Here is a 55,563-nt window from a genome sequence, read left to right as displayed (position 1 = left end):
CCATGGCGGGGTCCAGATTGGGGACCCGCTCGAGCGGCGGCACCAGCGGCACGTCCGCACCGGCGGCCATCCGCTCCAGGTCGGCCGCGGAGAAGGGCGGAGCTCCGGTGGCGGCGCGGTACATCGTGATCCCCAGCGAGAATACGTCGCTGGCGGGGGTCAGCGCCCCCTCGCCGCGGATCTGCTCGGGCGATGCGTAGGCCGGGGAGAGCGGCTGGCGCCCCATGCGCGTGAGGTGGGTGCGCGTCTCCGTGTCGTCCATCTCCATCTGCGCCACGCCGTAGTCCAGCAGCATGGCGTGCGTCGCGCGCCCGCTCACCAGGAAGACGTTGCCGGGCTTCACGTCGCGGTGCACCAGCCCCATGCGGTGCCCGGCCGCGAGCCCCTCCGCGGCCTGCCTGAAGACGGTCGCCGCCTCGTCGGGCGCCAGCACGGTGTCGCGGGCCAGGCGGCGCGACAGGTCCTCGCCCTCCAGCAGCTCCATCACCAGGAAGTCCAGCCCCAGTGTGGCATCGGTGCCGAAGTCGTACACCCCCACCACGTGCGGATGGCGGATGCGCGCTGCCGCCTGTGCCTCGCGCAGGAAGCGGGCGCGGGCGCGTCCCTCCGCGTCGTCCTCCACGGTCACGACCTTGACCGCGACCGCGCGATCCAGCCGCAGGTCGGTCGCCCGGAACACTGCGCCCATCCCGCCCCGGCCCACCACCGCGTCCACGCGGTAGCGCTCACCCAGGGTACGGCCGGCGAGAAGGACTTCGAATCCGGGCATGACGGCTCGGCTGAGGGAAATCGGCGGCAGGGAAGGTACGTGGGGAGGGTCCGCGCAAACAACCTGCCGCGGAGGTCGGGGCCCCCTCCCCCGGCCCCCTCCCCCGCCTGCGGGGGCGCAGGGCGGGTGAGGGGGAGAACTCCGCGTGTTGCACCGATGCCTCGTAGGGGCCGCGATTTATCGCGCCCGTGCCTGCCCCCGCACCGGCGCCCGCCGTCACGCGCCGAACCCCCGCCCCTTCGCACCAAACCCTGGTAGGGGCCGCCCCACGTGGCTGCCCGTGCCCGCCCCCGCGCCGCCCAATGCGCCGCGCACGGATGCACGCCAACCGCCCCTCCCCCAGGTAGTTATTGGGGGAGGGGCAGCGAGGTGACGAGCGGGGGATGGGGCTTACCGCCCCATCCAGTAGCTCGCCTTGATCACGAAGATGTTGTCCGGGTGCTGGCGGAAAACGGCCGTGGCGTCGCGGTCGAAGGCGAAGTCGCCGTAGCCGGCTGCGCCGCTGCGCTCCTGCTGCCACACGAAGAACAGCGTGGAGCCCGGGCGGTACTCCCAGCGCAGCACCGCGCTGCCGCGCAGCGAGCGGACGTTGAAGTCCGGATTGCCGAACGAGAAGTTCGCCGTGGCCGGGTCGCGGTCCGGGTCCAGCGTGTAGGAAGTCACACGGCCGTCCGCCATCACGGGCGTGAGCTGCGCCGCGTCGAACTCGTGCTTGTCCAGCTCGCGCGGGCGCACGAACTCCTTGAACGACTCGTAGTCGCCGGTGGCCACAAAGGGCTGCGCGAACAGTTCCAGCGTAAGGTCCGGGGTAAAGGTCCAGTTGAGGCGCGTGTTCAGCGAAAGCGTGCGCTGCTCGATCTCCGCGAAGACGGCGCGGCGACCAAAGAAGGCGGTGGCGCTCGGGTCATCGAAGCGGCGGACGAACTGCGCGGCGCTGTGGCTGGTGGTGAACGACGGGCCCAGCGTGATCTGCACGTTGCTGGCGGGCTTGAAGCGCGCGCTCCCCGACGCGTTGAACGAGCGCGAGCCTTCCTCGTTCCCGCTCCACGACGGGTTCAGCGAGAGGACCAGCGGCTTGCGGTTGTCGGTGCTCAGGTTGACGAAGCCGAACCAGTCCGTCGGGCGGCGCACGACGCCCGCGCCGCGCGTGACGCGGTCGTCGTAGACGCCCGGCCGGTACTGGAAGTAGCCGGCCCAGTTCCAATAGTTGAGGAACTGCCCGCCGACGTACGACGCCGCCTGCAGGTCGGTGCGGTCGCCGTCGAAGTTGTGCTGCTGCTGCCCGCCGCCGATCCAGGTGAGCCGGCGGTACCACGAGCCCGGCTTGGTCCACTGCCGCAGCAGGTTGGCGTTCATCCACACGTAGTCCGCGCGGTTCATGAAGGCCATGTCGTTGACCTCGAAGCCGGGGCTGCGGTAGTTGAGCCCCGTCTCCCACAGCCAGTTCCCCGTCTCCTTGGATGCGCGCGCGTAGCCGCCGAAGCCGCGCATCGCCGTGCCCCCGAGGTCGTACTCGTCGGAGAAGATCCCGTTGCCGCCGCTCACCCGGTCCGGCCGGTCGAAGTAGCGCGCGCTGGAGCGCTGCAGACGGCCGATGGCCAGCGAGTCCCCCTGCACGTTGGAGAGGGCGAAGTTCCCCATCAGCCGGTACTTCTGCCCCGCGGAGTACAGGTTCCAATCCGCCCCCACCGTCTCGGCGTGCGAGGGGATGCGGTCTCGCAGCGCATCGTCGCCCGTGCCGAAGCGGCGGATGACGGAGGTGCCGATCACGCCCCAGGTGTAGCGCCCGCCCCCCGTGGTGCGGCGCGCGCGGGCCAGCGCGTAGTTGGTGAACGGCTCCACCGCCACCTCGTCGCGCGTGCCGTCCGTCGCCTGCACCTGCGCCACCTCGCGCGCCGTCACCGCCTCCAGCGCGCCGAGCTGCCACCCGCCGCCCGTGCGCCCGGTGAGCTTGGCGGCGCCCAGCATGCGCGTGTTGCGCGGCACCTCGGTGAAGTCGAGCCCCCCGGGAAGCGCCCCCTGCGGCGCCCGCCCGATGCGCCGCGAGTAGAAGAGCGACATCCCCTCCACGTTGCTGCAGTTGAAGCAGTTGAGCCCGCCGAACGACAGAAGCCCGCTCCCTTCCACGAAGAAGGGGCGCTTCTCCTCGAAGTAGCTTTCAAAGGCGGAAAGGTTCACCACTGCGGGGTCCTGCTCCACCTGCCCGAAGTCCGGGTTGATGGTGGCGGAGAGGGTCAGGTTGGAGCCCAGCAGCATCCGCACGTCGCCGCCGATGCGCGAGTCGTAGGCGCTGGCGTCCTGAAAGGGGCTCCCCGGCTGCGTGGGGCGCACGTACGATGCGCGCGCCACGGCGTACGGCATCAACTCCACGCCGCGCGGCCGCTTGTCGATGCGCATCCCCTCCAGGTGCCCGAAGCGCGGCGGCCCGCCCGCCTCCTGCCGTCCCCAGAACGACCACATCGACATCTCGTTGAGCCGCTCCACGTAGCGCCAGATCTGCATCCCCCACGTCTGCTGCGCCTCGCGCGAGAAGCGGAGCTGCGCCCACGGGATGCGCAGCTCGGCCGTCCACCCGGCGGAGTCGACCCTGGTGGCCGCCTGCCAGATGGGGTCCCACGAAGGGTCGGCGTTCGAGGAGGCCTGTCCCGCGTCGTACTTCACGCCGGATGGGTTGATCTGGAAGACGGTGCGGCCGGTGTGGTCGTGAAAGGTGTCGAAGACGAGCTGGATGTAGTCGCCCTCCACGCTCTGGTCGCGGCGCGCGAGGCGGGTGCGCACCCCGGCCGCGCCCAGCGTGTCCCGCATCCGCGCGCCCACGTAGAGCGCCTCGTCGTCGAAGGCGAAGCGCACCTCGGTCCGCTGCGTGGCGGGCTCGCCCTCCTTCGGCTCCTGCTGCCGGAAGTCGCCGGCCATGGACGCCGTGCTCCAGATCCCTTCGTTGAGCACCCCGTCCAGCACGATCGCCTCCGCCCTGGGCGCGGCCTGCACGGAGGGCACCGGCTTGTCGTGCGCCGCCGCGGTGGTGTTGGACGCCTGCACGGCGTTCTGCGCCGCCGCCGGCGTGGCGAGCACGGCGGCCAGGGCGGCGATTCGGAGCGGGATCGAGGGTCGCATCGGAGGGTAGCGTTGGAGGTCGCGGGACTGCGGACCTACTTCTGATGCCGGGTGGCGCGGAATGGTTGGAAGCGAGGGGCCGGCCCGTTCCCGCGGGCCGGCCCCTCGCAACGCGCCGTCACTCGCGGATGACGGTGGCGTGCAGGAAGTACGGCTGCCTCGAGCTCAGCCTCAGCTCATAGGTGTACGTGCCCGGCTCCATGGGTTCCTCGCCCACGAAGTCCCTCGGCTGCTGGCGGACCACCGCTCCGTCGAGGAGCGCCTCGATGTAGGGGAAGATGTAGGCCCGATTGGCGGCGTGGTAGCGGGAGGTCTTCCCCGGCTCGAGGCTTCCAAACCGCTCCGACGTTCTCGGGGCCATCACTTTGATCGCTTCGAGCTTGTGGCCGGTGGAGTTTCTCACGCGGACCCTCACCGGGTCCGGGTCGAGGATCCCGCACGACGTGGCGAGCAGCAGGAGCGCGGCCGCGAAGGCTCTGCGCGGGAGCGAACGAGGTGATCCGATCATGTGTGCCTCCTCATTCTGGGGTGCAGCGTACTTCCGGGTACGAGCAAACGCGCGGGCTCGCCACGCCGTGACACCCCTATCGCACCGCCGCTCCCCGTTTCCTACTTCACCAGATGGAACCGCTCCTGCCGCCGCAGCACCCAGTGCCGCGCGCCGCCCTCGTCCAGCCGCGCTTCCTCCTCCAGCCCCATGCGCACGGGCTGGCCGTTCCACTCGGGCACCGGCGTGGTGGCCTGGAGCTCGATGCTGAACCAGCTGTTGGGGCGCAGCGGGACGTCACCGCGGCCGGGCACGCCCTCCTGGCGGTCCCACAGGCCGATCAGCGGGCCGGCGCCGTGGCCGTGCGCGCCGATGGGGTGCGTGTAGATGGTGCCGTCGATTCCCTCCGTGCGCATGCGGGCTCGGGCGGCCGCGAGCACCTGGTTGCCCGTGCGTCCGGGGCGCATCTCCTCCAGCAGGATGTCCTGCAGGCGGTTGCCGCGCGCGAGGGCGGCGCGCAGCCCGGCGGGGGCGTCCGTCTCGCCGTGGCGCAGGACGTAGCCCATGTGCTGCGTGTCCGTGTTCAGCCCCAGCGCCGTGATCCCGAAGTCGCAGTGCAGCACGTCTCCGCGGCGGATGACGGGGTTTGCGGAGTCGCCCATTTCCACTCCCGGGCGCTGCACGTCGACGCTGGGCTGGAACCAGGTGCCGAGCCCCAGGTCGTTCACCCGCTGCCGCATCCACCAGACCACGTCCTCCGTGCGCGTCTCGCCCGGCCGGATCACGCGCTCGGAAAAGGCGGTGGAGATGATGTCGTGCACCACGCGCTGCATCTCCACGTAGCGCGCGACCTGCTCGGGGAGGCGCTCCTCGATGAGCTGCAGCGGAAGCAGCTCGCGCCGCACCACCCGCTCGCGGAAGCGGGGCGGGAGCGCGCCCTGCAGCCCCTCCCACTCGCCCACCGTGAGCCCATCCGAAAACGCGTGCGTCGCCGACACGTTCACCGCGATGGTGCGCGGGTCGCACGCCTCCACCAGCGGTGCGAGGAGCTTCCACTGGTCGGGGCCGTACGGCTCGGCGGGGCGCCGGGTGGTGCCGGCGGTGCCCACGGGCGCATCGGGGTCGCGCACCACGCGGTACAGCCCGCCCTGCGTCGACCCTCCGATCGCCACCTTTTCGACACCACGCTCTCCGCCCCTGTCGCAGAAGACGTAGATGGTGCGCCGCCGCGCCGCCATCGTCGTCGGCGAGACGAGCGATGAGAAGACGGGATCTTCGTTGTACTCGCGCATCGGGACGATCCACATCGCCACGCCCTGCTCTCGCATCAGCCGCGGCAGCACGCGCTCCAGCCGAAGCCGGAGCCACTCCTGCCGCGTCGCCGCCTGCTCGCGCAGCGTACCGAAGGGGCGCTCCTGCGCGGCGGCGGGCGCGGCGGAGAGAAGGGTGAGGAGGAGTACGGTTCGGCGCATGGTCGGGGAGTTCGTGAGTGCGTGAGTGCTGAGATCCTGGTCATCACCCCCGTGCATTCACGCACTTCCATTGCCAGCCCTTGCGGTCCCCCCGCCAAAGGTGCAGCGTTGCGGGCCGCGCCTGGTGTCGGACGGACCACTCGATGAATGGTGGATCATGGGCAAGGTGGTGGAGTGCATCACGCCGGAGCTGAAGGCCTTCATCGAGGCGCAGCCGCTGTTCTTTGTCGCCACCGCTCCACTTGCCGGTGACGGGCACGTGAACCTGTCGCCCAAAGGGCTGGACTGCTTGCGCGTGCTCTCCCCCAGCCGGGTCGCATACCTGGACCTGATAGGGAGTGGCAACGAAACGGCGGCCCACCTGCACGAGAACGGCCGCATCACGTTCATGTTCTGCGCGTTTGCGGGTCCTCCGCGCATCCTGCGGCTGTACGGTACTGGCGAGGTGATTCTGCCTGACAGCGCTCAGTGGGCGGAGCAGTCGAGCGGGTTCCCTTCATACCCCGGCATCCGCCACATCGTCCGCGCGGAGGTTTCCCGGGTGCAGACGTCGTGCGGGTTCGCGGTTCCGCTCATGGAGTACAGCGCACAGCGTGAAACACTGTTGAAGTGGGCGGAGGAGAAAAGCGATGCGCTTCCCGCCTACCAGTGGGAAAAGAACACACGCAGCATCGACGGGCTTTCCGCGCCGGTCGCCGCCCACGTGTCGCGCACCCCCTGACGAGACTCTGTCATCCTGAGCGACGCGCTGCTCCGCCCTTTCCTCCGGTACGATCCATGGCGCGGAGCGAAGGATCTACTGCGCGTTCAGAGGGGCCGGGCGTGACCCGCGAGACCTGGCCCGGCTCTGGCTAGATTCTTCGGTCGCCGCAGCAGTTTGGTTGGGCTTCGCCGATTCTTGTGCGGGGCGGACTCCCTCAGAATGACATTATCGCGCATTCACGCACTCACGCACTCTCTTTCCCCACGCATGACCACCGAATTCACCACCGACGACGTTCCCTTCGAGTCCATCCCCCTCACCGGTGACGCGGGCGACGCCTTCGTGGCGATCGCGGCGCTGCTGGAGGCGGAGTACCTGGACGTGGACCCGGACACCGACTTCGCGGGCCAGGCGTTCGCGCTGGCGTCGCGGCTGGTGGCGCGCGCGCGCCGCGCCGAAGGAGCCCCCACCGACGCCGAGCTGCGCATGGCCGCGCTGGAACTGAGCGAAGCCGCCCACGCCGCGGCGGACCGGGCCGGCGTGGAGCTCCCCGAATCGCTGGAGCAGCTCTCCGAGGACCAGCTGCTCGACGCGGAGCAGCTGCTCCACGAAGCCGCGCTCGAAGAGCACACCCACGACGCTTACCTCGCGCTCGAGGGCGACACGGAAACCATCCTCCTGGTGGCGAGCCCGATCTCGACCGCGGCCGCGCACGTGTCGCTCATCGAGATCCTGTTCGACCGCGTGGAGGGGAGCATCCAGGGCGACCCGCTGGCCGAAGTGGAGCGTGCCGCCTCCATGTGGTGGTTCCGGCGCTGGCGCCCCGCCAAACCGGTGGAGGACGACGAGTTCTCGGCCGGCGTACGGGAGCAGGAGTGGTCGCTGGTGGACCACACCTCACTCGCCACCGGTCTCTCGCCTCTCGGGAAGATCGTGCAGGACGAGGAGGGGTTCGCCACGATCCCGCCCCGGCAGCGCCTGATGGGCCGCAGCCTACTCGAGTCGGTGACCGGGATGTGGCACGTGCGCGAGCGGACCGGCGACGAGGCGGTTTTCGTCTCGGTGGTGGACGGCAGCGAGTCCACGGTGATCGAGCACGGCGGGGTGGAGGAGGCGTACGGGCCCGGCGCGGTGGTGATCGGACGCCTGATCCCCTTCGCCGACGGGACGTGGCTGCGCTCGCCGGGCTCCATCCTGGTCCCCGTCCCACCGGCCGAGTGGACGCGCGCCCTGGCCGAAGCGGTCAAGGATTCCGTGGAGCTGGAGGTGCCGCCCGCGATCTTCCTGGAAGCGGTGCTCACGCGCACGATGACGCGCGAGGAGGTGCCGCGCTCCGTCCCGCCCGCCCGCAGCGCCTCCGAGGCCCGCGAGATCCTCGCTCGTCTGAACTCGATTTTCATCGAAGCCGGCATCGCCCGCGTCGTCGACCCGGCCACGCTCCCCCCGGAGCTGCGCGAGCAGATGCCCACCGAGTTCGTCTACCAGGCGCTGGACATCATCCTGGCCGACTGGATGCAGGCGTTGAGCGCCATGGCCCGCAAAGGCACCGGCGGCGGAAAGAGCAAGGCGAACCGCCGCAAGCGCCGGTAGGGGCAGCCCCGTATGGCTGCCCGTGCCCGCCACGTCTCCATCCCCCGCCAACCGCGACTGTCGTCGGGCTTGCCTCACGCAAGCGCCCAGAGACGCGGGAGAGAACTGCAACTGCATGGCTCACACAGAGACACAGAGCCACAGAGAGAACCGCAAAAAGTTTTCTCTGTGGCTTTCAGTTCCTTCTGTGGCCTCTGTGTGAGGCTTTACTCAGTTGTTCTCTCCCTGCGTCTCTGCGTGAGACTTCCGTTACGGCGTTGAAGATATCAGAACCACGTCGTGAACCCCGCGTACCACCGCGCCTCCCCGCCGTCTCCCGGCCAGACACGCTCGACCGAAACGGCGTCCTCAAAGAGGCTGAGGCCGATGCCGTGCGAGTAGCGCGTGCCATCGGTGGTGCGGCCGCCCAGGCGGAGGAGCGAGGGCCCCGCGTCTTCCGAAACCTCGGACCAGCCCGCGTCGCCTGAGAGGACCAGGGCCGGGCGCAGGGGCGGGAAGAGGAAGATCCCGCTGCGGAAGAGCGGCCGGTTGCCGTACGGCGGTAGGTGAAGGAGGAGCCGCGCCCGCGCCAGCGCCGCCGTCGAGCCCGCGAACTCGCGGTCGTCGTAGCCGCGCAGCCCCTCGCCGCCGCCGAAGCGGATGAGGAACTGCGGCGGCGCCTCGCCGGCGACGATCCCCGCGTCGCCGCGCGCGATGAGGGTGACGTAACGGCCCGGGCGGCGCGTGGCCACCGTGGCCGTCACCCGCTGCGTGGCGAAGTCGCCCACGCCGGCCTCGGCCCAGAGCGACGCCACCAGCGACGGGGTGATGCCGAACGCGCCGGCGCCGCGGGCGTAGCGCAGCTCGCCTTCCAGCGCCGTGTGCGTGCCGGGTTCTGAGGCGGCCACCGGGCCGAAGTTGCCGCCGCCGAGCAGCCCGCTCTCCGTGTTGCGCGTCACCGAGTCCTGCCGCTCCGCGCGGGCGCCGATGCGCGCCGTAAAGGGGCCGCGCCTCCGCGCCAGGAAGAGCTCGCCGCCGGCCGCGTCGTAGTAGTCGCGCCGGTCCGCGCCGCCGAACGCGGCGCCCAGCGCGTAGCCCAGCTCCCACTCGAATGCGGGGCGGAAGACGCGCGTATCGCGCAGCCGCCGGTACCCGGTGGCGGAGACCGTGTACTGCGGCGCGCCCGTGCGCGGCACCGGGTGGTAGCGGGCGGAGAGCTCGCCGCGCGCCGTCCCCTCCGCGAAGGCGAAGCCGCCGGTGCCGTACAGGCTCCAATCGCGCCGCAGCGGGTCGCGCGGCTCCAGGCGCGCGCCGGCGCCCAGGAAGAGCCCCTCCACCCGGTTGAAGCGAAACAAGTGGCTGGTCCGCTCCGGGCGGAAGCCGAGCCGCAGCGGGCCGGCTTCCGGATTCGGGGGGCGGATCGCCTCGCGCAGGTCCGCGAAGTCGCCGATGCGCAGCACGTCCTCGCCGCGCTGCGCGGGGTCGCGCCACCCGGCGAAGGCGGTCTCGCCGCGCGCCAGGTCGCGCACCAGCCGCGACCCCGGCGACTCCGCGCGCCACCCGGTGTTCAGCTCGAACCGCGAGAGAGAGGTCACCAGCCGCAGCGCCGAGGCCCCGCCCAGCACCGGCGAGCTCACCTGGATCTCGCGCCGCTGCCTCACCGGAAGCCAGTAGCTTCCGCCCACGAGCGCGTTCTCCAGCTCGAAGAAGAGCCCCGCCTCGGTAAGCGAGAGCCGCCCCTGCCGCTCGGTGAAGCCGAAGCGCGCGCGGGCGATGGCGGCGCGGTCCACGTCCAGGTAAAAGGTGCCGGCCAGCAGGCGCAGCCCGCCGCCGGGCGCCTCCGCGCGCGGGCGCACCGCCACGGCGACCAGCGTCGTGACCCCCTCCTGCGTCCGCACACGCACCGTGTCCTCCGCCGTGTAGCGGTAGAACTCCGGCCCGCGAAGCGAGAAGGGGTGCACCGCGCGCGTCATCGTGCTGCGCCGGTTGGCGTTGGGCGAAAGCTGGAGCGCGTCCACCGTGCTGCCGTACAGGTGCGGCACCACCCATGGCGCGTCCAGCCAGCTGCCGATGGTGTACGGCGTGGGGGCAAGCTGGCGGATGCGGTGCCCGCGGATGCGCTGCTCCAACCCCCCGTCGCGCCCCCAGCGCACCTCCCCCGCGAACTCGTCCACCGTCAGCGGAAGCTCGCCGCCCGCCGCCGAGTCCGCGCGGAGCGACAGGTACACGCTGGACTCCAGGTGCGCCCGGTAGTCGGCCAGCCCGGCGGGGACGATTCCCACGGTCATCCGCACCCGCTCCACGAGTTCGCGCGTGCCGGGGGAGTCGAAGGCGAGCGAGTCCTCCGCCGGACGCGCGGGCGCCGGCGCCGCTGCCGGCGCGCCGATGCGCACCGTGTCGCGCGGGGCGGGGAAGCGCAGGGTGTCGCGGGGGGGCTGCCCCGTGGGTACCTGCAACAGGAGCGCGGCGCCGATCGCCAGGAGGGTCATGGTAGGGGTGCACGGGTCGGGGCGCCCCGCCCGTCCGGCGGGGCCGCCACGCTTCGCAGGGGCAAGCGCCGCGCCAGGAACGGCTTAGATGCCGCCCATCACCTCGCGAAGCGCCTCCACCCCCCGCGCGGGGTGGTTGGTGATCACGCCGCTGACTCCCGCGCGCAGCAGCTCGCGCAGCCGCCCAGGATCGTCCACCGTCCACACCACCGCGTCCAGCCCAGCGCCTTGCAGCTCGGCCAGCGCGGCGGGCGTGGCGGCGGAGTGGTGGAGGCACACGCCGCGGACCCCCAGCCGCCGCACCGTCCTCCGCGCAACGTCGTCCCAGCGCTCGGTGAGGAGGAAGCGCGCGGCGTGCGGCGCCAGCTCTCCCACTCGGGCCACTACGTCCGGCAGAAAGGACGAAAAGAAGGTGCGATCGAGGACACCCGCCGCCTCGATGCCCGCGATCGACGCCGCCTCCGCACCCGGCGACTTGATCTCGACGTTGAGCCATGCGCCGCTTTCCGCCGCCCACGCCGCCGCCTGCTCCAGCCGCGGCACCGGCTCGCCCCGCGAGCGCGCCGCCGACACCTCCGCCCACGACATCGCCGACACCGCGCCCTCGCGGTCGGTGGTGCGGTCCAGCGTCGCGTCGTGGATCACCACGGGCGTGCCGTCGCCCCCCGGCTGTACGTCCAGCTCCACCCCGTCTGCCCCCTCCTCGCGGGCCAGGCGGAAGGCGAGCAGCGTGTTCTCCGGCGCGCGCGCGGGGGAGCCGCGGTGGCCCAGCACCAGGGGACGGTCGGGAAAGATCATCGTGCTCGAGTGCGGGGGACGGCCGGCAAGTGCTTGGCGTGGTGGCCGGAAGAAACGGGCCGCGGGCGAGGGCGTGAAAGCGGCCACGGATCGCTATCCGATACTCCGCGCGTTCCCAACGGCGCGCCGCCGCTACCCCACTCGCAGCGACCCACAGCCTTTCCCGCCACGCGGCACCTCCCACACCAGCCAACCCCGCCCCGGATGCGCCATCAGCTAAAGTGTACGGAGTGAACGACCCTGCATACCTTTGGTGAAGAGGCGGTGCGCGACCGTGCGCCGCACATCTTTCACCAGGGGAGCGCCGGATATGAAGACGAGGCAATGGTTCCTGGCCGGGTTGCTGGTGCTGGCGGCGTGCGGCGAGAGCGCGACCGGCCCCGCGCCCGATGCGAATCCGCTGCGCGAGGGCGGCGGCCTGATGGGCTCGGGCACCGTCACCCCCCCGCCGCCCCCGCCCCCCTCCGACGGAACGACGCAGTCTGCCGCGAGCGACACGACGGTGGTCTGAACAGCGATCTCACACAGAGACACAGAGCCACAGAGAGAACTGCACAAGGTGTTGTTTGTGGCTTTCAGTTCCTTCTGTGCTCTCCGTGTGAGGCTGTTGTTGTCAAACTTCGAGCGTAGCCGTACTCAGCACCTCCGCCAGCTCGCTGGAGAGCGCGTCGGCGGCCGCGCCGGGTGCCGTGGACATGGAGCGCAGCGCCGGGCCCACGGGCTCGGCGCGGCGCAGCGCGTTCAGAATCGCCTCGGCGGCGTTGCGCTGCTCCGGCTCCTTGCGCTGCAGCGCCACCGTCAGCGCCTGCCCCGCCGCGATGTTGGCCCGGTCGCGGTCGCCGATCCCCGCGGCGCCGTGGGCCAGGTTCACCAGCGCCTCCGCCACCTTTTCCGTGTCCTCGCTGGAGTCGATCAGCTGCCAGGTGTCCGCCCACGCCTCGTTGTAGGTGAAGCGGTCGCCCACCCCGCCCGCGGCGCGCGCCACGCTGGAAAGCGCCAGGAGGCGGTGCGGCCGGTCCTCCACGTGCACGGCCACCGCCCGGAAGACGCGCAACGCCGGCGCGAAGTACCCCTGCAGCATCCAGAAGAAGGCTACGTCGTGCGCCAGCGCCACCACCCGCGGGTGGCGCCGCCCGTACGCGCGGAACGCCTTGCGCGCGAACGAGGTCACCTCCTCCGCGTTGCCGTTGCGGATGGCGATGCAGCACAGGTCGTGGAGCGCCAGCGGCTTGATGTTCCACAGCCCGTGCCGGCGCGCCGCCCGCAGCGCCACCATCAGCTTGTCGCGCGCGCCCGCGTAGTCGCCGCGCTGGATGAGGAGGTTGGCCCACCCGCAGTACGCCATCCCGTACGACTTCCAATCGTCGTTTCGCCGCGCCAGGCCGATGGTGCGGCGGTACCACGTCTCCGCCCGCCGGTACTGCGCCGCGCGCCGCGAGAGGTAACCCACCCAGTACGCCGCCTCCGCGTCGTGCGGCGACACCACCGCGGCCGCTTCGCCAAAGGCCAGCGCCGTGCGCCGGTACCCCGTCGAGATCGCCCAGCGCGAGACGGCCAGGCAGGTCTCCGTCAGCTCGGCGGCGTGCGCCGGCTCGCCGTCCAGCAGCCGCGCGATCGCCAGGAGCGGCGACTGCACCGCCCGCGCCTCGGGCACGGAGGCCAGCTCGATGCGGCGCCGGTCCGCCGCCCCGGGGGCGAAGAGGAGCGGATGCTCCTCCGGCTCCGTGGCCGACCACAAATCTACGTCGCGAAGGGATTGCCACAGGAGCAGCCCGAGCGCGTTGCGCAGCTCGTCGACCACGGCGAAGCCGTCGAAAGGCTCGTCCGTGTAGCGCAGCCCCGGCGGCACCACCCAGCGCCGGGACGGGCGGCGTGAGCGCTTAGATCCGGCTTCCCCCATCGTATCTCCGCATCCGGTTGTGAATCATGCTTCGTCGTGAAACAAACGATATAGAGTGAGCCAGCGCCGCACAACTGAACGGAGTGAACAGGTCCGGACGCTGGCCGGATGCATGCGCGGGCGTGACCAGCGGGACTGTGAGGCCACCGTTCAGCCCATCGTCCACTTGTTTTAGAGGTTCTTGCTTGAGCAAACGAACGCATGCGGAGGGTCTGCGGGTGCCCGTTGGTGCACGCGCGGAGGCGTAAACGGCGCGCGCACTCCGCAGGGCACCGCCCTTGCAACCCCGCCCGCGTCGTTCTCGCCCATCCACCTCCACACGCACGCGGCGAATGCCCCACTCGAACACCCTCGGCCCCGCGGTGGGCGAACTGGAAGCCCGCCTCGGCGCAGACCGCCTGGAGCGCGACGCGCTGTTGGGGCCGTTCACCACCTTCAAGATCGGCGGCCCGGCGGACATGCTCTACCGCGCGCTGACCCCGGACGAGCTCGCCCGGGCCGTGCTTGCCGCGCGCGAGCTGGAGATCCCCTTCTTCCTGCTGGGGATGGGAGCCAACATCCTGATCGGCGACCGGGGCTTCCGCGGGCTGGTGATCAAGAACGAGGTTGAGCACGTCGAATTCCTGGACGACAACCGCGTCAAGGCGGGGGGCGGGGCCAAGGTGTACCACGACCTGATCCAGGCGACCGTCGCGCGGGGCCTGGGGGGGCTGCATCACTTCGTAGGGATTCCCAGCACGGTGGGCGGAGCGGTCTGGCAGAACCTCCACTTCCTCTCGCCCGCGCCGGAGCGGGAGCGCACGGTGTTCATCGAGGAGGTGGTGGAGGGCGCCACCGTCCTCACCGAGGAAGGCGACGTGCGGGAGGTGGACTGCGCCTACTTCAACTTCGGCTACGACTACAGCATCCTGCACGACCGCAAGGATGTGGTGCTTGACGTCACCTTTCGCCTCGACCCCACCCCGCGCGAGGTGCTGCGCGACGTGATCCGCGAGAACCTGATGTGGCGCGACGACCGGCACCCGGACCTCTGGCTATACCCGAGCGCCGGCTCCGTCTTCCAGAAGATCGAGGGCGTAGGCGCGGGCCGCCTGATCGACCAGTGCGGGCTCAAGGGGCACGTGCTGGGGAGCGCGCAGATCTTCCACAAGCACGCCAACATCATGGTCAACCTGGGCGGCGCCACCTCCGATGACGTCCGGGGCCTGATCGACCTCGCGCAGGCGACGGTGAAGCGCGAACTGGGCTACGAGTTGAAGACGGAGATCGGGATGATCGGGGAGTTTTGACGGAAGTGCTTGAGTGCGCTCGGAGATCGTGATCCTCCGAGCATGAGCCAGCGAGGCCTATTCTTCATGAATGACCCACAGGCGCCTCAACACCCAGGATCGCCGGGTTCTATCGTAGTCGAGATCGGCAGCGCCGTGGTTCTCTTGCCCATCGTAGCGGTATGAGAACCGGACTTCGGTGTGACATGGTTCCAGAACGAGAAGCTTTGGACTCGAGTAGGCCTCAGCGGCTGCGACCATGCGCGCGCCGCCGGCGCTGTCCGCCGAGGCCGTTCGAGCCCGGCTCCGAAGATGCTCACGGGTCACTGCAGATGCATCCGCAAGTACTTGCTCTTCAAAGCGGAAGCCGCGTGGGTTCGTGGTGCAGGCGCCGGTGAGGATCACCAGGATCGCCGACCAGTTCATCATGCGCTTCTGTATATTCAATGCGAGCATCTGCTCCTCTCTCCGGCGGCCGCGAGCGTGATACCTGTACCCCCAGGCGCCTACGGCTCACCGCTGTTCATACCGCGCCGAGCGATCGTCTAATAGTAAATGTGTAGCCGATCAGTTCGTGCGCAACAACCGCCGCCAAGGGTACCTGAAAAGAACGGCCGATGCAGATGTTCTCCCGAAGGGCGCACGTCGGATCAATAATCCATTGGTGTCGTAAAATCAGCCGAACACTTCGATACGCCTCCGTCTGGTGCCGGGGTTCGCGTCCGCCACGCTCACCTGTGGCGGGGCGGGATCGCCGGCCAGCAACCCCGTGGCAACGCGCCCGACAGGCTGAACATCTTCTGTCTCTGCTTCATAGGTCGTCCTCGGTTTGGTCGGTGCCGCGAAAAGGGCCCCGCGCCCCGGCGCTCTGCCGGGTGGGGGCCCTTCTTGGATTGTGTGCTGACTACGCCAGGTGATGCCTACGGCTGGACTCCGGCCACGTGCTCCAGCCTGCGTGCGGCCTCGCCGGTGTAGGCGCCGGTGGGGTTCCACCGCTTCTGACGGCGTAGCCGAGCAGGAAGAGCAGCTCGAAGCCGTGCTCCATCCAGGCGTGCAGCTGCGCGGAGAGTTCGGGGCTGATCTCGTCCAGGCCGCTGGTGGAGAGGAGCGCCAGCAGGTAGCCGGCGGCGAGCGCGGCCAGGCGCGCGCGAATCGATTTCATGTTTCGTGTCCTCCGGAATGTGGGTTCGTGAAGCGGCGGAGGCCCGCTACCCGGGCGCTGTGCCGGGCGGGGCCTCCGCGGGCCTTATTTAACTTTTGATGCACGCGGCTGCGTGCGATCCGGGTGATCCGGGCGGGTGGGGGCACAAAGAAGGGCCCCGGTCCCGGGCGCTGTGCCGGGAGGAGGCCTTTGCCCCTCCGTGGCGTCAGCGAGCCTGGAGCGCTGCACGTGCCCTCGCCTACGTCCCCGTGCCGTGCGTGCTTAAGAGTGACTTGCGAGTCACTGTCCGTCGATATTATCGCAAGCTAACACGGGTACTCCGAGGTCGGTGGGCCCCAATCCGGTGTTGGCGCCGCTGCCAATTCAGACACTCGGGTTCACCGTTGCGGCTCCCGCATTACGTTGTTTACCTCCAATGCCGCAGCATGGAAGAAAGCTCGATAACTTCCTCTCACAGTACGTGGAGGTTGTCCAACTCCACCTTCAGTGTACCATCGGACTGCTCGACTAGCGTCAATTCCATGGTTAGGTCGGATCTACCCTCCTCCACGGTCCAGAGCGGCATGGTCACTGACCAGGTGCGTGACGACGCGGCGGTGACCTCAATGCTATCGAGCTGTTCGTAAGCCGTAGTTGGAGGAACGACAATAGTGCGTCCGTACTCCGCGACGGAACCGGCAATATCTTGCTTGCTCATCCGGGTGCCGGCCGTCATCGACTCAATCTCGGCGTAGTTCTCACTCGCGAGCAGGCCGACTAGCACTTCGACTGTTCTTTGAATGGCCGTTTTACTCATCGGGGGCGATTGCCTGGGATGCGGGTTGGTGTCGATGTCTGGACGCCGAGCGAATTGAAGTAGTGATCGGCCCGGACGATATTGGCGCGAGCCTCGTCGGCGCTCAACCCAGCGGTTCGCAGAGCACGGTACCCGATCCTCCGCTCTGCGCCATAAGTGCCCCCACCGGCACGCCGTTGTGCCTGAGTGGCGGCATGGTGTGGAGTGGTGACCGGATCGCCATCGGCAAAGCCGTAGGTGTTCAGCCCTCCGGCCAGGCCGATGGGGTCCTGCTGCGTGAACTGCCCGGTGCGCGGGTCATAGTAGCGGTTGCGCATGTACTGCAGACCCGACTGGTCCGCAGACCCGGTGATGAGGCTCCCGGCCCACCCTCCTGGCTTGGGGGAAGGGTCCATCGGCTTGCGGAAGGCGTTCCAGTGTGCGCCGGGCCAGTTGATCGCCACGTCGGGGCCGGCGATGCGCGCTCCGCGGTCGTGCCGGCCCAGCGCGGTCCGATGCGGCACGACGACGGTCGCGGTGTCGCCGGCGTGCCCCATGCGGATCAGGTCGAGCGGCGCATCGATCACCCCGCCGTGCGTGTAGCCGGCCCGGCCGTATGCGGCGGAGGATGGACTGTCCGTTGGGTGATCGCTTTCGTCCGGGCTGCGGACCTCGTAGAGCACCTGGTCGCCATCCCACACGTAGCGCGTGAGGTGCTGCATCTTCAGAGTCGCGCAGGCGGTGCACGCGGGTCGGGGCGGAAGCGTACCTCGATGCGGCGGCCCCAGCGCCTGTAGCGGTGCTCCTCCAATCCGCAAAACGGGTGGTGTGTCAACCATAGTAGTCGGGGAGCCCAGCCATCCGGCCAAGCTCCCCGTGCGTTGATCGACAGCCCCAATGTTTCCGCTGTAATGTCCTGTGGTTCTTTCCTAAGCTCGATACAGAAGGTACGCCAGAACCGCTTTCCCCGCTCCTACATCGTATGCCTCGATGAGCAGTCGCCAAGCGAACTCACTTGCGCGAGCCATGTCGGTTCCACAGTCCACAACAGTAGCCGGTCGGTCGCCGCTCCGCAAAGAAACAGAGCATCCCGTTTGGAAGGCGCACATGCGCACAGTATCGCGGTAAGGCTCGGACCAGGCTGCGACAGGGTACTCCAAATATACGCGCGCACCTGCCCGTTCTGTCTCACGTCGGTGAAACTGCAGCGACTCGGGACCACGCTCCACGCGAACGAAAATGTGGCCCCGCGGATCGGGGGTAGAAAGTAGCTCCTCCAACACGGGGTGGAGGGTCGCTGCGGAGGTGATCGGAATGCGACGTGGAATCATCATCCACGCGGCGAGCACTCCCAGCCCACTCAGTCCGAGCAGCCCAGCCAAAATGATCAGGACCCAGTTCATAGCAGCTACGCGTGTGGGTGAGCGAACCCTTCGATCAGGTGTAAATGTTCCTGTGCCGATATGGTGCGAACTGGTGCTCCCTAGAATCTCTCTTTGACCCTGTCGAAGAACTGGTATGCCGCCTGGCCAGTGATCTTGCCCCAGCGCAATGGAGCCGGATCGCGAAGGTCTACTGGCGTGTAGCCGCCCTGAGAAGCAGCATCCACGAATCCTTCGCCGAAGCCTCTGACAAACTGCGGCCCGGATTGCCGGGCAGTGCTCATCCCCCGCGAGAGGAGTCCGGGTGAACTAGCCGCCTCAATCGCAGTTGGCGTGGCACGTCCCGCCTGTTTGGCTGCCTGGCGGGCTGCGTACCGGGACGCCTGGCGCGAAATTGCGTACTTGCTTCCCTGGGCAGCCGGTCCAGCTCCAGCAGTGACGATGACCTCCGCTGCGCTCAACGGATCCTGATACCAGGACGCAGGCTCAATACCGCCCCCATTGCCTGGGCGGAATACCCCAGGACGCGGATTCGTGGGAGTGGGTTTGAAGCCACGAGGGATCGTATCGCCCAGCAAGCCGTAAGGATCACTATATGTGACTGGGTCACCATTGGCAAAGCCGTAGGTGTTGAGCCCTCCGGCCAAACCGATGGGGTCCTGCTGCGTGAACTGGCCGGTGCGCGCATCGTAGTAGCGATTGCGCATGTACTGCAGACCGGACTGGTCCGCGGCACCCGTGATCAGGCTTCCGGCCCACCCGCCCGGCTTGGGGTAAGGGTCCATCGGCTTGCGGAAGGCGTTCCACTGGGCGCCGGGCCAGTTGATCGCTACGTCGGGGCCGGCGATGCGCGCTCCGCGGTCGTGCTGGCCCAGCGCGGTCCGATGCGGCACGACGACGGTCGCGGTGTCGCCCGCATGTCCGATGCGGATCAGGTCGAGCGGCGCGTCGATCACCCCGCCGTGCGTGTAACCGACCCGGCCGTACGCAGCGGTGCTGGGCGAGTCTTGCGGGTGGTCGCTCTCGTCGGGGCTGCGCACCTCGTAGAGCACCTGGTCGCCGTCCCACACGTAGCGCGTGAGGTGCTGCATCTTCAGAGTCGCGCAGGCGGCGCATGCGGCTTCGGGACGGAATCGCACCGCAATGCGGCGGCCCAGCGCATCGTAGCGGTACTCCTCCAGGCCGCCGTACCGTTCGGGTGCGAGTACCACCTGCGGGTCACACTTGCCGAGCACGCGCTCGTACGCGGCCCAGCCCGGCTCGTAATCGTCCGGCGGCGTTCCCACGGCTTTGGTATCCGCGACCCAGGGGCAGGCGCGGCGATCCACGGCGCGGAGCTTGTCGCGCCCGTCGTAGAACGACATCGCCTGCTCGATGTTGAACTGGTTCGGCCCGCCCGAGACGCTCTCCGTCCAGAACTCGCTCCCGTTCGCGTCGGCGAAGGTGTCCGACTCGTCCATGTACTCGCCGGTGCCGCTGTCAGGGTAGAACGGATGGTGCCAACCCGTGGCGCGGCCGTTCTGCTCCAGCCCGTATTTCAGCGAGTCCTGGAACTTGTTGAATCCCTTCACCCGGTTCCCGAGCGCGTCGACGATGTACTTCCGCATCGACTTGTCGCTCGATGTCTCGTAGATCGGCTTCTCCTCCACGAGCGTGCCGAGCGCATCGTACCGGAACGACGGACCGCCACCCGGCATCCACACGCTGAGTAGTTTGGCGCGCGCGTCATAGCGCATGGTGTCGTTGCGGAACACCGAACCGCCCGCGGAGGCGTGGGTGCGGCTCCGCAGACGTCCGTCCGCGTCGTAGGTGAAGACCTCCCGGCTGCCGTCGGCCGGTATTGCGGTGCGCAGCCTCGCGGCCCGGTCGAAGTGGAAGGCGTGGCGGTGGCCGAACACGTTGACGACCGCCGCCAGTGCCCCCGTGCGGGGCGTGTACTCGTAGGTCGCGCGCGTCTTGGGAGCACCACTCTCCGCGCCGGGCGCGAGGTTGGCGGGGTACTCCAGCCAGCTGCGGCGGCCGTCCAGGTCGTAGCCGTAGCCGATTCCATACGCGTGCGCCGCGAAGGAGGCCGGATCGCCGGGAGAGCCGTCCCAGCTTCGCAGGTACGTGGAGTCCCACGCGATGCTGCCGTTCCGGTGGTAGCCGCGGCGGATCTTTGCATACGGGTTGTCCGCCATCACCAGGTTGCCGATCGAGTCGTACGCGAGCGTGTCCACCTCCACCGGGATCGGGTAGCCGTCGGTGAAGGCCGGGTAGCTCGCCGCCATGTGCCCGCTGGTACCGATTTCAGGGTTCTCCAGCGCCTCGGTCGATCGGCGGACGAGGCGATTCAGCACGTCGTAGCGCATGCTGACGACGGGGCCGCGCCGGGTCTGCACCGAGACCACGTTGCCGGCAGCATCGTAGCGGCGTTTCTCCGCGTGATTCGCCTCATTGAACTCGGCGGTGTCCCGCCCGGCGGCGTCGTACTCGAAGCGGCGGATGAACTGGGTCGGGTGGTCGGGCGAGAGCTGCGGCACGCCCCAGCGGCGTACGGTCCGCACCTGACCCCCCTCGGTGTACAGCGTCTCCACCCAGAGGGTACGCGCACCGGTGTAGCGGTCGCCGAGGGAAGGGCCGTAGGTGCGGGTCAGCGAGTCGCGGCCGGAGGCGTCGTACCAGGTGCGCGTGGCCACCCGCAGGCCGGGCGTCTGGGCGGCGTCGGTGGGCGTGAGGACGAGCGTGTCGCGCCCGAGCGCGTCGGAGTGGTATTCAGTGCGGAATCCGAGCGGGCTCACCACCGCGCTCAGGTTGCCACGGCCGTCGTACTCGTAGCGGGAGGGCTGCGTGGCGCCCGCTTCGGCAACGGATGCGGCAAGGCGCGTGACGGGGTCGTAGCCGTACGCCACCCGGGTCGAATCGACCTGCGACGCATCGGCCCCCGTCTGCTGCCACATCAGGTCACCCGATATGGAGTCGTAGCCGAAGCTGGCCAGCACGCCCTCGGGGCTCTCCGTCCGGATCACCACGTCCCACTTCGCGTCCCATGCGTAGCGCGTGGTGGCGTTGCGACCGTCACCATACGGCGAGAGCACGGTGCTGGAGTCCACACGCCCACGCGCGTCGTACCACGCACGTGATACGAGCCCGCCGGGCGACCGGCTTTCCGTCACGAGCACGGGGTAGCGGGCGTCGCCGTACGTCAGCACGGCTTGCTGGCCGAGGGGGTTCACCACGCGGCGCGGGGCGCCCCAGCGGTTCAGCCATAGGCGGGTGCTGTCGCCCACGTCGGTGCGCGGGCCGTCGATGAGGGCGTACGCGCGCGCCGTGTCCATCGCACCCGTTCCCGACGCGCTGGCGAGCCCCAGCCCTTCCACGGCCCGCAGGCGCATCACGATGCTGTCGGTGGTGTTCGGGTCGAGCCGCGCCCCCGCGATCAGTCCCGCATGATCGAAGCGGAAGTAGGTCGCCACGCCAGCCGGGTTCGCGCGAGAGGTGGGCACCAGTGCACGCGCGGCGTCCGCGTAGGCGAAGCGGATGCGTGAGCCGTCCGGATCACGGATGGAGTCCACACGCGCTCCCGTGCGGTGCAGGTGCGTGATCTGCCGCGCGCTCCCCGCGCCCGGCGACTCCATGCTCTCCAGCTTCCCGTCCACGGCGTACTGGAAGGAGAAGCCGCGCTCCGAGCGAGGAATGCTCACGGTGTCCACGCGCCCCGCGGAGTCGTAGCGAAACTCGGTGCGGTGCTGCAGGCGATTCACGGTGGCGATGTGGCGCCCAGTGGGATCGAACTCCACCTTGACGCCGCCACTCAGGATGCGCACCCACCTCTCGCCTTCACGCTTGATGCTGTCGGGGCGGTCCAGCGATGGCGCCCCCCACACGTCTCCGCCGCCGGCGTTGGTGTAGCGGCGCGTGCTGCCGTCGCCGCCCACCCAGAGCACGGGCTTGCCGAAGGGGTCCATCACCAGCCGCTCCAGCCCCGCCAGCCACCACCCGGCGCCGAACGCGCTCTCGCGGCGGTTGACCACCACCAGCTCTCCGCGGGCGGTGTCGGCGAGCAGGGTCTCGCCGTAGTGGGCGCGCACCTCCAGGGTGTAGCGGTACGGGCCGGTGGAGTCGCTGGCGGCGTCGTAGCCCACCGCGATGCGCACGGGGCCGGTGACGTCCGGCCAGGCACTCCCCCTCCACACCCCCTGCCCGCGCGGGGTGCCGTTGACCTTGAGGGTCGCCACCACGCGCGAGAGGCCGTCCTTGCCGCTGGGCAGCGTGACGTGCGCGGCCACGATGGGGTGCGGGCTCGCGTGCTGGCTGTTGTACAGGAGCACGGGTGCGCGGGCGCGATTGAGGGTGCGCACGGCGGGCAGCGCGTGGGCCAGGCGCAGGTCGCCGCACTCGGATGCGGCGCCGGGCGCGAGCGAGATGCTCAGGCAGAGGTCGCGCTCCACGCTGGTGCCGGGGTTGACCTCCGCCACGCTCACCTGCGGCGGCGCGGGATCGCCGGCCAGCAGCCCCGTGGCGAGCGCGCCTCCGGTGGCGAGCGCGGCCGCCAGGGTGAACATCTTCTGTCTCTGCTTCATGGGTCGTCCTCGGTTGGTCGGTGCCGCGAAAAGGGCCCCGCGCCCCGGCGCTCTGCCGGGTGGGGGCCCCTCTTGGCTTGTGTGCTGGTTTGCGCCGCGTGGCGTCTACGGCTGGACTCCGGCCACGTGCTCCAGCCTGCGTGCGGCCTCGCCGGTGTAGGCGCCGGTGGGGTTCCACCGCTTCTGCAGCCAGGGGTGGATGACAGCGTAGCCGAGCAGGAAGAGCAGCTCGAAGCCGTGCTCCACCCAGGCATGCACCTCGGCGGAAAGCTCGGGGCTGATCTCGGCCAGGCCGCTGGTGGTGAGGAGCGCCAGCAGGTAGCCGGCGGCGAGCGCGGCCAGGCGCGCGCGAATCGATTTCATGTTTCGTGTCCTCTGGAATGTGGGTTCGTGAAGCAGCGGAGGCCCCGCTCCCGGACGCTGTGCCGGGGGGGCCTCCACGGGCCTTCTTCATCTGTTGCGTACCGGGTAATCTGGACGGGTGGGGGCACAAAAAAGGGCCCCGGGCCCGGGCGCTGTGCCGGGAGGAGGCCTTTGCCGGCCGATGTCGGATTGTGGGGGCGCGCGGAGAGCTCCGCGCGGGGGCCTTACGCCTGGAGGGCGAAGGTCAGCGTCACCGGGGTGCCGAGCTCGGGCGTGTCCGCCTCGGCCACCTCGATGATGTGGCTGCCGAAGGGCATCGGCGTGGGGCCGCCCTCGGGGCCGCCGCTCTGCACGGTGCCCAGCTCCACCGTCACGGTATCCGCGTCCTTGCGGCGGATCCCGATCACTTCCAGCGTCTGCGTTGCCAGCGTCATCTCATCCTCCATCGGGGTGTGTGGACCGCGGCCACAAGGGACCGCGGCGGTGCGGCGCCTACGACTGCGCCGCGGGGGTTCGGTCGTCGATCAGCTCGCCCAGGGCCAGCAGCACCCAGGGCGCCACGTCGGGCCCCGGATCGCGGAAGTCCTCCGGGGTGAGCGGGTCCACCTGCACCTTGATGCGCGTGCGGCGGAGCGCCTCCAGCTCCGCTTGGAAGGCCGCGGGATCGGTGATCTCCACCGTACCCTGCTGCACCTCTCCCGAGGCGTCGCGGCCCGGCACGGGCTCGCCCTGCTCGTCGCGGCGCGCGTGGCGCTCCACGATGCCGCGCTCCAGCTCCGCCGCATCCTGCACGGCGGGCTCGATCTGCCGCGCCACCCGCCGCAGCGCGAGCCCCAGGCGGAAGGGGCGGCTCTCCTTCATCAGCTCCGCCAGCGCGCGCGACGCCTGGCCGAGCTCCTCGGTCGTCATCTCCATCGTATTCATCGCCCGTGTTGGTGTGAGTTCCTGGGCCCCCTGCGATCATGCGTCGCCTGCGTGCCGGTGGTCGCGTGGGCACACGGAGGTGGAAGGGGTGTCCCGTTACGCGCCCGGGCCGGGTCCTGGATCGAACGGCGCGACCTCGAATGTCGTGACGGTGTTACTGAAAGCGCTCCACTCCCCCGATCCGGCGTTGCTCTGGAAGCGGGCGCGCGCCTTGATCTTCGTCCCTGACTCGGGCCAGGAGCGGATTTCCGCCACCTCGTGCCTGCCGAGGCTCACCACCTCCAGGGAGTCGCCGGTCTCCGCATTCACGTACTCCACGATTCGAGACCATTCCCTCTTGTCCCCGTGGTCCTGATAGCTCTGGAGTGTCACCCGCGATTCGTTGGAGGTCAGAGCGTCCGGCGGGTTGAGTGTGAGCGTGGGCACGTCGGGTGTGTGCCACGGCCGCTCCATGTCACCGCCCTCGGTCACCCAGTTGTAGACCAGGACCGGATTGTCGAGACCGTTTGGATAGGTCGTTGTGATCGACACCAACCGATAGATGCGCCTTGCCGGACGTACGCCCGTCTCACCCTGCACCCATGCCCTGAGCAGGAGTCCCGCGTAGGCCGGCCCCGTTTGCACATAGACCCCGCTCATGCGACCAGGACGTACAGGGTTCCGACACGCGCAGCCGTACCCGCGTCCGGCGCCGCGGTGACGGTCTTGATGGCGGCAAGCTGGTTCCCGCCTTCATCGGTAAGGGAGGATCCGTACAGCATCGTGCCTCCGGGCCAGGTCCGCACCGCCCAGGCGCCCCCGCCGTGGAGAAGGCCGAAGCCGCTCGGATCGTGGTAGACGAAGCCCTTCCGCCCTCCGTCCATCCCGTAGAACTGCATTCCGCTCGCGGTTGTGGCGTACCAGTACGAATCGTCGGAGCTGAGCCGCACGGCGGCTCCGCTGCCGTAGATGGCGCCATATGTCTTGAAGTTGCCGGGGACCAGGAAGCTCTTGCCGTTGTAGACCCGCACCCAGGTAGCATCCTCCATGTTGATTCCGCCCCCATGCGTCTGGTTGTACCAACCATGGATGCCGTTCGTCCGGAGCCAGCCGCCCTGCGCGTACACGTCCCCCTGCACGTTCAGCTTGTACAGGGACGCCGGATCGCCGATGTTGACCGCCCCGGGCACACCGGCCTGGAGGTACAGGGCCGCGCCGTCCGGCCGCCGGATCGTCGAGCTGGATGCACCCACCCCCACGTCGATGTACGGCCCGAGCCGCGCGCCCCCCTTCGAGTAGATCCCGAGTGAGGGAACGCTCGGTGCGTCGCCGTAGGAATCGCTTACGAGCAGGCCACCGAAGCGGCCCTGGAGGGAGGAGCCGCCGCTGGTGAGGAACTGGGCGGCGCCGTTGGTGAGGTCGATGAAGGCGCCGTCGCCGCCATGGAAGCGATTGCCCGCCGCCCAGAAGCTGCTGCCCCGGTACTGCGCCCACGCACCGTTGTGGTCGACCAGGTCCAGCGCGCCCAACACCCCGTGCCGAAGGGTGACGGCGCTGAACAGGGAGCGGTGAAAGCCCACCGCCACCGCGCTGCCGTTCGTGGTGCGCAGCTCCAGGTGCCCGGTTCGGAAGTTCGGGTCCACCGTGTTCTTTTCTACCTCGAGCCGCTCGCTCATCACCCCTCCGGCGAGCGGCAGGTACGGGTGGGTATGCGCGGCGAGTGGATAGCGCCCATCGCTCTCCGCCTTCGTGTAGTAGCTCGCGAGCGCCCCGCCAAGGTTGAACGTGGCGACGCGGTTGGATACGGTCACCGTCGCGCCCTCGATCGCGAGAGTCTCGGCTGGCGTGGGACCCGTGTTCGCGTCCTTCACGCGCACTTCACCCGTGCCGCCCGCCGCAGCGGTGCGGATGCCGAACGACTGCTCGGCGATTCCCGTCACTTCTGTGCCATCGTCCTTGAATACTACCGTCCGCACGATCGTCTCGAACGTTGGGTCGAGAACGACGTCCTTCTCGTATACACCGGGCAGGGGCCGCCTGACGATGTCCGGCGGGTACGGCCCAAGCTCGCTGGAGCCGTTGTCGAGCACCCGGACGTAGAAGTAGACGTCGCGAACCACGTTCTGCTGATCGCCGACCCTCGCGATCACCGTTCCCATCGTGTTCCCCTGCTTCTTTGTGACGGTCACGGTAACGCTCATGCCACCACCTCCTCGCGGCGGAACCGGAGGCGCAGATCGCGCATCTGGATTCCTGGTTCGTATGACATGCGCATGGCTCTTCTCTCCCGTAAAGGGTTGCCGAGACACGGGATTCGTGTGTCGATCGGGGTGCTGCCGGCGAAGATCATCGCCGCGCCTCACCGGCGAAAAGGCCCCGGACCCGGGCGCTGTCCCCGGGCGGGGCCTTTCGACGGCCTCTGTGTTCCTGTCCCTTACGCGCGGCCGCGCCTCGTGGTGGACGGCGAGGCCCGCCGCGATGCTACGACGCCTTCTGGAACGCCTCCGCGCTCAGGTCGTACAGCGCGCCGCAGCCGCGGCGCTGGCACTGGTAGGTGCCCACGCGGATGGCCGGGTCGGTGCCCTCCAGGGCGTGTACCACGGCGGGGGTCACGCGCAGCGCCGGGCGGCTGGCGCAGCGCGGGCAGCTCGCCGCCACGCGCAGCAGCCGGCGGTCGGCGCCGTCCGGGGTGGGCGGGGGAACGGGCGCGGCGGGGCGCGGTGCCGGCCTGCGCGGCCCAGCGTTGGGGAAACCCTCGCGGTTCATGCACTGCCTCCTGTTTCCGGGGACGCGGGGCGGATGCGCGGATGCGCTCTGCCCTTGCGCTGCCGATTCGTCGTTCTCACTTTCCACACGATTCACCAGCATACCTCAACGTTTATCACGAATCCGGGGCCGTTCCGCCCGGATGTGCAGCCCAGAATGAGCGAAAAAGAACGCATCGCGGTCGGCTACCGGCTGCGGGTGCTGCGCGAGCGCCAGGGATGGGACCGCCTCCAGCTCGCGGAGAGGCTGGGGGTGCACTCCGGCTCCATCGCGCGCTGGGAGACCGGGGGCGCGGTGCCGCACGCCTACACCATGGAGCGCATCGCCGAGCTGTGCGGCGCCTCGTCGGATTGGATCCGCACGGGGCGCGGCGAGTCGCCGGTGCCGGGCGAGCCTGAGAGCGTGGAGCCAGAGCCCTCCGCCGCGGAGGACGTGTTCGCCTCGGCGGATGCCGTGGCGCGCTTCCTGGACGGCATCGCGCCGGCGGGGGAGGAGCGGCTCCGCAAGCTGGACGCGCTGGAGGGGCTGCGGCGGATGCTGACCGCGCGCGGTATCCTCCCCGGATGGTGGTACGAGCTGCGCGAGAGCGTGGAGGCCGGCCGGCTCTGAGAGCCTCGCTCCGCCGTGCGGTGGCGCTCACGTCTCCTTGCGGCGGCGGCGCGCCTCCAGCTCCAGCACCGTTTCCACGCGCACCAGCGAGTTCTCGATCTCGTGCACGGCCTCCAGCATGTCCTGCGCGCGATGCTGAAACTGCTCCACGATCTCCGCCTTGTTCACCTGCGACTGCTCGCCCAGCGCGGCCACCACCGTCTCCAGGCGGGCCACCGCCTTGCCGGCGGCGGAGGCCTCGAACTCGGCACGCTCGGCGCGGCGGCGCGTGTCCTCCAGCGCCACGGCGTTCTGAGTGCAGGAGGTCTGCGTTTCGTTCAGGCGGCGCCCCAGGCCGTCGATCTGCCCCTGGAGCGGCCCCTGCATGATCTTCCACACCGAGAGGATCACCGGGCCCGCGATGCTGAGCACCACCCCGAGCACCTTGAGAACGCCCTCCCAGTCGTTGGTGAAAAAGGGGAGGTTTTCCTGCGCGAGCATCGTCTGAAGAACGCGTGTCATGATCCCTCTATCCCTTTAGCGCGGCACCGGGCCGCGCGGTGTGGCGTCTACTTCACCATCGGCCGTCCCGCCTTCCAGCGCCGCCGCGAGCGAGCGGGGGAGGCCGGCGGCCGTGTGCGTCGTCTGCGTCGGGGGGCGCGGCGGGGCCCAGCGCCACGTGACGCGTGGCGACCTCGGCCACCACCTGCGCGCGGCTGAGCGAGCTTCCGGGGCACGTCTTGCCGGACATCTGGCTGTGGAAGCGGAGCGCCTCCGCGGGGAGCCCGAAGCGCCGCTGCACCCGCGCGATCACGTCCATCATCGCCGCGCGCTGAGCGCCCTGCAGCCGGTCGCGCCCGACGTCGAAGTTGCCGATCATCTCGATCATGAAGGGCCCGGCCCTGGCGCTCCCGTTGTGCCCGGCGGCGCTGGCGGGGGCCGCGTTCCAGTCGCGCCCCAGCCACAGCGTGCCGTCGGGCGCGATCGAGAGGTGCTGCGCGATGTCGCTCCACCCGTTCTCGCGGGTGTGGTAGCGCCACATCCCCACGATGGTGTCGTGCCCCCGGTACTCGGCGTGGTTCGGCCGCCAGGTGTGGTGAAGGTGCACCGTGTCGATGCGCCGCGTGAACACGAAGCGGCCCAGGAGATCGGCGAATCCGGCCGATCCCAGGGAGCGGAAGGGGGGTGGCATGGGACCTCCTGTTGCGGCCGCCTGCAGGATGGCGAACGGCACTGTGTTGGTGCGTTAGTGCGAGCGGGAAGGCACAGGGAACCTCTCGTTAGTCCTTTACTGTCCCCTCCGTGTCTCTGTGTAAAGCGCGGTCCGTTCTTCTTTCTCGTCGCCACGCCAGAGCCGAGTACGTGGCAGGTTCGTGAGCGCGTGCGCCAGCCAGCTCGGGAGGATGGAGCCGTTGCCGCGGCGCACGTTGGTTCGGGAAGCTCCGCCCGGCGGGGTGCCCGGCACCTCCGCGTTCGCGGAGTGTGCCGGGTGCATCGCTGCTACGCCGCGTTCCCCGCGGGGGCGATCTCCTCGTAGAAGCACGTGTCGCCCTCCAGCTGGTCGGCCGAGAAGCCGGGGATGTCCAGCGACTTCTCCCAGGCTTCGTCAAAGGTCACCGTCACCTTCTTCCTGGCCGCTCCCATGTCGGGAAGGTACTTGGTGATGCAGAACAGCGTCGGCCGGTCGTCCTCGAAGGCGGAGCGCTGGATGGTCAGGTCCTCCGGCACCTGCACGCCGCGGCGGGCGAGCTCTTGCCTGTTGATCAGCACGCTGCGCACGAAGTGCCCGCGCAGCGCCGTGGGAGTCGCGCTGAACTCCGCGAGCACCTTGCGGAAGGCCGGGGTGGCGATGAAGGCGGCGACGTCGTCGAGCGCCGCCCGGATGTTCTTGGCGAGCTGCTGTCCGTCGATCATGAGTCGTTTTCCTGGATGAGGGCGGATCTGGAACCGGAGCCGCATGCTCCGGAAAGGGTCCGGCGTCGCCGGTGCAGGCGCGGAGTGAGTCCCGCGCCTGCACCGGCGGCGTGAGGGTCGGCTAGGCGGTCGCCGCCGTGTTGCTCAGCGTAGCGCCCACCGACACGCACAACCCCATGCCGAAGGAGGCGCACACGGTGACGTCGCTGATGGTCCTGAGCTCGCCCGGCGTGCCGTCCTCGGCCGTGACGAACTCGGAGCTGATCACCGCCGAGTGCGGGTCCTCGAAGTAGCGGACCACCGAGCGCAGCTCGGGCTTCACCGGGATCCCCTGCTCCCGGAGCGCGTCCGGGTTCATGCGCTCGCGGATGAACTGCTTGCGGCTCTCCTCCGGCTCCCTCTCCAGCTGCTCCAGCAGCTCGGCGAACCGGGGGTGGCTGACCACCGTGTTGAGGTTCGTGGTGAGTTCGGCGATCTGTTCGTTGCTGGCCATGATGTGCCCCTGATGCCTGGGTGTGTGGTCCCCGCCGGGCTCGATTGCCCGCCGGGGTGCGAAGCCGATCTCCCAGGTGCACACGGCACCTCGAGCCTTGCTCCCCTCCCTGGCCTCACGATCGTTCTCCGGGCCCGGTCTTCTCCCGTGTTGCCGACCCCTCTTAAGGCATGCGGCATGCCGTTTCTGGCCGATTGTTTGTGGACGGCTGAAATCGGCACGGCGCCTGGACTTGACCACGCAATGTGGCCGCTGACATGGACGAGCCGGAGGGGTTATCCATGGGTTTTTACACTGTGTGCACGGTGTGTATACGCTCCCGCCGCGGGTACGGACGGAAAGAGGCGCGGAGAAGCACCTCTTCTCCGCGCCTCCGCACCGTCGTCCGGGCCCGTCGTCAGGATCTCTCCCTTTCGTCCTCACTCTCGATCTGAGGACTTAGCACACGCAGAGGCGCGGGAAAGAACAAAAGAGAAAAGCCTCACACAGAGCACACGGAGGGAACCGCAAGCCACAGAGGAAACCCCCTGGCTGTTCTCTCTGTGGCTCTGTGTGAGATCCTTGTTCCTCTCCTGCGTCTCTGCGCCTCTGCGTGAGACCAGCCGTTCAAAATGCACCCAGGTTTCCATTTGCCTGGCACTTGGCACTTGGCACTTGGCACTTTCAAGTGATCCGATGCCGATGGATCTTGCTCCACAGCGCCGACCTCGACATCCCCAGCCGCCGCGCCGCCCGGGTGCGGTTGCCGCCCTCCGCCTGGAGCGCCTCCACGATCATCCGCCGCTCCACCTCGGGATCGTCCGGAGCCACGTAGCGCTGCGGCGCCGCTGCCACCCCGGCCGCGGGCGCCGCCTCAACGCGGATCTCCTCCGGCAGGTGGTGCGGTGCGATGGGCTCCTGCTCGGCGTACACCACCGCCCGGCGCAGCGCGTTGTCCAGCTCGCGCACGTTGCCGGGCCATGGGTGCGCGCGGATCAGCTCCATCGCCTCGGGAGTCACCTCGGGGGTGGCGCCGCCGGTGCCGCGCCGCTCCAGCAGGTGCTGCACCAGCCCCGGCAGCTCGCGCTTCCGTTCGCGCAGCGGCGGCACGCGAAAGCGCAGCACGGCGATGCGGTGAAAGAGATCCTCACGGAACTGCTTGCCCGCCACCATCGCCACCAGGTCGGCGTTGGTGGCCGTCACCACGCGCACGTCCACGGGGGTGTCGTGCGTGGCGCCCAGCCTTCGCACCCGCCGCTCCTCCAACACGGAGAGGAGCTTGGGCTGCACCGACAGCGGCAGCTCGCCCACCTCGTCCAGGAAGAGCGTGCCGCCGTTCGCCGCCTCGAACGCCCCCTCGCGCGACTCTTTGGCGTCCGTGAATGCGCCGCGCACGTGCCCGAACATCTCCCGCTCAAAGAGAGTGTCCGGAATGGCGCCGCAGTTGACGTGGTGGAAGGGCCCGCGTGCGCGCGCGCTCAGCCGGTGAATCACCGCCGCCAGGTGCGACTTCCCCGAGCCCGTCTCGCCCAGCAGCAGCACGGGCTCGTCGTTCCTCGCCGCCCTGCGCGCGAAGTCCAGCGTAGCGGCCGACATCGAGGCAGGCACGCCCGCATCCTCATCATTCCGTGCCCCCCGCCGATCCGTTCCGCCCATGAGTACCCTCCGCGTGACCCGCCCCGGACATCGGGAAGCAGTGCACCAAAATAACCCGAACATATACCGAAAACAAGCGGCGCCAGAGCAGCGAGCGAAGCGCCCGCCATCGAGTACGATGACGGGCGCGGAGGGCTCGTAAAACCGTCACACAGAGACACTGAGGGAACGGCGAAGGCACAGAGAACCACTTATTTGTTCTTTCAGTTCACTCTGTGGCTCTGTGTGAGGCCATCTGTTCTCTTTGTTCTCTCAATTCGGCGCGGCCTCCACGATCATCACGAAGCCCATGGCGCCGGCGGCGCACACGCTGATCATCCCGAACTGCTCGCCGCGCCGGCGCAGCTCGTTGAGCAGCGTAACCGTGATGCGCCCGCCCGTGGCGCCGAACGGGTGCCCGATGGCGATGGAGCCGCCCATCACGTTGATGCGGTCCTCGGGCGGAATGCCGATCGCCTTGTCGCGCCCCAGCCGCTCGCGCGCGATCTTGTCCGAGTCGAACCACTGCAGGTTGGAGAGCACCTGCGCCGCGAACGCCTCGTGGATCTCCAGCAGGGCGATGTCCTTGATGGTGAGCCCCGCGCGGTCCAGCGCCACCGGCGCCGCGTACACGGGCCCCTGCAGCAGCTGGTCGTTGGGGGCCAGCGCGGCGTACGCGTAGCTGCGGATGAAGCCCAGCGGCTTGTACCCCAGCGCGGCCGCCTTCTCCTCGCTCATCAGCAGCACCGCCGAAGCCCCGTCCGTCAGCGGCGACGCGTTGCCGGCCGTCACCGTGCCGTAGCGCTTGTCGAACACCGGCCGCAGCGACGACAGCTTCTCCAGCGAAGTGTCCGCGCGGATGCCGTTGTCCTCCTGCAGCACCTTGTCGTACTTCGGGGGGATGTACGCCGGCGCGATCTCGGCCGTCAGCCGCCCGTCCGCCGTCGCCGCGGCGGCCAGCTGGTGAGAGCGCAGCGCCCAGCGGTCCTGCTCCTCGCGCGTGATCCCGTTCTGCTGCGCCATCTGCTCGGCCGACTCGCCCATCGTCATCCCCGTCGTCGGCTCGGCGATGGCGGGGGTGACCGGCCCCAGGTGCTTGGGGCGCAGCGTGGCGAACGCCTTCAGCCGCTCCGGCAGGGTGCGGGCCTTGGACGCCCTCACCAGCGCGTTGCGGAACTCGGGGGAGAAGAGGATCGGCACGTCGGTCAGCGACTCCGCGCCGCCGGCGATCACCACGTCCGCCATCCCCAGCCCGATCTGCTCCGCCGCCGAGGTGATCGCCTGGTTGGACGACGCGCAGGCGCGCCCCACCGTGAACGACGGCACCCGCGGCGGAATCCCCGAGCCGAGCGTGACCTCGCGCGCGATGTTCGGCTCCTTCACCGACTGGATGACGGTGCCGTACACCACGTGGTCGATCAGCTCCACGTCCAGCTCGGTGCGCGACAGCAGCTCGCGCACGGCGATCTTGCCGAGCTGGGTGGAGGTCATGTCCCTGAAGTCGCTCCCCGACTTCGCAAAGGGCGTCCGGCACCCGTCGATGATGGCGACCCTGCGCCCGATTCCGTTCATCCGAATCCCCTCATTCAGGTGGAGCCCCGCGGAACCCCGCAATCTTTCCCTGAACTCCGCTCATAACAAGGGGAACTGGAAAGCATCACACGGAGGGCACAGAGGGGAACTAACCCTTTCGCGGTTCTTCCTCTGTGTCTCCGTGTCTCTGCGTGAGCCAAGCGGTTGCGGTTCCCCTGCCAATCTCCGCGAGCGAATGTTCTTGTCTCGCAGTTCCGTTCAGGCTAATTTACCCCTCGCTGCTCCGGGATCGTGTCGCACAGATTCCAGCAGCAGACCGCTCTCCGTTCCAGTCCCACACGCAATCCCGTAGTCCGCCACCCCCCGTTGCCCCGCGTCCCGGCCCAGCGGGCGCGCACTCATCTTTTCCCGGACGGCCCTTGATGACGAAGCACCCTTGGCTCCGCACGCTCGCCCCCGTTCTCGCGGCCGCGGCGTTCGCAGCCTGCGACCGCCCGGCCACCGGCCCGGCAGGCTCCGCCCGCGCGCCCGGAGACCTGGCGCCGATGCACTCCGCGGGCCCCTCGGCGATCCCCGGCCGCTACGTCGTGGTGCTGGAGAACGGCGTCGCCAGCCCGGCCTCCGTGAGCCGCGAGATGGTGGCGGCGCACGGCGGGCGTCTCCACTACAGCTACGAGACCGCGCTCAAGGGCTTTGCGGCAAGCCTGAGCCCCGCCGCGGTGGATCAGCTGCGGCGCAATCCGCAGGTCAAGTACGTGGCGGAGGACGGCTGGGTCACACCCGACGAGACGCAGCAGAACAACGCGACGTGGGGGCTCGACCGCATCGACCAGCGCGCCCTGCCCCTGAGCACCACGTTCAGCTACACGCCCAGCGGCAACGGCGTAAAGGTGTACGTGATCGACACCGGCATCCGCACCACGCACACCGAGTTCAACGGCCGCGCCAGCGTGGGCGCCGACTTCGTGGGCGACGGGCGCAACGGCCAGGACTGCCACGGCCACGGCACGCACGTGGCCGGTACCATTGCGGGCAGCACGTACGGCGTGGCCAAGAACGCCAGCGTCGTCGCCGTGCGCGTCTTCGGGTGCACGGGCGGGACGGCGACCTCCACCGTCATCGCGGCCGTCGACTGGGTGACGGCCAACGCGCAGAAGCCGGCCGTGGCGAACATGTCGCTGGGCGGGAGCGTGCACGCCCCAATGAACGACGCGGTAGCCGCGTCCATCGCCTCGGGCGTCGTCTACGCCGTCGCGGCCGGCAACGAGAACACGGATGCCTGCTCGCGCTCGCCGGCAAGCACCCCCACCGCCCTCACGGTCGCGTCGTCGACCTCCACCGACGCCCGCTCGTCGTTTTCCAACTGGGGGAACTGCGTCGACCTCTTCGCACCGGGTTCGAGCATCACCAGCGCGTGGGCCACGGGTGACGCTGCCATCAGCACCATCAGCGGCACCTCCATGGCGGCGCCGCACGTGGCGGGCGTGGCGGCGGCGTACCTGGAGGACCACCCCACCGCCACCCCCGCCACGGTGGCCCAGGCGATCCTCAGCTCCGGCACCGTCGGCGCGATCGGCGACGCGGCCGGCTCGCCCAACACCCTGCTGTATTCCAGGCTCACGCCGCCCGCGCCGCCCGTGCCGGCGCCCGCGATCGTGCTGAACAAGTCGTCGCTCAGCTTTACCTTCCTGCGCACCCAGGGCACCGCGGCCGCCGCTCCGGCCGAGAACACCCCCGATCAGCGGTTCACGGCCTCCGGGGGCGGCGCGCCCAGGCAGGCCGCGGAGGATGCCGGCGCCATCCACGCCGCTACGCTCGCCGAATCCACGGCGTCGCTGCCCATCATCCTCAGCAACGGCGGGACGCTGGATCTGAACTGGAACGCGTCGAGCGACCGCCCGTGGCTGGCGGTCGCCCCCGGCGCGGGGATACTCACGCCCGGCTCGTCCTCCACCCTGGACGCGACCGTGTCCAGCGCCTCCCTCGCACCGGGCAGCTACACCGGAACCCTGACGGTGCGGGACACGGCCGCGGGAATCCCATCGCGCTACGTGGGCGTCACGGTGCGGGTGACCGACGTGTTGCCGCTGCAGTCCGGGACGCCGCGGACCAACCTTTCGGGCGCCTACGGAAGCGAGACGTTCTACGCCGTCACCGTGCCGAATGGCGCTACGAGCCTTTCCGTCACGATCAGCGGCGGCACGGGTGACGCCGACCTGTACGTGCGGTACGCCGAGCCTCCGACGCTGTCCGCGTACAACTGCCGGCCGTACCTCAACGGGAACGCCGAACGCTGCGACCTCTCGATGCCTGCCCCGGGCACGTACTACGTCATGCTTCGCGGGTGGTCGTCGTACTCCGGCGTGACGCTGGCGGCCAACGTCACCGTGCCCGCGCCGCCACTGGCCCCCACCAACCTCGCCGCCGCCATCGCGGGGCCGACCTCGGTGGGGCTGACCTGGACCGACCGCTCCAGCAACGAGATGGCCTTTTCGCTCACGCGCCGCGTGATGACGGGCGACACCACCTGGAGCGGGTGGCAGTACGTGTCCTCCCCGGCGGCGAACACCACGGCCATCGCCGACAGCGCGCTCGCCCCCGGCGGCACCTACCAGTACCGCATCAGCGCGTGCAACGGGTCGGGCTGTTCGTCGGTTTCGCAGAGCTCGCCGGTGACGCTCAGCGCTCCCGCCGCTCCCACGGGCGCGGCCGCTGCGGCCGTGGCGGCCAACCGCATCCAGGTGACGTGGACCGACGCCAGCACCACTGAGACCTCGTTCACCCTCGCGCGCCGCCTGGTGAACCCGGACCGTTCGCTGGGACCGCCGCAGCCCATCGGCGCGGTGCCGGCCAACACGACGGTGTTCGCGGACAGCACCGTCACGCCGGGCCAGACGTACCGCTATCAGGTCCGCGCCTGCAACCCGGCCGGCTGCTCCGCCGTGGCGGCGACTCCGAACGTCACCGCCCCCACCATCCCGCCGCCGCCCACGAACGTCGCGGCCCTGGCGACCTCGGGCACCGGGGTACAGGTGACCTGGACCGACGCCAGCACCAACGAGACCTCGTTCACCGTCGCGCGCCGCATGATGAACCCGGACGGTTCCCTGGGAACGTCGCAGACCCTCGGCAGGCTCGCAGCGGGCGCGGTGAGCTTCGCGGATGGCACCGTCACCGCCGGCCAGACGTACCGGTACTTCGTCCGCGCCTGCAACGTCGCCGGCTGCTCCGCACCGGGGGCCAGCGCCAACGTGGCCATCCCGATTCCCTGACCCACGCCGGCAGTGACGAACACAAAGCCGCCCCCGCACCCGGTCTCGGGTGTGGGGGCGGCTTCGTGCACGGCGGGACTACTCGGACGCGCGCTTCTCCGCCTCGGCCAGCGCATCCCAGCCGAGCATGGCGCACTTGACGCGGCGTGCGAGGTTGGGGAGCACGTGCCCCTCACCCGCGCGCCCGGGTCAGCTCATCCGCCAACGACAGTCACCTCTTCGAAAACGGTCGCGCGCCCCGGGATAATGGGTAAGCGAACCGTTTCCTCGCCGAGATCCTCGCCCGCCGGGCCTATCCGCACGGCGGGAAAGTCCTGGTACGAACTCTGGACCGCCGCAGGGATCAGGAGCCGGCCCACCACCGGGGCGAGGTAGATCGTGGAAACCGTTCGCGCCTCTGAGCCGGCCGTTGTACGCACCCGCACAGCCCGATCTAGCGAGAGCTTCCAGGCTGCGTTCATCGGCCCCAGGGGGATGTTCAACATCACCAGATCGGGAACCTCTTTCACACGGGCTCCTGTCGCGCGGCCCACACGAACCACCGCCTCCTCGGGAGCGACAAGAGAGCCCGGGCCGTCCCCAGCCACCCCGGACGTCACGAACTCCATCCCGCTCTGGCGTGGCATACCGAGCTTTCCGTCCGTGTCGATTCGGACATCGGTGGTGTACGCCGATACAGCTATGAGCACCTCGGGCTCCCGTCCGGTCCCGAGCGTGAAGAGGTAGAAGGGGCCGAATGCCCGGCGAAATGCCCGGTGATAGCCCTCGGGAAAGAGCTGGTACGGTGTGTGGACGAAGTACACGCGTCTGTCGGACCGCAGTCGAGAGAGGTTGATGGCGCGGCCACGCTCGTCGTCCCAGAACGGCTTCATGGCGGGGCCGAAGCTGAGCACGAAGGAAGCCGTGAGCTCCCGCGCCCGCTGCTCCGAGATGATCTCGGCCGAGGAGGGCGCGGTTGCCTCCGGAAAGGTGAACAGCCCGTCGCTGCCCCAGGCGCTGTTCCGCCGAGCCGGCGACGTACTGCCGCACGTCCTCCACGCCTCCCGGTGACCCGGTGGGGCCGTCCGCGCACCCGGGGAGCAGGGCCGCGCACGACAATGCGGACGCAGCCGCCAACCGGCGGAATCTAGCTGCCAACATCAACCCCTTCCCTTTCGGATGCTCAAGATGGCCCGCATGTCAGCTGCGGCGGAACGGGCTGGCAGGTCGGATCGTTGCCACCGAATCCGCGGACGTTGTACCCGTGCGCGTCGAAAGCGCCCGCGCTGTCCTGCGCCCTCACCTCGAGCCGGTGCCAGTTTTCCCCGGGGAATGAGCTCCAGGTCGTACCGCTGCCTGCATATAGGTCGTCCAGATACCAGTCGAACGTGTAGGTCCCCGTGCCTCCCCTAGCGGTTGCGGTCCAGGTCTGAGCTCCCTGTGAGGCGTACACCAGAGTGGGGCCCTCAATCGTCGCTTCGATCCCTCCCACATCGAGCGACAGTACCGCGGCGACGGTACTCCAAGTCTGGTCCGTCACTTCAACGCGGAGGTTCGAATCACTCGTTCCCACGGTGGCCGTGTAGCTCGGGCCACTCCCGACGAGCGTTCCATCGCGATACCACGCGTACGTGAACCCGGGGTAGCCCCCCTTAACGGGTGCGCTCCAGGTGTGAGTGGTGTTCGGGAGGGGAACTTTCTCACCGGTCAGCTGGGCCGACATCGTGGTCTGTTGATAGGTGAGTCTGGTCTTCCCTTCCGCGTACTTGTCTCCCGTTTGGCTATACGCGCTGAACTTCACCATGTCGATGTCGGTAAAGGTCTCGTCGCCCGTTGCTGCCACGTACTCGACGCGTGGCTGGGCGAACTTCTGTCCAGCAAAGCCAAGGAAAACGGTGATCTCTTCCCCCACCTCCTCGCCATTTGAGTTTTCCACCTTCACCCTCGCATAAAACATGTCCTCCGCCCCTCGATCCCAGATCTTCGCCGCTGCGTACTTTTTCTCTTCGCCTGGGTCCGCCAGCGGGATCGGGCACTCCGCCGGGATCACCAGGTCAAACTCCAGACCGTAGAGGCTGGCGTTCGCGGTGCTCGAGATGACCGGGCAGTTCGCGATCTTGTTGTTGCTGCAGTCCCCCGCCGCCAGGCCCGTGCAGGCCAGCAGCATCGCGATCGATCAACGCATGATCACTCTCCTCCCTGCACGAGATGGACTCGTTCGTAGGAGGCCGATTCGCCATCTACGAGCTGCAAGTCGACTGGCACGGGCCGGTGGCTCTGCCCCGATCCAGCCACCCCAAAGCTGCGAAGAGTGCGCCCGTTGCCCGGAACCGCCGACATCAGCCGCCGATCGCTCTCGGGTCCGACGAAGAGCTGTCGTGTGCGCCTGACGCCTCTCGTCCCCTTCACCGACACGTCACGGTCGAGCGTCAGCTTCCACATCGCGGAAGCGGGGGAGTACGGGAGTGGCGGCCGTACCAGCTCGGGCGTCGTGACCACGCGGGCCCCAGTGGCACGGCCCACGGTCTCCACCGCTTCCTCGGGAGAGATCATCCGGAACTCGCTGGTGTCGATCGGAAGGGCATGGGAGACGAACTCCATCCCGCGGAGCTCGGGGCGCTCGATCAGCCCGCGGTTGTTGATCTTCGTACCCGCGTTGTACGCGGCCACTGCGGTCAGCAGGACGGGCTTTGCGCCCGAGTAGAGTGTAACAAGGTAGTACGGGCCATGTACCCGGACGATCGCCGGATGATGGCCGTTCGGGAACTCGCCGTACGGGGTACGGGCAAACACCGTACGAGGTCCGACGGTGAGATTCGAGATGTCGATTACCTCCCCCCGCTCCTCCGACCACGCGGCCCGAAGGGACGGACCCCAGCTCTTCACGGATGCGAGCGCGAGCCGGCCCGCCTCTTCGGAGGTGATGATAGGACGGCCTCCAGGTGCCTCCGGCACGCCAAGGTCGAATTCGCCCTTCGCGTTTAGACTCGCCACTGCTGCGCCGGTGACGTACCGTCTAAGCGTCTCCGGCGCGATAGAAGAACCGGAAGTAGGACCGTCGGGCGCGTCGCACGCTACGAAGAGCGCGGCAGCTGCCAGCGCTGCGACGAGAGGGCGTGGGAGGTGAGTACGGGTACGAAACGGGCGAAGCGGAGGCAGGGACAAGTGGACCTCCTGGAGGGGCGCCGCAGAGCATAAGGCGACGTACGGTTTTCTGTCTTTTGCAGCAGACCCAGACGATAACGGGAAACGACTTCAAGGTCAACGCAACTCTTGGCAGGAAACGCGGGGTTATGTGCGGAGCGTCGTGGTTTGCGGACTAATGCGTTGCCGGCGTTTGAACATCCGGATTAAGTCGCGCAGAGCATCGGGATTGACGCAGAAAAATCCGGTGCCCTGATGCGGAAAGCCGAACCGCCCCCACACCCGTTCACGGGCTTGGGGGCGGCTTCGTACACGCGCGGCCTACCTCGATGCCTGCTTCTCCGCTTCCGCCAGCGCGTCCCAGCCGAGCATGGCGCACTTGACGCGGCGCGGGAGCTTGGCGACGCCGGCGAGCGCCCGCATGTCGCCGAGCGCGCGGTCGCGGGCGGCCTCCTCGTTGCCGTGCATGAGGTCGCGGAAGCGGTTCGCCACGAGGTGGATCTCGTCCCACGACTTCCCCACCGCGTGCTCGCACATCATCGAGGCGGCCGCCTGCGAGATCGCGCACCCGTGCCCGCTGAAGCGCACGTCCTCGACGATCCCCTCGCGCACGCGCACGGTCAGAAAGATGTCGTCGCCGCAGAGCGGGTTCCTCTCCGCCACCACCGCGCTCGGCTCCTCCACCTCTCCCCGATGCGCGGAGGAGCGGTAGTGCTTCAGGATCAGCTCCTGGTACACGGATTCGAGCGGCAGCGCCATGGGAGACTGCGGGGAATGGGGAATGGGTTCTGGGGAATGGGAACGACATGGAGCGCGGAAAGCGGAGTGGAGGTTTCTACCATTCCCCATTCCCCATTCCCCATTCCCCATTCCCCTCTTTTCAAAGTCCGAACAGCTTCCGCGCCCGCCCCAGCCCGTCCATCAGCCGGTCCACGTCGGCGGGCGTGTTGTACAGGTAGAACGAGGCGCGCGCGGTGGAGCCCACGCCCATGCGGCGCATCAGCGGCTGGGCGCAGTGGTGGCCGGCGCGGATGGCGATCCCCTCCGCATCCAGGATGGTGGCCAGGTCGTGCGGGTGCACGTCGCCCAGGGTGAAGGAGATCACCCCCGAGCGCTCCGCCGGGTCGCGCGGGCCGAAGACGGTGAGGTCCGGGATGGCGGCCATCCGCTCCAGCGCGTAGGCCAGCAGCGTGCGCTCGTGGGCCAGGATGGCGTCGCGCCCGATCCCGGCCAGGTACTCCGCAGCCGCGCCCAGCGCCACGGCACCCGCGATGTGCGGCGTCCCCGCCTCGAAGCGGTTGGGGAGGGGGGCGTAGGTGGAGTGCTCCAGCTCCACCCATTCGATCATGTCGCCGCCGCCGTGGAAGGGGGGCATCGCCTCCAGTAGCGCGCGCCGCCCCCACAGCCCACCCATCCCCGTGGGGCCGCACATCTTGTGGCCGCTGAACGCGTAGAAGTCGCACCCCAGCGAGGGAACGTCTACCGGCAGGTGCGGCGCGGACTGGGCGCCGTCCACCAGCACGATCGCCCCCGCCGCGTGCGCCCTATCCGCGATCTCGCGCACCGGGTTGATCGTCCCCAGCGCGTTCGACACGTGGACGATGGAGACGAGCTTCGTGCGCCCGGTGAGCAGCTCGTCCAGGTTGGAGAGGTCCAGCCGCTGCTGGTCGTCGATGTCCAGGAAGCGAAGCTTGGCGCCGGTGCGCTGCGCCACCATCTGCCAGGGCACCAGGTTGCTGTGGTGCTCCATGACGGAGAGGAGCACCTCGTCGCCGGCGCGCAGGTTGGCGAGGCCCCAGCTATACGCCACCAGGTTGATGGCCTCGGTGGTGCCGCGCGTCCAGATCAGCTCCGCCGGGTCCGCGATCCCAAAGAGCGCCGCCACCTTGCCGCGCGCCAGGTCGAACGCGTCCGTGGCCCGCACGGAGAGCGTATGCACTCCGCGGTGCACGTTGGCGTTGTCGTGCTCGTAGTACGCGGCCAGCGCGTCCAGCACGGCCCGCGGCTTCTGCGTGGAGGCGGCGTTGTCCAGGTACACCAGCGGGTGCCCGTTCACCTCCTGCTGGAGGATCGGGAAGTCCGCGCGGATGAGCTCCGCGTCGAGCACGCCCGGCATCTCGGCGATCAGCGACATGGGTTCCTGCAGTCCTCGAAAAAGCGATTTCACACAGAGCACACGGAGGAAACAGCAAGCCGCAGAGAAAGCCCTTTAGCTGTTCTCTCTGTGTCTCTGTGTGAGCCATGCAGTTACTCCGGCATGTCCACGAAGACGGAGTCGTTCTCCACGCGGGTGGTGAACACGGGCACCGGGCGCACGGCGGGCGGGCACTGGGGCACGCCCGTGCGCAGGTCGAACATGGCGCCGTGCCACTCGCAGGTGATCGTGCACTCGTCCGGGTCCACCTCGCCGGGGGAGAGCGGGAAGTCGCGGTGCGAGCAGTTGTCCTGCAGCGCGTAGAACTCGTCTCCCACGCGCGCCAGGCACACCCGCACCCCGTTCAGCTCCACGTCGATGGCCGATGCCTCCGCCACGTCGGCGACGGAGGCCGCGCGCACCCACACCACCGGCTACAGCCCCCGGCGCGCGAGCTTCAGCTCCACCGCCCGCACCAGCTCGGCGCGGACGCCTTCCAGCGGGAGCTGGTCCAGCACCTCGCCAAAGAAGCCGAACACCACCAGCCGCACCGCCTCGCTGCGCGGAATGCCGCGCGAGAGGAGGTAGAAGAGCTCCTCCTCGTCCAGCTGCCCCACCGTGGCGGCGTGCGAGCAGCGCACGTCGTCCGCCTGGATCTCCAGGTTGGGGAGGGAATCGGCGCGGGCGCCGAGGCTCAGCAGGAGGTTGCGGTTGGTCTGGTACGCATCGGTGCGCTGCGCCTTGGGGTGCACGCGGATGAGGCCGCGGAACACCGAGCGACCCGTGTCCTGCAGCGCCCCCTTGAAGAGCAGGTTGCTGGAGGCGTGCGGCGCGATGTGGTCCTGCAGCGTCTCGTTGTCGAAGTGCTGCGTCCCCTGCGCGATGTACACGCCCAGCATGTCCACGTGGGCGCCCGGCGCCTGCATCCTGCACTGCGCGTCCGCGCGCGACAGGTCGCCGCCGAGCGTGGCGTAGAGCGTGGTGATCTTGGCGTCGCGCCCGGCCACCAGCCGGTCCGTGCTCAGGTGCGAGACCCCCGCCCCGAACCGCTGCACCGCCACGTACGTCACCTTTGCGCCCTCCTCCGCCACGATCTCCGCCGCGCTCACCGAGAGCGTGGGCGACGGCATGGCGTCGGAAGCGAGCTCGTCCACGATGGCGATCTCGGCGCCGGCCTCGGCCACGATCAGGAGGCGCCCGAACGCCGCCGTCCCCGCGCCGCTGAGCCAGCGGTAGAGGCGCACGGGCGTCTCCACCCGCACGTTCTTGGGGACGTAGAGAAAGAAGCCGCCGCTCCAGAAGGCGTTGCTCATGGCGGCGAACTTCCCGTCCTCGGGCGTCACCGCGCTCCCCAGGTAGCGCTGCACCAGCTCGGGGTGCTCTGCGGCGGCGCCTTCCAGCGAGGCCAGGATCACCCCCTGCGACGCGAGCTCGGCCGGCAGTTCGCGCAGTACCACGGAGGCATCCACCTGCACCGCGCGCGCGCCCTCGCCCGCCTCAACGATCAGGGCACGCAGCGGGGCCGGGAGCGCGTCGACGGTAGCGGGCGCGGCCTCTTCGGCGAACGAGAACGCGTCCAGCCGCAGCCTGCGCCCGATGTCGGTGTAGCGCCACTCCTCGGCTTCGGTGGTGGGCATGGGAGTCTCGGCGAAGATGCCGTACGCCCGCTGCCGTGCCAGGCGCAGCCACTCCGCCTCCACCTTGCGCGCGGAAAGGATCTCCACCTGGTCGCGCGTGAAGACGCCGAGCGATTCGGCGGCGACAGATGTATGGGTCACGATGGGGTCCGGTTCGGTAGAAAGTACAAAAGTGCCAAGTGCCCAGTGCCTAGTGCCCAGTAACTACCGAACCACTGAGCACTTGGCACTGGGCACTTGGCACTGGGGTTAACCTACGCTCCCTTCCATCTCCAGCTCGATCAGCCGGTTCAGCTCCACCGCGTACTCCAGCGGAAGCTCCTTGGCGATCGGCTCGATGAACCCGCGCACCACCATGGTGGCCGCGGCGTCTTCGCTGAGGCCACGGCTCATCAGGTAGAAGAGCTGCTCGTCGCCGATCTTGCTGACCGTGGCCTCGTGGCCGATCTGCGACGTGGGGTCGTTGATCTCGATGTACGGATAGGTGTCCGTACGTGCCTCCTCGTCCAGCAGGAGGGCGTCGCACTCCACGTTGCTGCGCGCGTGGTGCGCCCCTTCCTCCACCTTGAGCAGGCCGCGGTACGACGACCGGCCCGAGCCGCGCGAGATGCTCTTGCTTACGATGCGGCTGCTGGTGTGCGGCGCGTTGTGCACCACCTTGCCGCCCGCGTCCTGGTGCTGGCCGGGGCCGGCGTACGCGATGGAGAGGATCTCGCCGCGCGCGCCCTCGCCGTTCAGGTAGCACGACGGGTACTTCATGGTCAGCTTGCTGCCCAGGTTGCCGTCCACCCACTCCATGGTGGCGTCACGCCCCACGATGGCGCGCTGCGTCACCAGGTTGTAGACGTTGTGCGACCAGTTCTGGATGGTGGTGTAGCGGCAGCGCGCGCCTTCCTTGACGATGATCTCGATGACGCCGGAGTGGAACGAGTCCTGGGCGTACGTTGGGGCGGTGCACCCTTCGATGTACTGGATCTGGGCGCCCTCTTCCACGATGATCATCGTGCGCTCGAACTGCCCCATGGCCTCCGCGTTGATGCGGAAGTAGGCCTGGAGCGGCATGTCGAGCTTCACCCCCTTGGGGATGTACACGAACGACCCGCCGGACCACACCGCCGTGTTGACCGCCGCGAACAGGTTGTCGCGGTACGGCACCACGGTGCCGAAGTACTGGCGCACGATGTCTTCGTGCTCGCGCAGCCCGTCGTCCATCCCCTTGAAGATGACGCCGGCGTCCTCCCACTCCTTCTTGAGCGAGTGGTACACCACCTCGCTCTCGTACTGCGCGCCGACGCCGGCCAGGATGCGGCGCTCCTGGTCCGGAATCCCCAGCCGCTCAAAGGTGTTCTTGATCCCCTCCGGCACCTCGTCCCACGTGCGCCCCGTCTTCTCGCTGGGGCGGATGTAGAAGTAGATGTCTTCGAAGTTCAGCCCGCTCAGGTCGCCGCCCCAGGTGGGCCAGGGCCGCTTGACGGCGTGCTTCAGCGCCTTGAGCCGCACGTCCAGCATCCACTGCGGCTCGTTCTTCTGCCCGCTGATCTCGCGGACGATGTCCTCGTCCAGGCCCTTGCGGCTCTTGAAGATGTAGTTCTCTTCGTCGCGGAACCCGTACTTGTACTCGTCCAGGTTCAGTGCGGCGACGCTTTCGTTTACGGGCATGATGATCCCTGTTTCTGCGGGTGTCGAACGGCAGTCCTAAGTGCTAAGTGCTAAGTCCTGCAGTTCAGCACTTAGCACTTAGCACTTAGCACTTCTTCTCAGATCGCGGCCCCTTCCCGGAGCCAATCATACCCCCGCTCCTCCAGCTCCAGCGCCAGCTCCGGGCCGCCGGAGCGGATGATCCGCCCGTCCACCATCACGTGCACCCGGTCGGGGGTGATGTAGTTGAGCATCCGCTGGTAGTGCGTGATCAGCAGGACGGCCATGTCCTTGCGCTCGTCCTTGATCTTGTTGATCCCGCTGGTCACGATCTTCAGCGCGTCGATGTCCAGGCCACTGTCCGTCTCGTCCATCACGGCGAGCTGCGGCTCCAGCATGGCGAGCTGAAGGATCTCGTTGCGCTTCTTCTCGCCGCCACTGAAGCCGTCGTTCACGGAGCGCATGGCGAAGGCCGGGTCCATCTCCAGCATCCCCATCCGCCCCTCCAGCTCGTCCTGGAAGTCGAAGATGTCGACCTCTTCGCCGCGCTTGGCGTTCAGCGCAGTGCGCATGAAGTTGGCGACCGAGACGCCCGGGATCTCCACCGGGTACTGGAAGGCCAGAAAGATGCCGGCGCGGGCCCGCTCGTCGGGCTCCATGTCCAGCACGCTCTCGCCCTTGAACAGGATGTCGCCGTCGGTCACCTCGTAGGCGGGGTGCCCGGAGATCACCTTGGAAAGGGTGCTCTTCCCGGAGCCGTTGGGCCCCATGATCGCGTGGATCTCGCCCGCGTGCAGCTCCAGGTCCAGCCCCTTCAGGATCTCCGTGCCGTCTTCCGCGATCTCGGCGTGGAGGTTGGTGATCTTAAGCAGCGGCTCGGACATCTCGTTCGGTCTCCTGGGACGGCGGCCCGCGCGGGGCCGGCCGGTAGTCGTTGTGCGTCGCGTTCGGCGGGAAACCTCCTGGTACCCCGCCCGTCGGGTTCCGCTCCCCGTGGGTGCGTCTCCCAATAATGATTCTCCGTATCAGGGGGCAAGCTACCCCCGCTCCCCGCCCGCGTCAAGCATCCCCTCGCGTCACGGAAAGGGGGTGCGGCCGGGTCGCAAGAATGATGCGGGGGTTGTGCTCGCGTGTGCCGCAAGGCTGCAGCTTCGCCGCGGCCGGGCGCAGCTTCCCCGCTCCGGCGCCGCCGAGCGGCCGCGCCCGCCGTCCGCGAAGTGGACGCACCCCCTCCAGGAGATGAGCCAATGGCCCGGGACGAGAGATGGAAAGCCGTTGCGAGGGAGGATGACCTCGTCACCTTTGAGGTGACAGAGCTTGGCCGCAACGGCGCAAACGGCGAGCGCACCGAGCAGCTTACCGTCGTGGCCCTCGCGGAGATGCTCACCATCGGCGGCATCCCCGTCACGGTGGAGAAGGTCCGGCAGATGAAGATCGTGGGCACGCCCTTCCCGCTGAGGTTCCACAAGCACGCGGTGGCCCCCGATCGCTTCACCATCCAGATGGTCCAGTAGAGTCCAGATGCGGAGAGGGGGGGAGCCCCGTGGGCTCCCCCCCTCTCTCTTCCCAGGTGCCGCGCTGCGTCAGTTGGAGCAGGCCGTGGCGGCCGGAACCACCTGTGCCTGGTCGGCCGTATACCCCGCGATCGTCCACTCCCACGCCGGCGCCGCCGAGGCCGCGAACGCCTCGGAGCGCATGGTGCGGCGGCGCGCCGTGCCGCGAGGGGAGCCGCCGGGCTCGTCCGAGCCCGCCGGGCGCGTAGTCGTCGTGACCCCCACGTCGCTTCCCACGATCTCCGCGTTGAGCACCACGTCGCCGCTGTTGCCGCGCAGCTTCACGCACCCGCTGCTCCCCGCCGTAATCCGCACCGAGCTCGCGCCGCGGCCGCTCACGCGTAGCTCGTCGGTCGTGCGGTTCACCACCAGGACTGTGACGGCGGCCGGCTGGCCGCTCTGCTTCGTGCTGTCGGCCTGCTGCGCCGATGCGGCGGAGGCGGCGCCGCAGGAAAGGACGACTGCGGCAAGTAGGATGCGCATGGCGGCTCGGTTTTTGGGGGTGGGTCGTGCGGCAAGACCCGCAAGGTAACGTACCCCGCGGCAAACCGGAACCCTTTTCATCGCTTCACCTTGCGTTCGCGCCGCGAAACCGGCCGGGCCGCGGCGGAGTAGAGAGATCGTGGATCGCGCGGGTTCCCTTCGCCTGGATGAGATCGATGGACATCCTTGAAGTGGGAGAGATACTCGGCTACTGCGCGGCGTTCTGGTGCTTCCTCTTCTCGCCCGCCTTCCGCCGGCAGCGGATCACGAAGTTCCGTGACGCCGGCGCCGTACGGCGCGGCTTCATGCTGCTGGACGGCGCGGCCGCGGTCTTTTGCGGACTGCTCCCCTTGATGTTCGCATGGTGGGCGTTCGCTCCGTAAACAACCGGACTTTCGGGCATGCTTCCCGCGCACCATCCTCCACACGCCCCCCCTCACCCCGCACACACCGCCACCATGCCCGAACCGCAGAACCCGCTTCCACTTTCCGCGCCGGTGGGCGGCACCGTGCTGGTGCTGGGCGGCGGGGGGATGAAGGGCGTGGCCCACATCGGCGTGTGGAAGGCGCTGCAGGAGGCCGGCATCGAGGTGAGCGCCTTCATCGGCACCAGCATCGGGTCGATGATGGCCACCGGGCTCGCCTCCGGCTGGGGGTGGCGCGAGCTGGCCGAACTGGCCCGCAACCTCACCAAGGACGACATCGTGGCCATAAACCGGCGCGCCGTGCTCTTCGGCGGCGTGCGCGAGGAAGCGGTGTTCCGCGGCGACCACTTCCGCGGCTACCTGGAGCGCACCCTCCCCATCCAGGCCTTCTCCGAGCTCCAGAAGCCGCTCCGCCTCAACGCGGTCTCGCTCATCACCGGCAACGAGGTGTGGTTCGGCAGCGGCGCCGACGAGGAGGTGCCGGTGGTGGACGCCGTGTACGCATCGTGCGCCATCCCCATCTACTTCCCCCCCGCGCGCATCGCAGGCGACGTGCTGGTGGACGGCGGGGTGCTGGACGTGCTCCCCGTGCGCCAGGCCGCCGCCTGGGGCGCCGGCCGCATCATCGCCGTCGACGTCGGCTCCGAGATGACGCCCCCGGCCGAGAAGTACTTCGAGCGCGGCATGGTCGCCATCCACGAGCGCGTCCTCACGCTCAACCTTCAGGAGCAGCGAAAGCGCTGCCTGGACGGCTGGCAGGGACCGCCGGTGGTCTACATCCGCCCCCGCATCGGCCACCTGGGCGGCTGGGACTTCGGCCGCACGCAGTACTTCCTGGAGGAAGGCTACCGCGCGGCCCGCGAAGCTCTCAAGGCGGCCGACGCGGCATAGTTTGGTCTCCCGCTGGCAGCTTCCAAGCGCGTAAAAGCGGTAGGAACCGCACCTTAGGCAATGCGGTATTCTATGGCGTACGAACACACGCCACCAAGGAGCTTTCCGATGATGGAAGACAAGCAGACCGCGGACCTCGCCAAGTACGACGATGGGTTGCTGAACAGACTCCAGCCGTCGGAGAGTATCCCGATGCTGGAGGATGAGCCGGCCATCGAGCTGCCAGACTTGAGCGATTTGCCGCCGGACGTTCAGGAATTCATCAGAGGACTCGCGCAGGAAGGGATTGAGGTCACGCCGGGCAGGCCAGTTCCGAACCGCATCCTGCCCGAACCGCTGCGGGCGAATACCTCGCTAAGCGCCGCAGTCATCGAAGAGCGCGAAGAGTACGAGTGGTGAGGTACTACTACTTTGATGCCAGCGTGCTGGTGAAGGCGTATTTCTGGGAAGAAGGAACCGAGGTGGTGCGTCAAGTCATTCGAGATCTGTCGGCCGAGTCGTCCGGAACACGGGTGGCTACCTCGAGGATTGCGTTCGTCGAGGCCGTCTCCGCGGTCTCCCGGCGCACCTTCGCGGGTGAAATCACCCCCGAGCAGGCGGAAGAGGTGTGGAACCGCATCGCCACGGACTTCGCCGGCTATCACCTGTTGGAGCCGAAGCCGCGCTTGCTCGAGCGCGCCGCGGAGCTTACACGCCGGCACCGTCTCCGCGCTATCGACGCGATCCACCTCGCGACAGGACTGGCCGCAAGGCGCCAGGCGCCGGCCTGGGTCGATTTCCAGTTCGGGTCCGCGGACCGGCGCCTGAACGTCGCGGCGACGGCGGAGCTGTTCGACGTGTTCAATCCGGAAAGTCCGGTTCCGCCCGGCACCTCCACGCCCGTCACGCCGTCCGAATAGCCGCTCCAGAGCCTGCCGAAGTCCCGCATTCATCCGGAAAACCCGCCGTGATCTCCCCTCCCGCTCCGCGTCCGGCCCGGAGCGTGCGGCTAGGGGCGGGTTCGCGATGATCCACGGATGCCGGCTTCCAGCTCGATGGACGACAGAGACCCCGCAGCGTACCACGATTGGGAAGCGCGCCTGGCCCCCGTGCCGCCGCGCGAGCGCCCGGTGCCCCTTCGCGTTCCCGCGCCGCTCGACTCGACGCGTGCCGGGCAGGCGCGGCGGATCGCGTTCCTGCGCGGGCGTGGGGTGGAGGTGCCGCACCTGGAGGGGCGCGGCGGGACGCCGGACCCGGAGGCGCTGCGCGGCAACGTGGAGCACTTCGTGGGGATGGCGCAGCTGCCGGTGGGGCTGATCGGGCCGTTGCGCGTGAACGGGCTGCACCTGCGCGAGGACGTGTTCGTGCCGCTCGCCACCTCCGAGGGGGCGCTGGTGGCGAGCTACGACCGCGGGGCGCGCATCCTTTCGCGTGCCGGGGGCGCGGTGTGCATGCTGGTGGAGGAAGAGGTGCAGCGCGCGCCCGCCTTCGCCTTCGGGACGCTGGCGCAGGCGGCGCGCTTCGCGGAGTGGGCCTCGCATCGGGTGGAGCTCTTTCGCGAGATCGCCGCGCGCGAGTCGCGCTACGGGCGGCTGGTGTGGATGCGCGCGCACCTGGAGGCGAACCACGTCTACCTGATGTTCTCCTTTCGCACCGGCGACGCGGCGGGGCAGAACATGGTGACCTTTGCGACGGCCGCCATCTGCCGCGAGATCCTGGACCGGACCCCGGTGCGGCCGGAGTACTGGTTCGTGGAGTCAAACCTCTCCGGCGACAAGAAGGCATCCGCCGCGCGCTTCCTCCACACCCGCGGGCGCAGGGTGACCGCCGAGGCGCTCCTCCCGCGGACGCTGGTGACGCGCGGCCTCCGCGCCACCCCCGAGCGCATGTGCGACTGCTGGCGGATGGGGCTGCTGGGCGGGGTGCAGACCGGTGCGATGGGGGCCAGCAGCCACGTGGCCAACGCGCTCGCCGCGCTCTTTGTGGCGTGCGGGCAGGACGTGGCGTGCGTGGCCGAGGCCAGCCTGGCCGTGCTGCGCATGGAGGTGCGCGACGGCGACCTGTACGTCGCGCTCACCCTCCCCAACCTGATCGTGGGGACGGTGGGCGGCGGCACGCGCCTTCCCACCGCGCGCGAGTGCCTGGCGATCCTGGACTGCGTGGGGGCGGGAAAGGCGGGGCGGTTCGCGGAGATCTGCGCGGCGGTGGCGCTGGCCGGGGAGGTGTCGATCGTGGGGGCGCTGGCCTCGGGGGAGTTCGCCGCGGCGCACCAGCGGCTGGGGCGCGGGCCGGTGGGATAACGGCGGAAGCACCGTTTTCGTCGGTCGAGTTCCTGGAGCCCGGCCACCCGGTGTACGCGCTCCGCCCCGCCGCCCCGCTGCAGGTGGTGGCCGGGTCGTGCTTCTACGCTCCGCGCGACTCCTTCGTCTACCCCGGCGGCGTGGAGGAGATGGGCCCCGCCGACGGCCGCGGCCGCACCATCGCCTCCGACGCGGTTCCGTCCATCGTGGCCGAACCGGTGGCGGTGTGAAGCGCGACTGACTCAACCCGGGTGAATGGAGAGGAAAAGGGTCTCACGCGAAGGCGCAAAGGCGCAAAGAAAGCACTTCTATGTCTTCCTTGGCGTCTTCGCGCCTTTGCGTGACACCTTGATCTTCTGACCGCGCGGGCGCTGTCGAGACGGTATTCCTTATGGCACGGGCTTGCCGTCGCGGTAGATGCGCACGCCCTCGCCGCCGTGCAGGAGGAGGCGCGCGCCGCGGCCGCCGTAGGCGCGCATCAGGTCGATCATCATCGCCTCCTCGCCGCCCCAGGGGTAGGCGTACACCACGTCGAAGTCCTCCAGCGGATGGCCCAGCTCGGGGTAGGCGGAGGCGCCGTGGCCGATCGTCCCCAGGCGCCCGTCGCCGTCGGCGGGGCGGTAGCGGTAGCCGGAGGGGATGAAGCTCCCCGCCGCGAACCGCGCCCCCGAGCCGTACCGCGACGCCAGGCCGCGCGCCACCTCCACCAGCGCCGGGTCCAGCTCGATCCCCCAGGCCTCGTAGCCCAGCAGGTCGGCCATGATGGTGATGACCCCCGTCGCCGAGCCCCACTCCAGGAAGCGCAGCCCCGCCCCGCGCTGCGCCACGAGCGCCTCCAGCACGCGCTCGTAGTCCGCCGGGACGAAGGGGTGCCAGTCGTTCCGCCGCACGTCCACGTCGAAGCGCTCCCAGATCTCCCACCCCTCGTCGCTCAGCGCGGCGATGCGGGCGCGGAGCTCAGGGTCCAAACCGTCCATTGCCGGCGCGCCGGGTTCGGCGGCCACCCTCAGGCGTCCTCGTCGTCGTCCGCCGCGGTGCCGTCGTCCTCCGCCCCCTCCTCCACCCCGCCCTCCGCCTCGCGCTCCTTGCGGGCGCGCTTCTTCTCTTCCTTCTCGTCCTTTTTCTGCTGCTTCAGCATCTCCTTCTGACGCTTCTCGAAGCCATAGTTGGGGCGTCGTGCCATGCGTGCCTCCTCTCGTGCGGACGACCCCGTGCGGCCCGTGCGGGCCGTGGTTGATCGAGCCGGTAATAGACGACTTCTCAGTTCTTGCGCTTGAACGACCAGGTGAAGACAAAGGTTGCCACCTCCGTGCCATCCTCCATCCGCCCCACGCTGGTCGTCTCCGCGGTGGTGCCCTCGCCGGTGCGCAGCGTTTCCGCCACGGCGGCGGCGATGAGCTCCCCATCCGCGCAGGTGAAGACGGCGTCGGACACCGCCTTCTTGCCGAACGACGCCCTCATCTCGGTCACCAGCATGGAGACGGGAGCGCCGGCCCCCTGCACGGCAGCCATCGCCAGGGCGCCGGTCGACAGCTCGGCGGCCATGGCCTGCGCGGCGAAGTAGGTGCTGCGAAAGGGGTTCTGCGTGCGCCAGCCGCGCGGCACCACCACATCGCAGCGCGCCGCGTCCAGGTGGCGCACCCGCAGCCCGGCGAACCAGGCCAGCGGCAGCCTGGCCATGAAGTAGGCCCGCATCCGGGCGCGGCTGCGCATGTTGGCGCGGAACGCCTCGGCGCGGGCGGCGTCCGGCAGGGCCGGGGCGGTCACGGTGCTCAAGGGCGGCTCCTTGGGGGGAATGAGATCGGCGTGCCGCCCTCAACATGGGGCCCGGGGCCCGCCCGGCAAATGGGGCAGATCATCTTCCGCGCCACTCCCGCGCCGCCTCGGCCGCGGGGACGAGCTGCTCGTCGACGATGGCGTGGATGGCCGGGAGGTGGCCGCGCTCGCGCGGACCTTCGGAGATGGAGGTGAAGACGGCCGTCAAGCCGAGCGAGGGAGCCACGAAGATGTGCTGCCCGCCGTAGCCCCAGGCGAAGTAGATCTCGTGCCGCCCGGACTGGCGCAGCCACCACCCGTACCCGTAGTCGAAGCCGCTGTAATCGGATGCGCCGCGCGGCTTCATGGACTCGCTCACCCACTCGCGGGGAACGATCTGCCGCCCCTGGTGCACGCCGCCGTTGCGGTACAGCTCGCCGAACGCGAGCATGGCGCGCGGCGTGAGGTACATGTCGTTGCCGCCGAAGTAGATCCCCTGCGGATCGCGCTGCCAGCGGGGGATGGTGATGCCCAGCGGCTCGCCCAGCTTCTCCACCGCGTACGCCCAGGTGCTGCTGCCCGTGGCGCGCGTCAGCACCGCGGAAAGGAGGTGCGTGCTCCCGGTGCTGTAGATCATCCGCTCGCCGGGAGCGGCCTCCAGCGGGCGGCGGAGCGCATCGCGCACCCAGTCGCGGCTCTGCACCCACTCGCCGTAGTTGTCGAACGAGGTGCTCTCCAGCCCCGCCGTCATCGACACCAGGTGCCCCACGGTGATGGCGCGCTTGCGGGGATCGGTGCCGGGCCCGAAGTGCTCAGGCAGGATCTCGGCGACCGGCTGGTCCACGCGCAGCTTTCCCTCGCCGGCGGCGATCCCCACCAGCGCGGAAAGGACGCTCTTGGAGGCGGACTTGATGTTGGTACGCCGGGTGGCCGCGCCGCCGCGCCAGTACTCTTCCGCCACCACGCGCCCGTCCTGCGCCACCAGCATCCCGGTGAGCCGCGGGAGCTCCGCGCCCCTGCGCACCGCCTCCGCGAACTTGAGGGTGTCGCCGGGAGGCGGGCGCCGCACCACCTGCGCCGCCGGCGGAGTCTCGCGCGCGGCCGCCGCGCCGTCGCACGCGGCCAGGAGGAGCGCGGCGAGGGCGGCGCGCGTCACCCCCGTCACCGCACCAGGCGCCAGCGCCCGACGGCCGGGGGCTGCACGGGCTGCGGCAGCGAGCGCATGTGGTCGATCAGGACGTTCAGGTCCACCAGGCCGGTGGCGGTGCGGCGGCCGGCGGCGAGCGAGGTGTAGCGCTCGCCGCCCTGCGCCATGAACTCGGTGAGGCCCAGCGTCACCCGGTCCGCGTCGCCCAGCTCGCGGCCGCCGTCCAGGCGCACGGAGCGGATGCGGCTTCCCTGCGGCGCCGCTGAGTCGTAGGCGACGGTCATCCCCGAGACGTGCGCCGTGGGGCGGCCGGTGGCGACGGCGTTCTCCAGCGCGGCGCGGAGCTGCGCGCCGGTGGCCTCCACGCGGAAGATGGCGTTCTGAAAGGGCTGCATCTCGTAGAGCACGCCGTAGTTCACCGGACCGCCCGGGAGCCCTCTGCGGATGGAGCCGTTGTTGATGATGGACGCCTGCGCCCCCGCCGCCCGGCGGAATGCGTCCGCCAGCAGGTTGCCCAGCGGCCGCTCCCGCCCCTGGTTGACGAGCGGCTGCGCCGTCGTCACCACCACGCGCTCGGTGAGGGGGCGCACGTTCGCCTCCCACTCGCGCACCACCCGCTCGACGGCCGTGTCCGGCGTGACCTCGTCGGCGTAGGGGGTGCGGACGGCGCGGTACGACACGCGCGTGCGCCCGCCGCTCCGCTCCAGGTCGGTGACGCTGTAGGCCGCGCCGTACGACATCGCCTCGACGACGGGGGTGGCGCCGGCCATGGCGAGCACGCGCAGGTGCGTGTGGCCGCCGACCACCAGGTCCACCGGCTGGGTGAGGGCCCGCGCCACGTCCATCATCTCCCCCGAGCACTCGCGCGACTCCTCCTCGGGCGCGGTGCCGGGGACGCGGCACTCCGCGCCGATGTGCATCGTGACCACCACGAAGTCCACACCGGCGGCGCGCACCTCGCGCACCGCCTGGTCGATGGCGGGCACCGCGGGGCGGAACTCCAGCCCCGTCACTCGCCCGGGCACCACCATCTCCGGCGTGTTGGGAAGGGCGACCCCCACCACCCCCACGCGCACGCCGCGCCGCTCGATGACCGTATACGGCTTCACCCACTCGGGGCGGCGCCCGGTGCCCGCGTGGTAGAGGTTGGCCGCCACCCAGGGGAAGCGGCTCTCCCGCATGCGGTTGCGCAGGGTATCCTGGCCCCAGTCGAACTCGTGGTTCCCGGTGGCGGCCGCGTCGTACCCCATCGCGTTGAAGGCGGCGATGGTGGCGCGCCCCCAGCTCAGGTTGGAGATGGCCGTCCCCTGCATGTCGTCGCCGGCCGAGAGGAAGATGGTGGCTCCCGCGAAGCGCGCGGCGGCGCTGTCGAAGTGGGCGGCGAGCACCGCGGCACCACCGGCGGCGCGCGTCCCTCCCGAGCGCGGCGGCTGCGGCACGATGCGCCCGTGGATGTCGTTGGTGTGCACCACCCGCAACCGCTTAACCCCGGAGGGCGCGGCGGCGGAGGGGGTCTGCATCGAAGGAGCACAGGCGCCGCCCAGGAGGAGCGCGAGCGCGACTCCCAGCGGCGCGGTGGAGCGGAACCGGTTCATGCTGCTTCCGTAGCGGGTAAAACGTCGTCGGCGCTGAACAAGATACGCCGTCCACACCCGCCTTCGCACCCCGCGCGCCGGGGCGGGGATGGGGCAATGTGGGGCGTGCGCGTCCCAATTGCGCCCTTCTGTGACGGGCGCCGGAGCGCGAGCAAGATTGGTCAAGTGGCACAAATTCATGTGCCGGAACGCTTTAGCGGATCGTTCCGGCCCGGCTTGTTTTTTTTGTACACGCAGAACACTTTCGTTGTGCCCGCTGTACCCACCCCTCCCGCTGCCGAGGTACCATGATCGACTCCGCTGCCGTCCCCGCTCGTCTCAACGAGGATCCGTACCAGACCAGCACGATCCAACACGACGGCTCCGAGTACACGTTCCGCTTCTACAAGGGCTTCGCGAGCCGCGTGGTGTTCAATGCCCCGGATGGCACCCAGATCCCCGTTTACCAGCAGTCCGGCACCTTCAACTGCCAGGACACGGGCGGCCCAGTCCCGCGAAGCACCCTCACCGTCACCGGCGGACCGCTGGCGCTGGACATCGAGGTGGAGATCCTGGACGATCCCATCGGCCCGCCGGACTACCGGGGCCCTATCTCGGATCTGCAGATCGGGTTCAAGAAGCGGGGCACGCCGGTGACCCCGAACCCGCACGTGAAGCCCATCCGCGGCGGCGACCAGATCTCGCGCATCCAGGTCACCGAGCGCGGCAACGGCGGCAGGGGCGGGGTGCAGGCGCTGCAGTCGGACCCCGGCGGATCGGTGGAGGTGGACAACACGGCCGACACCTGCCCGCCGATCTGCGAATCCTGATCATGGAGGGAGACGCGGGGCGATGCTGATCCTATCCCTTCAATGGCTTCTCACGCTCCTGTTCATCCTGTTCGGGATCGTGGCGGCGACCGTGCCGCGCTACGTAAAGAGCGGGTCGCCCCGCCACCTGCTCCTGTGGTCGGTGACCGGGATCACGTTTCTCCTCCAGGGGTTGAACCGGCTCGCGCAGAACACCTT

At 69.3% G+C, this 55,563-nt stretch carries 55 protein-coding genes (2 of these 55 running past the window's edge); 16 read left to right on the top strand and 39 right to left on the bottom strand.

The genetic code is table 11. The features are described from left to right. From VF584_01395 to VF584_01380, 4 genes are all read right to left on the bottom strand, one after another. Positions 1–769, bottom strand: partial view of a TonB family protein gene (locus tag VF584_01395; GenBank protein ID HEX8208811.1) — the 5' portion only. Its footprint begins 812 nt before the window's first position; only the first 769 of its 1,581 coding nucleotides appear in the window; it begins with the start codon at positions 767–769; its stop codon lies beyond the left edge, outside the window. A gap of 390 nt (positions 770–1,159) precedes the next feature. Further along, positions 1,160–3,883, bottom strand: a complete 2,724-nt coding sequence (locus VF584_01390; GenBank protein ID HEX8208810.1) for a DUF5916 domain-containing protein — start codon at positions 3,881–3,883, stop codon at positions 1,160–1,162. A gap of 118 nt (positions 3,884–4,001) precedes the next feature. Continuing rightward, positions 4,002–4,391, bottom strand: a complete 390-nt coding sequence (locus tag VF584_01385; GenBank protein ID HEX8208809.1) for a hypothetical protein — start codon at positions 4,389–4,391, stop codon at positions 4,002–4,004. Between the two features lie 101 nt (positions 4,392–4,492). Continuing rightward, positions 4,493–5,842 carry a M24 family metallopeptidase gene (locus tag VF584_01380; GenBank protein ID HEX8208808.1) on the bottom strand — a complete coding sequence of 450 codons (1,350 nt, stop codon included), beginning with the start codon at positions 5,840–5,842 and terminating at the stop codon, positions 4,493–4,495. A 157-nt stretch (positions 5,843–5,999) separates the two neighbouring features. Between VF584_01380 and VF584_01375 the strand changes: the two genes are divergently transcribed. Together VF584_01375 and VF584_01370 are read left to right on the top strand one after the other, a co-directional pair. Next, positions 6,000–6,563 (top strand): pyridoxamine 5'-phosphate oxidase family protein, encoded by a 564-nt coding sequence (locus VF584_01375; protein HEX8208807.1) that lies wholly within the window; start codon positions 6,000–6,002, stop codon positions 6,561–6,563. 249 nt (positions 6,564–6,812) lie between these two features. Next, on the top strand, positions 6,813–8,135 hold the full coding sequence (locus tag VF584_01370; protein ID HEX8208806.1) for a hypothetical protein: 1,323 nt from the start codon (positions 6,813–6,815) through the stop codon (positions 8,133–8,135). Positions 8,136–8,401: 266 nt separating this feature from the next. Here the strand turns inward: VF584_01370 and VF584_01365 are convergent, their stop codons facing one another. Then, complete coding sequence (locus tag VF584_01365; protein ID HEX8208805.1) at positions 8,402–10,603, bottom strand: hypothetical protein; 2,202 nt, start codon at positions 10,601–10,603, stop codon at positions 8,402–8,404. An 84-nt stretch (positions 10,604–10,687) separates the two neighbouring features. Further along, positions 10,688–11,401 (bottom strand): glycerophosphodiester phosphodiesterase family protein, encoded by a 714-nt coding sequence (locus VF584_01360; GenBank protein ID HEX8208804.1) that lies wholly within the window; start codon positions 11,399–11,401, stop codon positions 10,688–10,690. 310 nt (positions 11,402–11,711) lie between these two features. On the opposite strand from VF584_01360, the gene VF584_01355 reads away from it, so the two are divergent. After that, entirely contained in the window at positions 11,712–11,912 is a 201-nt protein-coding gene (locus VF584_01355; protein HEX8208803.1) for a hypothetical protein, read from the top strand. Positions 11,913–12,014: 102 nt separating this feature from the next. Here the strand turns inward: VF584_01355 and VF584_01350 are convergent, their stop codons facing one another. After that, positions 12,015–13,301 carry a hypothetical protein gene (locus tag VF584_01350; GenBank protein HEX8208802.1) on the bottom strand — a complete coding sequence of 429 codons (1,287 nt, stop codon included), beginning with the start codon at positions 13,299–13,301 and terminating at the stop codon, positions 12,015–12,017. 332 nt (positions 13,302–13,633) lie between these two features. On the opposite strand from VF584_01350, the gene murB reads away from it, so the two are divergent. Beyond that, positions 13,634–14,590 carry a UDP-N-acetylmuramate dehydrogenase gene (gene murB / locus VF584_01345; GenBank protein ID HEX8208801.1) on the top strand — a complete coding sequence of 319 codons (957 nt, stop codon included), beginning with the start codon at positions 13,634–13,636 and terminating at the stop codon, positions 14,588–14,590. Between the two features lie 57 nt (positions 14,591–14,647). On the opposite strand, the gene VF584_01340 is transcribed toward murB, so the two are convergent. The 11 genes from VF584_01340 to VF584_01290 all read right to left on the bottom strand — a co-directional run bounded on the left by VF584_01340 (position 14,648) and on the right by VF584_01290 (position 26,482). Further along, the gene (locus VF584_01340) at positions 14,648–15,025 is read right to left on the bottom strand and encodes a hypothetical protein (protein ID HEX8208800.1); all 378 of its coding nucleotides are present in this window, start codon (positions 15,023–15,025) and stop codon (positions 14,648–14,650) included. 448 nt (positions 15,026–15,473) lie between these two features. Further along, on the bottom strand, positions 15,474–15,731 hold the full coding sequence (locus tag VF584_01335; GenBank protein HEX8208799.1) for a hypothetical protein: 258 nt from the start codon (positions 15,729–15,731) through the stop codon (positions 15,474–15,476). Between the two features lie 451 nt (positions 15,732–16,182). Next, on the bottom strand, positions 16,183–16,527 hold the full coding sequence (locus VF584_01330) for a hypothetical protein (protein ID HEX8208798.1): 345 nt from the start codon (positions 16,525–16,527) through the stop codon (positions 16,183–16,185). Beyond that, positions 16,524–17,228 (bottom strand): RHS repeat-associated core domain-containing protein, encoded by a 705-nt coding sequence (locus VF584_01325; GenBank protein ID HEX8208797.1) that lies wholly within the window; start codon positions 17,226–17,228, stop codon positions 16,524–16,526. Before VF584_01325 ends, VF584_01330 begins: the two co-directional genes overlap by 4 nt. A gap of 761 nt (positions 17,229–17,989) precedes the next feature. Next, a complete protein-coding gene (locus VF584_01320) occupies positions 17,990–22,450 on the bottom strand; it encodes an RHS repeat-associated core domain-containing protein (protein HEX8208796.1) in 4,461 nt (1,486 codons plus the stop codon). A 105-nt stretch (positions 22,451–22,555) separates the two neighbouring features. After that, positions 22,556–22,813: a hypothetical protein gene (locus VF584_01315; GenBank protein ID HEX8208795.1), complete on the bottom strand. Its 258-nt coding sequence runs from the start codon at positions 22,811–22,813 to the stop codon at positions 22,556–22,558. Between the two features lie 224 nt (positions 22,814–23,037). Next, entirely contained in the window at positions 23,038–23,247 is a 210-nt protein-coding gene (locus tag VF584_01310; protein HEX8208794.1) for a hypothetical protein, read from the bottom strand. A gap of 58 nt (positions 23,248–23,305) precedes the next feature. Next, positions 23,306–23,728 carry a hypothetical protein gene (locus VF584_01305; protein HEX8208793.1) on the bottom strand — a complete coding sequence of 141 codons (423 nt, stop codon included), beginning with the start codon at positions 23,726–23,728 and terminating at the stop codon, positions 23,306–23,308. 105 nt (positions 23,729–23,833) lie between these two features. After that, on the bottom strand, positions 23,834–24,376 hold the full coding sequence (locus VF584_01300) for a hypothetical protein (GenBank protein ID HEX8208792.1): 543 nt from the start codon (positions 24,374–24,376) through the stop codon (positions 23,834–23,836). Next, positions 24,373–25,917, bottom strand: coding sequence for a shufflon system plasmid conjugative transfer pilus tip adhesin PilV (pilV, locus tag VF584_01295; protein ID HEX8208791.1), 1,545 nt, complete (start codon positions 25,915–25,917; stop codon positions 24,373–24,375). The genes VF584_01300 and pilV overlap by 4 nt, the downstream gene beginning before the upstream one ends. Positions 25,918–26,197: 280 nt before the next feature. Beyond that, complete coding sequence (locus VF584_01290) at positions 26,198–26,482, bottom strand: hypothetical protein (GenBank protein HEX8208790.1); 285 nt, start codon at positions 26,480–26,482, stop codon at positions 26,198–26,200. Positions 26,483–26,638: 156 nt separating this feature from the next. On the opposite strand from VF584_01290, the gene VF584_01285 reads away from it, so the two are divergent. Next, positions 26,639–27,091, top strand: a complete 453-nt coding sequence (locus tag VF584_01285; protein HEX8208789.1) for a helix-turn-helix transcriptional regulator — start codon at positions 26,639–26,641, stop codon at positions 27,089–27,091. Between the two features lie 27 nt (positions 27,092–27,118). On the opposite strand, the gene VF584_01280 is transcribed toward VF584_01285, so the two are convergent. The 6 genes from VF584_01280 to fadI form a co-directional block, all read right to left on the bottom strand. Further along, a complete protein-coding gene (locus VF584_01280) occupies positions 27,119–27,592 on the bottom strand; it encodes a hypothetical protein (GenBank protein HEX8208788.1) in 474 nt (157 codons plus the stop codon). Positions 27,593–27,644: 52 nt separating this feature from the next. Then, positions 27,645–28,262, bottom strand: coding sequence for a peptidoglycan recognition family protein (locus tag VF584_01275; protein ID HEX8208787.1), 618 nt, complete (start codon positions 28,260–28,262; stop codon positions 27,645–27,647). A 308-nt stretch (positions 28,263–28,570) separates the two neighbouring features. After that, complete coding sequence (locus VF584_01270) at positions 28,571–28,984, bottom strand: hypothetical protein (GenBank protein ID HEX8208786.1); 414 nt, start codon at positions 28,982–28,984, stop codon at positions 28,571–28,573. Positions 28,985–29,105: 121 nt separating this feature from the next. Further along, a complete protein-coding gene (locus VF584_01265; GenBank protein HEX8208785.1) occupies positions 29,106–29,477 on the bottom strand; it encodes a hypothetical protein in 372 nt (123 codons plus the stop codon). A 663-nt stretch (positions 29,478–30,140) separates the two neighbouring features. Beyond that, positions 30,141–31,064 (bottom strand): sigma 54-interacting transcriptional regulator, encoded by a 924-nt coding sequence (locus tag VF584_01260; protein HEX8208784.1) that lies wholly within the window; start codon positions 31,062–31,064, stop codon positions 30,141–30,143. A 300-nt stretch (positions 31,065–31,364) separates the two neighbouring features. Further along, a complete protein-coding gene (gene fadI / locus VF584_01255) occupies positions 31,365–32,663 on the bottom strand; it encodes an acetyl-CoA C-acyltransferase FadI (GenBank protein ID HEX8208783.1) in 1,299 nt (432 codons plus the stop codon). A 383-nt stretch (positions 32,664–33,046) separates the two neighbouring features. On the opposite strand from fadI, the gene VF584_01250 reads away from it, so the two are divergent. Next, positions 33,047–35,896 (top strand): S8 family serine peptidase, encoded by a 2,850-nt coding sequence (locus tag VF584_01250; protein HEX8208782.1) that lies wholly within the window; start codon positions 33,047–33,049, stop codon positions 35,894–35,896. A gap of 194 nt (positions 35,897–36,090) precedes the next feature. Here VF584_01250 and VF584_01245 read toward each other — a convergent pair whose 3' ends face one another. After that, the gene (locus VF584_01245; GenBank protein HEX8208781.1) at positions 36,091–36,699 is read right to left on the bottom strand and encodes a hypothetical protein; all 609 of its coding nucleotides are present in this window, start codon (positions 36,697–36,699) and stop codon (positions 36,091–36,093) included. 31 nt (positions 36,700–36,730) lie between these two features. Here VF584_01245 and VF584_01240 point away from each other — a divergent pair, with 31 nt between their 5' ends. Then, entirely contained in the window at positions 36,731–36,946 is a 216-nt protein-coding gene (locus VF584_01240; protein HEX8208780.1) for a hypothetical protein, read from the top strand. A gap of 112 nt (positions 36,947–37,058) precedes the next feature. Here VF584_01240 and VF584_01235 read toward each other — a convergent pair whose 3' ends face one another. From VF584_01235 to sufC, 8 genes are all read right to left on the bottom strand, one after another. Beyond that, positions 37,059–38,042: a hypothetical protein gene (locus tag VF584_01235; GenBank protein ID HEX8208779.1), complete on the bottom strand. Its 984-nt coding sequence runs from the start codon at positions 38,040–38,042 to the stop codon at positions 37,059–37,061. A gap of 20 nt (positions 38,043–38,062) precedes the next feature. Then, the gene (locus VF584_01230) at positions 38,063–38,668 is read right to left on the bottom strand and encodes a hypothetical protein (GenBank protein HEX8208778.1); all 606 of its coding nucleotides are present in this window, start codon (positions 38,666–38,668) and stop codon (positions 38,063–38,065) included. Positions 38,669–39,340: 672 nt separating this feature from the next. After that, the gene (locus VF584_01225; protein ID HEX8208777.1) at positions 39,341–39,778 is read right to left on the bottom strand and encodes an SUF system NifU family Fe-S cluster assembly protein; all 438 of its coding nucleotides are present in this window, start codon (positions 39,776–39,778) and stop codon (positions 39,341–39,343) included. 121 nt (positions 39,779–39,899) lie between these two features. Then, positions 39,900–41,135: a cysteine desulfurase gene (locus VF584_01220; GenBank protein HEX8208776.1), complete on the bottom strand. Its 1,236-nt coding sequence runs from the start codon at positions 41,133–41,135 to the stop codon at positions 39,900–39,902. 131 nt (positions 41,136–41,266) lie between these two features. Continuing rightward, a complete protein-coding gene (locus VF584_01215; GenBank protein HEX8208775.1) occupies positions 41,267–41,575 on the bottom strand; it encodes a non-heme iron oxygenase ferredoxin subunit in 309 nt (102 codons plus the stop codon). Positions 41,576–41,587: 12 nt separating this feature from the next. Continuing rightward, positions 41,588–42,931 (bottom strand): Fe-S cluster assembly protein SufD, encoded by a 1,344-nt coding sequence (sufD, locus tag VF584_01210; GenBank protein HEX8208774.1) that lies wholly within the window; start codon positions 42,929–42,931, stop codon positions 41,588–41,590. A gap of 108 nt (positions 42,932–43,039) precedes the next feature. Next, complete coding sequence (sufB, locus tag VF584_01205) at positions 43,040–44,449, bottom strand: Fe-S cluster assembly protein SufB (protein ID HEX8208773.1); 1,410 nt, start codon at positions 44,447–44,449, stop codon at positions 43,040–43,042. Between the two features lie 98 nt (positions 44,450–44,547). After that, positions 44,548–45,312 carry a Fe-S cluster assembly ATPase SufC gene (gene sufC / locus VF584_01200; protein ID HEX8208772.1) on the bottom strand — a complete coding sequence of 255 codons (765 nt, stop codon included), beginning with the start codon at positions 45,310–45,312 and terminating at the stop codon, positions 44,548–44,550. Positions 45,313–45,675: 363 nt separating this feature from the next. Here sufC and VF584_01195 point away from each other — a divergent pair, with 363 nt between their 5' ends. Next, positions 45,676–45,942: a hypothetical protein gene (locus tag VF584_01195; GenBank protein ID HEX8208771.1), complete on the top strand. Its 267-nt coding sequence runs from the start codon at positions 45,676–45,678 to the stop codon at positions 45,940–45,942. Positions 45,943–46,011: 69 nt separating this feature from the next. On the opposite strand, the gene VF584_01190 is transcribed toward VF584_01195, so the two are convergent. After that, positions 46,012–46,464: a hypothetical protein gene (locus VF584_01190; GenBank protein HEX8208770.1), complete on the bottom strand. Its 453-nt coding sequence runs from the start codon at positions 46,462–46,464 to the stop codon at positions 46,012–46,014. A 176-nt stretch (positions 46,465–46,640) separates the two neighbouring features. Here VF584_01190 and VF584_01185 point away from each other — a divergent pair, with 176 nt between their 5' ends. The 6 genes from VF584_01185 to VF584_01160 all read left to right on the top strand — a co-directional run bounded on the left by VF584_01185 (position 46,641) and on the right by VF584_01160 (position 50,289). Continuing rightward, entirely contained in the window at positions 46,641–46,847 is a 207-nt protein-coding gene (locus VF584_01185; protein HEX8208769.1) for a hypothetical protein, read from the top strand. A 75-nt stretch (positions 46,848–46,922) separates the two neighbouring features. After that, positions 46,923–47,780, top strand: a complete 858-nt coding sequence (locus VF584_01180) for a patatin-like phospholipase family protein (GenBank protein HEX8208768.1) — start codon at positions 46,923–46,925, stop codon at positions 47,778–47,780. A gap of 108 nt (positions 47,781–47,888) precedes the next feature. Beyond that, the gene (locus tag VF584_01175) at positions 47,889–48,179 is read left to right on the top strand and encodes a hypothetical protein (protein HEX8208767.1); all 291 of its coding nucleotides are present in this window, start codon (positions 47,889–47,891) and stop codon (positions 48,177–48,179) included. Beyond that, positions 48,176–48,679, top strand: a complete 504-nt coding sequence (locus VF584_01170; protein ID HEX8208766.1) for a type II toxin-antitoxin system VapC family toxin — start codon at positions 48,176–48,178, stop codon at positions 48,677–48,679. The genes VF584_01175 and VF584_01170 overlap by 4 nt, the downstream gene beginning before the upstream one ends. Before the next feature lie 117 nt (positions 48,680–48,796). Beyond that, the gene (locus tag VF584_01165) at positions 48,797–50,059 is read left to right on the top strand and encodes a hydroxymethylglutaryl-CoA reductase (GenBank protein HEX8208765.1); all 1,263 of its coding nucleotides are present in this window, start codon (positions 48,797–48,799) and stop codon (positions 50,057–50,059) included. 50 nt (positions 50,060–50,109) lie between these two features. Further along, entirely contained in the window at positions 50,110–50,289 is a 180-nt protein-coding gene (locus VF584_01160) for a hypothetical protein (protein HEX8208764.1), read from the top strand. Positions 50,290–50,448: 159 nt separating this feature from the next. On the opposite strand, the gene VF584_01155 is transcribed toward VF584_01160, so the two are convergent. The 5 genes from VF584_01155 to VF584_01135 all read right to left on the bottom strand — a co-directional run bounded on the left by VF584_01155 (position 50,449) and on the right by VF584_01135 (position 54,556). Further along, positions 50,449–51,063: a hypothetical protein gene (locus VF584_01155; protein ID HEX8208763.1), complete on the bottom strand. Its 615-nt coding sequence runs from the start codon at positions 51,061–51,063 to the stop codon at positions 50,449–50,451. Positions 51,064–51,065: 2 nt separating this feature from the next. Then, positions 51,066–51,242: a hypothetical protein gene (locus tag VF584_01150; GenBank protein ID HEX8208762.1), complete on the bottom strand. Its 177-nt coding sequence runs from the start codon at positions 51,240–51,242 to the stop codon at positions 51,066–51,068. A gap of 77 nt (positions 51,243–51,319) precedes the next feature. After that, on the bottom strand, positions 51,320–51,826 hold the full coding sequence (locus VF584_01145; GenBank protein HEX8208761.1) for a DUF4442 domain-containing protein: 507 nt from the start codon (positions 51,824–51,826) through the stop codon (positions 51,320–51,322). Positions 51,827–51,914: 88 nt separating this feature from the next. Further along, positions 51,915–52,970: a serine hydrolase gene (locus VF584_01140; protein HEX8208760.1), complete on the bottom strand. Its 1,056-nt coding sequence runs from the start codon at positions 52,968–52,970 to the stop codon at positions 51,915–51,917. A gap of 5 nt (positions 52,971–52,975) precedes the next feature. Continuing rightward, positions 52,976–54,556, bottom strand: a complete 1,581-nt coding sequence (locus tag VF584_01135) for a 5'-nucleotidase C-terminal domain-containing protein (GenBank protein HEX8208759.1) — start codon at positions 54,554–54,556, stop codon at positions 52,976–52,978. Between the two features lie 287 nt (positions 54,557–54,843). Here VF584_01135 and VF584_01130 point away from each other — a divergent pair, with 287 nt between their 5' ends. Together VF584_01130 and VF584_01125 are read left to right on the top strand one after the other, a co-directional pair. Beyond that, positions 54,844–55,365 (top strand): hypothetical protein, encoded by a 522-nt coding sequence (locus tag VF584_01130; protein HEX8208758.1) that lies wholly within the window; start codon positions 54,844–54,846, stop codon positions 55,363–55,365. Positions 55,366–55,387: 22 nt separating this feature from the next. Further along, positions 55,388–55,563, top strand: partial view of a hypothetical protein gene (locus VF584_01125; protein ID HEX8208757.1) — the beginning only. The gene runs 592 nt beyond the window's last position; the window shows 176 of its 768 coding nt (coding positions 1–176); it begins with the start codon at positions 55,388–55,390; the stop codon falls past the right edge of the window.

Origin of the sequence: Longimicrobium sp., assembly GCA_036389135.1 — a bacterium.
GTDB lineage: Bacteria > Gemmatimonadota > Gemmatimonadetes > Longimicrobiales > Longimicrobiaceae > Longimicrobium.
Note: the sequence above shows the minus strand (reverse complement) of the source record. Positions and strands in the feature narration are given on the sequence as shown.

What these genes read in the sequence shown, in the direction of transcription:
- VF584_01390 (HEX8208810.1), bottom strand. Translation starts at nt 3,883, where the DNA reads ATGCGACCCTCGATCCCGCTCCGAATCGCCGCCCTGGCCGCCGTGCTC.
- VF584_01385 (HEX8208809.1), bottom strand. Translation starts at nt 4,391, where the DNA reads ATGATCGGATCACCTCGTTCGCTCCCGCGCAGAGCCTTCGCGGCCGCG.
- VF584_01380 (HEX8208808.1), bottom strand. Translation starts at nt 5,842, where the DNA reads ATGCGCCGAACCGTACTCCTCCTCACCCTTCTCTCCGCCGCGCCCGCC.
- VF584_01375 (HEX8208807.1), top strand. Translation starts at nt 6,000, where the DNA reads ATGGGCAAGGTGGTGGAGTGCATCACGCCGGAGCTGAAGGCCTTCATC.
- VF584_01370 (HEX8208806.1), top strand. Translation starts at nt 6,813, where the DNA reads ATGACCACCGAATTCACCACCGACGACGTTCCCTTCGAGTCCATCCCC.
- VF584_01365 (HEX8208805.1), bottom strand. Translation starts at nt 10,603, where the DNA reads ATGACCCTCCTGGCGATCGGCGCCGCGCTCCTGTTGCAGGTACCCACG.
- VF584_01360 (HEX8208804.1), bottom strand. Translation starts at nt 11,401, where the DNA reads ATGATCTTTCCCGACCGTCCCCTGGTGCTGGGCCACCGCGGCTCCCCC.
- VF584_01355 (HEX8208803.1), top strand. Translation starts at nt 11,712, where the DNA reads ATGAAGACGAGGCAATGGTTCCTGGCCGGGTTGCTGGTGCTGGCGGCG.
- VF584_01350 (HEX8208802.1), bottom strand. Translation starts at nt 13,301, where the DNA reads ATGGGGGAAGCCGGATCTAAGCGCTCACGCCGCCCGTCCCGGCGCTGG.
- murB (HEX8208801.1), top strand. Translation starts at nt 13,634, where the DNA reads ATGCCCCACTCGAACACCCTCGGCCCCGCGGTGGGCGAACTGGAAGCC.
- VF584_01340 (HEX8208800.1), bottom strand. Translation starts at nt 15,025, where the DNA reads ATGCTCGCATTGAATATACAGAAGCGCATGATGAACTGGTCGGCGATC.
- VF584_01335 (HEX8208799.1), bottom strand. Translation starts at nt 15,731, where the DNA reads ATGAAATCGATTCGCGCGCGCCTGGCCGCGCTCGCCGCCGGCTACCTG.
- VF584_01330 (HEX8208798.1), bottom strand. Translation starts at nt 16,527, where the DNA reads ATGAGTAAAACGGCCATTCAAAGAACAGTCGAAGTGCTAGTCGGCCTG.
- VF584_01325 (HEX8208797.1), bottom strand. Translation starts at nt 17,228, where the DNA reads ATGCAGCACCTCACGCGCTACGTGTGGGATGGCGACCAGGTGCTCTAC.
- VF584_01320 (HEX8208796.1), bottom strand. Translation starts at nt 22,450, where the DNA reads ATGAAGCAGAGACAGAAGATGTTCACCCTGGCGGCCGCGCTCGCCACC.
- VF584_01315 (HEX8208795.1), bottom strand. Translation starts at nt 22,813, where the DNA reads ATGAAATCGATTCGCGCGCGCCTGGCCGCGCTCGCCGCCGGCTACCTG.
- VF584_01310 (HEX8208794.1), bottom strand. Translation starts at nt 23,247, where the DNA reads ATGACGCTGGCAACGCAGACGCTGGAAGTGATCGGGATCCGCCGCAAG.
- VF584_01305 (HEX8208793.1), bottom strand. Translation starts at nt 23,728, where the DNA reads ATGGAGATGACGACCGAGGAGCTCGGCCAGGCGTCGCGCGCGCTGGCG.
- VF584_01300 (HEX8208792.1), bottom strand. Translation starts at nt 24,376, where the DNA reads ATGAGCGGGGTCTATGTGCAAACGGGGCCGGCCTACGCGGGACTCCTG.
- pilV (HEX8208791.1), bottom strand. Translation starts at nt 25,917, where the DNA reads ATGAGCGTTACCGTGACCGTCACAAAGAAGCAGGGGAACACGATGGGA.
- VF584_01290 (HEX8208790.1), bottom strand. Translation starts at nt 26,482, where the DNA reads ATGAACCGCGAGGGTTTCCCCAACGCTGGGCCGCGCAGGCCGGCACCG.
- VF584_01285 (HEX8208789.1), top strand. Translation starts at nt 26,639, where the DNA reads ATGAGCGAAAAAGAACGCATCGCGGTCGGCTACCGGCTGCGGGTGCTG.
- VF584_01280 (HEX8208788.1), bottom strand. Translation starts at nt 27,592, where the DNA reads ATGACACGCGTTCTTCAGACGATGCTCGCGCAGGAAAACCTCCCCTTT.
- VF584_01275 (HEX8208787.1), bottom strand. Translation starts at nt 28,262, where the DNA reads ATGCCACCCCCCTTCCGCTCCCTGGGATCGGCCGGATTCGCCGATCTC.
- VF584_01270 (HEX8208786.1), bottom strand. Translation starts at nt 28,984, where the DNA reads ATGATCGACGGACAGCAGCTCGCCAAGAACATCCGGGCGGCGCTCGAC.
- VF584_01265 (HEX8208785.1), bottom strand. Translation starts at nt 29,477, where the DNA reads ATGGCCAGCAACGAACAGATCGCCGAACTCACCACGAACCTCAACACG.
- fadI (HEX8208783.1), bottom strand. Translation starts at nt 32,663, where the DNA reads ATGAACGGAATCGGGCGCAGGGTCGCCATCATCGACGGGTGCCGGACG.
- VF584_01250 (HEX8208782.1), top strand. Translation starts at nt 33,047, where the DNA reads ATGACGAAGCACCCTTGGCTCCGCACGCTCGCCCCCGTTCTCGCGGCC.
- VF584_01240 (HEX8208780.1), top strand. Translation starts at nt 36,731, where the DNA reads ATGGCGCGGCCACGCTCGTCGTCCCAGAACGGCTTCATGGCGGGGCCG.
- VF584_01235 (HEX8208779.1), bottom strand. Translation starts at nt 38,042, where the DNA reads ATGCTGCTGGCCTGCACGGGCCTGGCGGCGGGGGACTGCAGCAACAAC.
- VF584_01225 (HEX8208777.1), bottom strand. Translation starts at nt 39,778, where the DNA reads ATGGCGCTGCCGCTCGAATCCGTGTACCAGGAGCTGATCCTGAAGCAC.
- VF584_01220 (HEX8208776.1), bottom strand. Translation starts at nt 41,135, where the DNA reads ATGCCGGGCGTGCTCGACGCGGAGCTCATCCGCGCGGACTTCCCGATC.
- sufB (HEX8208773.1), bottom strand. Translation starts at nt 44,449, where the DNA reads ATGCCCGTAAACGAAAGCGTCGCCGCACTGAACCTGGACGAGTACAAG.
- sufC (HEX8208772.1), bottom strand. Translation starts at nt 45,312, where the DNA reads ATGTCCGAGCCGCTGCTTAAGATCACCAACCTCCACGCCGAGATCGCG.
- VF584_01195 (HEX8208771.1), top strand. Translation starts at nt 45,676, where the DNA reads ATGGCCCGGGACGAGAGATGGAAAGCCGTTGCGAGGGAGGATGACCTC.
- VF584_01190 (HEX8208770.1), bottom strand. Translation starts at nt 46,464, where the DNA reads ATGCGCATCCTACTTGCCGCAGTCGTCCTTTCCTGCGGCGCCGCCTCC.
- VF584_01185 (HEX8208769.1), top strand. Translation starts at nt 46,641, where the DNA reads ATGGACATCCTTGAAGTGGGAGAGATACTCGGCTACTGCGCGGCGTTC.
- VF584_01180 (HEX8208768.1), top strand. Translation starts at nt 46,923, where the DNA reads ATGCCCGAACCGCAGAACCCGCTTCCACTTTCCGCGCCGGTGGGCGGC.
- VF584_01175 (HEX8208767.1), top strand. Translation starts at nt 47,889, where the DNA reads ATGATGGAAGACAAGCAGACCGCGGACCTCGCCAAGTACGACGATGGG.
- VF584_01165 (HEX8208765.1), top strand. Translation starts at nt 48,797, where the DNA reads ATGCCGGCTTCCAGCTCGATGGACGACAGAGACCCCGCAGCGTACCAC.
- VF584_01150 (HEX8208762.1), bottom strand. Translation starts at nt 51,242, where the DNA reads ATGGCACGACGCCCCAACTATGGCTTCGAGAAGCGTCAGAAGGAGATG.
- VF584_01135 (HEX8208759.1), bottom strand. Translation starts at nt 54,556, where the DNA reads ATGAACCGGTTCCGCTCCACCGCGCCGCTGGGAGTCGCGCTCGCGCTC.
- VF584_01130 (HEX8208758.1), top strand. Translation starts at nt 54,844, where the DNA reads ATGATCGACTCCGCTGCCGTCCCCGCTCGTCTCAACGAGGATCCGTAC.